Source organism: Micromonospora sp. NPDC049203, assembly GCF_043197215.1.
Lineage (GTDB): Bacteria > Actinomycetota > Actinomycetes > Mycobacteriales > Micromonosporaceae > Micromonospora.
In genome coordinates, this window is sequence record NZ_JBICSV010000008.1 from 113,774 (window position 1) to 170,864 (window position 57,091).

Consider the following 57,091-nt stretch of genomic DNA (forward strand, 5'->3'; position numbering starts at 1 on the left):
CAGCCGGTGGCCGCCACGGCGGCCATCACCACGCCCAGGATCACGATCTTGGTGGCGTAGGTGACGAGCCCGACCGACATGATCATCCGAGGGTGGACGGCGTCCGCCCAGGCCACCGAGACGCTGGAGATCAGGTAGCTGACGATCACCAGCGCCACGCCGGCCGCGAAACCGGCCGCGCCGGTCGGGCCGCGCAGCAGCGCCGCCGCCGGCACCCCCACCACCGCGAGGGCCGCGCACGCCAGCAGCGGCAGCCGCAGGTGGTTCAGCCGGGACCGGATGGCGCCGGGCTCGCCCGCCCGTGGCGCCGTCATCGGGGGTACGCCGGGAAGGCGGCGACCAGCTCGGCGACCTCGCGGGCCATCCCGGTCAGCGCGTCGGCGCCGCCGGAGGCGCCCGGATCGGTGCGTACCGCGCGCGCGATCAGCCCCGCGATCCGGCGCATCTCGCCCTCCCGCATGCCCTGGGTGGTGACGCTCGGCGTACCCACCCGGATGCCGGAGGCCACCGACGGCGGCCGCGGGTCGTACGGGATGGCGTTCTTGTTGAGCGTGATGCCGGCGGCGTCGCAGCGGGCCTCGGCCTGCGCGCCGGTCACGCCGGTCTCCCGCAGGTCGAGCAGGGCCAGGTGGGTGTCGGTGCCGCCGGAGACCGGCGGCAGTCCCTCCGCGGCCAGCCCGTCGGCGAGCGCGCGGGAGTTGGCGACGACCTGGGCGGCGTACGTGCGGAACTCGGGCTGCGCGGCCTCGCGCAGCGCGACCGCCTTGGCGGCGACGGCGTGCATCAGCGGGCCGCCCTGGGTGAACGGGAAGACCGCCTTGTCGATCCGGGCCGCGAGCGGCTCACGGCAGAGGATCATGCCGCCGCGCGGGCCGCGCAGCACCTTGTGGGTGGTCGCGGTGACCACGTCGGCGTACGGCACCGGGGACGGGATCGCCCCGCCGGCCACCAGGCCGATGAAGTGCGCGGCGTCCACCATCAGGTACGCGTCGACCTCGTCGGCGATCTCCCGGAAGCGGGCGAAGTCGATCAGGCGCGGGTACGCCGTCGCGCCACAAATGATCATCTTTGGCCGGTGCGCCCGGGCCAGGTCGCGTACCTCGTCGTAGTCGATCAGTCCGGTGTCCGGCCGGACGGTGTAGCCGACCGGGTGGAACCACTTGCCGGAGAAGTTCACCCGGCTGCCGTGCGTCAGGTGCCCGCCGTGCGGCAGGTCCATCGCCAGCACCGTGTCGCCCGGCTGGATCAGGGCGGCGTACGCGGCCAGGTTGGCGCTCGCCCCGGAGTGCGGCTGGACGTTCGCGTGTTCGGCGTCGAACAGGTCCTTCGCCCGGGACACGGCCAGCTCCTCGGCCCGGTCCACCTCGGCGCAGCCGCCGTAGTAGCGCCGGCCCGGGTAGCCCTCGGCGTACTTGTTGGTGAGCGTGGAACCCAGCGCGGCCAGCACCGCGGGCGAGGTGAGGTTCTCGCTGGCGATCAGTTGCAGACCGCCGCGCAGCCGGTCCAGCTCCCCCAGCACCACCTCGGCGATCTCCGGGTCGACGGTACTGAGCTGCTGGAAGTCCGGCCCCCAGAAGGTGTCCCTCGCGTTCTCCACAGCGAAGGAGTCTACGGAGCCGCACACTGGATGCCGTGAGATGCCTCGTCACCGGCGCGACCGGCTACATCGGCGGACGCCTCGCGCCCCGGCTGCTGGCCGAGCGGCACTCCGTACGCTGCCTGGCCCGCACGGCCGGGCGGCTGCGGGACGTGCCCTGGGCGGCCGAGGCGGAGGTCGTCGAGGGCGACCTGCGCCGCCCGGAGACGCTGCCGTCCGCGTTCGAGGGCGTGGAGGTGGCGTACTACCTGGTCCACTCGCTCGGCCAACGCGGCTTCGAGGCGGCCGACCGGGAGGCGGCGACCAACTTCGCCGAGGCGGCGCGCGCCGCGGGCGTACGCCGGATCGTGTATCTCGGCGGGCCGGAGCCGGCGGAGCGCGACGGCCTGCCCTCGGCGCACCTGCGCTCCCGGGCGGAGGTCGCGCGGATCCTGCTGGACAGCGGCGTGCCCACAGCGGTGCTGCGCGCCGCGGTGATCATCGGATCCGGCTCGGCCTCGTTCGAGATGCTGCGCTACCTGACCGAGCGGCTGCCGGCGATGGTCACCCCGCGCTGGGTGCGCAACCGGATCCAGCCGATCGCGGTCCGGGACGTGCTGCGCTACCTGGTCGGCTGCGCGCACCTGCCGGCGGAGGTGAACCGGGCCTTCGACATCGGCGGCCCGGACGTGCTGACCTTCACCGAGATGATGCAGCGCTACGCCCGGGTGGCCGGGCTGCGGCCCCGGGTCATCCTGCCGGTGCGCCCGCTCACCCCGTCGCTCTCCTCGCACTGGGTCGGCCTGATCACGCCGGTGCCGAACGCGATCGCCCGGCCGCTGGTGGAGAGCCTGGTGCACGAGGCGGTGGCGCACGAGCACGACATCGCCGCGTACGTGCCGGACCCGCCCGAAGGGCTGACCGGCTTCGACCAGGCGGTCGCGCTGGCGCTCACAAAGGTGCGCGACGCGCAGGTGGAGACGCGCTGGTCGAACGCGAGCGGGCCGGACGCGCCCGCCGAGCCGCTGCCGTCGGACCCGCGCTGGTCCGGCGGCACCGCGTACACAGACATGCGGGAGCGGGCGGTGGCCGCGCCACCGGACGCGCTGTGGCGGGTCATCGAGGGCGTCGGCGGCGAGCACGGCTGGTACTCGTTCCCGCTGGCCTGGTCGGTGCGCGGCTGGATGGACCGGCTGGTCGGCGGCGTCGGGCTGCGCCGGGGACGGCGTGACCCGCACCGCCTCCAGGTCGGCGAGGCGCTCGACTTCTGGCGGGTCGAGGAGATCGTCCCGGGCGAGCTGCTGCGGCTGCGCGCCGAGATGCGGCTGCCCGGCCGGGCCTGGCTGGAGATGCGCGCCGAGCCGGACGGCAACGGCGGCAGCCGCTACGTCCAGCGCGCCGTGTTCCTCCCGCGCGGGCTGCCCGGCCACCTCTACTGGGCCTCGGTGGCCCCGTTCCACGCCGTCGTCTTCGGCGGCATGGCCCGCAACATCGCCCGGGGCGCCGAACACCCGGCCGGTTAGGACGGAGAGCCGCTCGGCAGCGCGGGGCCGAGGAGCAGTCCCCCGTCGATGACGTACTCGGCGCCGGTGATGAAGGCGGCGTCCGGCGACGTGAGGAACAACAGCAGCGCGGTGACGTCGGCGGGCTGCCCGAGTCGCGGTACGGCGAATGGCTCGGGCGAGTAGAAGTCGGCGATCGGGGCGTCGCTGCCGGCCGCCGGCTCGGTGATGAACGGGGTGTCGATCACGCCGGGGTGGATCGCGTTGACGCGGATGTTGTCGCGGCCAAGCTCCAGCGCGGCGGTCCGGGTGAGCCCTCGTAGCGCCCACTTGCCGGCGACGTAGGGCGCGTAGAAGGCGGTGCCGCCGAAGCCCATGGTGGAGCCGATGTTGACGATCGCTCCTCCGCCCGCGCGCCGCAGCGCCGGGGCGGCCGCCCTGATGCCGAGGAAGGTGCCGGTGAGGTTGACGTCGAGGATGCGAGCCCAGGTGGCCCGGTCGGTGGACTCGATGAGGGCCGGTGGGTTCTGCACCCCGGCGTTGTTGACCAGGACCGTGAGCGCGCCGAACGCCTTCTCGGTCTCCGCGACGGCGGCGGCCCACGACTCCTCCCGGGAGACGTCCAGGGAGACGAACCGTGCCCGGTGGCCCAGCTCGGCGGCGAGGCCGGCGCCCCGCTCGGCGTCGATCGCACCGATGACGACGTTTGCGCCTTCGGCGTGCAGGGCGCGAACGTGGCTGGCCCCCTGCCCGCCGGTGCCGCCGGTCACGAGAACTGTCTGATTGGCGAAGCGGGACATCGGATCCTCCGGTACGTGCGGTACGACAACCCGGGAAACGGGTGGTGAGTCAATTGACTCACCACTCCGAAGCTACGCCGCCGCACGTGGTGAGTCAACCCACTCACCTCGCTACGATGGGCGCATGACCCCAGCGCCGTCGGCCTATCACCAGCGCGTGGCGGAGGAGAAGCGCGCGCTGATCGTGCAGGCCGCCACCGAGCTCTTCCTGGAGTTGGGCTACGACCGGGCCTCACTGGCACGCGTCGCCGCCGGCGCCGGCGTGTCGAAGGCGACGCTGTTCAAGCAGTTCCCGACGAAGGCGGCATTGTTCGACGCGATCGTCGTCGACTCGTGGGCCCGCAACGACGTCGCCGACGTGCCGCCCACCGGTGACCTGGTGGCCGGCTTGACGGTTCTCGGGCGGCACTACGCGACGCTGTTGAGCCGGCCGGAGATGACCGACCTGTTCCGCATCGTGATCGCCGAGATGCCACGCTTTCCCGAACTGGCCAGAGCGCACTTCGCGCAGGGCAAACTGCCGTACTTCGAGTCCGTCCGGCTCTACCTCGTGGCCGAGCACGAGGCCGGAGTCGCGGACGTCGCCGACCCGGAGTTGGCAGCCACGCACTTCCTCGGGATGATCTCCAATTACCTGCTCTGGCCGCGCCTGGTCCTCCCGGACTGGACGGTCACCCCCGAGCGCACGGCAGCTGTCGTCGACGAAGCCGTCCGGACCATGGTCGCTCGGTACGGCAGGTCGACGAGCTGACTCTCAGTTGCCGGTGCGCGGGCTGGTGTGCTGGAAGGCCACGGCCTGGCCCGGCGGGACGAAGTCGCGTACCGGCTCGTCGCGCAGCGACCACGCCAGGATGCGGCCCACGGCGGCGATCTGCCGCTTCTGCACGCCACCACCGACCGCGTCCCGGGGATCGTCCGGGTTCGCGGCGATCGTCGCCACCGACAGCTGCGGGGTGAACGCCACGACCGTCTCGGTGGCGTTCCGCTCCGAGCTGCCGGTCTTGCCCGCCACCGGCCGGCGCAGGCCCGGGGCCAACTCCTCGGCCGTGCCGCCGTCGCAGCGCCGGTACATCGACTGGTCGCCGACCGGGCAGCGGCTGGCGTCGGCCGCCGCGCGGGCCACCTCGGTGTCCAGCACCTGCCGGCAGTCGGCGTTCCCGGCCGCGACCCTGCGGCCGGACGGGTCGGTGATCGAGGTGACCGGCGTGGGCCGGCACCACGTGCCCTCGGCGGCCACCGCGGCGTATGCGCCGGCCAGGTCCAGCGGCGTGGTGGCGGAGACGCCGAGCGTGAACGGCCCCCAGCTCTTGGCACCCTCGCGGGCCATCCGGGCATCCGCCGGAGCGCGGAACACGATGCCCAGCCGCTGGGCCATCTCGACCACCCGGTCCGCGCCGACGCGCTCGGTCAGCCAGGCGAAGTACGTGTTCACCGAGCGCCCGAACGCGTCCCACATGTCCCGGTCGCCGTCCATCCAGGAGGCGTTGGCGTTCTCCGGGCACCACCGGCCGCCGCAGCTCGCCGGGCCGGCGCCGACCGGGTACTGCGTCACGTAGACGCGCGGGGCGTCGAACTCGGTGTCCAGCGGCAGCCCGGACTCCAGCGCGGCCAGCAGCGCGAACAGCTTGAACGTCGAGCCCGCCTGGTAGCCGGTGATGCCGCCACCGCCGGCCACGAGCTGGTTGACCGTGTTCGGGTAGTTCTGCTGCCCGTCCGGGTTGGCGGCCGCGCCGTAGGCGCGGTTCACCGCCATCGCCAGCACCCGGCCGGTACCCGGTTGCACCACGGCCGTCGGCGCCGCGCGGGCGATCGTCTCCGGGTAGATCTCCCGCACCTGCTCGCTCGCCTTGGCCTGCACGTCAGGGTCGAGCGAGGACACGATCTTCCAGCCGCCGCGGCGCAGTGTGCGCTGCCGTTCGTCGGCGGTCTCGCCGAACGCCGGCTGGGCGTTCCACCACTGCGTGAACCAGTCGCAGAAGAAGCCCCAGTCGTTGTGCTCGGCGGAGACCGCGGCGCAGTCGTTGGGGGTGGTGTTCGGCTTGAGGGCCAGTTCCGTCGCCTTCGCCGCCTCGGCGTCCGCCGCGCCGACCCGGCCGGTCTCCACCATCCGGTCCAGCACGTACGCCCGGCGCTGCCGGGCCGAGTCGGCGTCGCCGCTGATCGGGTCGTCGGCCGGGGAGCGGACCAGCCCGGCGAGCAGCGCGGCCTGAGCCAGCGTGAGCCGGTCCGGCGTGGTGGAGAAGTAGCGCTTGCTGGCGGCGGCGATCCCGTACGCCCCGGCGCCGAAGTACGCGATGTTCAGGTAGCGCCCGAGGATCTCGTCCTTGCCGACCTGCCGTTCCAGCGTCAGCGCGTACCGCATCTCGCGGATCTTGCGACCGACGGTGATCTCGGTGGCGGCGGCGCGCTGCTCCTCGGTCAGCCGGGGGTCACCGGCCAGCGCGTTGCGCACGTACTGCATGGTCAGCGTGGAGGCGCCCTGGCGGGTGCCCTCGCGGCGGTTGGCGGTGAACGCCCGCGCCACGCCGCGCACGTCCACGCCGTGGTGCTCGTAGAAGCGCACGTCCTCGGCGGCCACGATGGCGTCGCGCATCACCGGTGCCACCTCGCCGACCGGCACGTCCACCCGGTCCTCGACGTAGAACGAGGTGATCAGCGTCCGCCCGTCGCTCGCGTACAGGTTGGAGCGCTGCGCCGGCTGCGGCGTCCTGAGCGCCTCCGGCAGCGCCGTGTACGGCATCAGGTTCTTCACGCCCAGCCCGAAGACGAGCGCGGCCGGCAGTGCGGCGGCGGCCAGGGCCAGTCCGGCGAGCACGCCGGCCAGCACAACGGTGAACAGCTTGTCGAGATAGGCCCGGTTCATCAGCTCTCCCCGCAGGAGCCGGCCGTACGGACCCGTTCAGAATGGCCCGAATGTGCGCTTTGGCCGCCACCTTCCGAGAAAGGCGCAGAAAGTTCGCGAGGAAGGATGAATCTCAGGGCAACAGCGCGGCAGCCAGCGGCTGCACCGTCTCCTCGATCTCGTCCGCGACCCGGCTGAAGCACTGGTCGCCCCGGCCCCACGGGTCGTCCAGATCGTCTGTGGGCAGCGCGGAGGCGTTCTGCCGGGCCGCGTCGACGGCCGCGACGAGGGCGACACCGCGCGCGTGGACCGCGTCCGGCGTCGGCTCGGCCGGCGGCAGGGCGGCGCGGTCCAGCCCGCCGAGCAGGCGGCCGAACTCACCGAGGACGAACGTGCGCGCGGCGGCGTCCGGCCGCAACGCCACCACGTACTCCTGCTGGTCGGCCGTGGCGGTGAGCACCAGGTCGGCGGCGTCGATCAGATCGGAGCGCAGACGCCGGGCGGCGAACCCCTCGGTGTCGCCGCCGCGCGAGACCACCTGCCGGGCGGCGGGCGGGTTCATCTCCTCCCCCGCGTGCCAGCCGCCGGTGCCGGCGCTGTGGCTGTGCACCAGCGCGTCCGACCCGGCCGGGTCGACGTCGAGGCGGGCCAGCCGCTCGCGGACCGCGAGCAGCAGCAGCCGCTCGGCCATCGGCGACCGGCAGATGTTGCCCATGCAGACGTGCAGGACGGTGAAGGGCGGCACTCAGACCCCCCGCTCGTCGAGGATGTCCGGCACGACCTCCCGCAGCTTCGCCAGCGTCACCGCGCCCTCGCGCAGCACCCGCGGCACGTCGCCGGTCAGGTCGACGATGGTGCTCGGCACCGGGTCCACCGCCGGCCCGGCCTCCAGGTACGCCCGGACGCCGTAACCGAGCTGGTCGCGCGCCTCCTCGGCGGTGAGCGCGGCGGGCTGGCCGACCTTGTTCGCCGAGGCGACCGCCATCGGCCCGGTCTCGCGCAGCACCTCCAGCGCCACCGGGTGCAGCGGCATCCGCACCGCCACCGTGCCGCTGTTGTCGCCCAGGTCCCAGGCGAGGCTCGGCGAGTGCTCCACCACGATGGTCAGCGCGCCCGGCCAGAACGCCTCGACCAGGTCGCGGGCCGCGCCGGGCAGCGAGAAGACCAGGCCGTCGAGCGTGTGCCGGGAGCCGATGAGCACCGGGGGCGCCTGCCGGGCGCCACCCTTGGTGTCCGCCAGAGCCTTCACCGCGTACGGGGTGAAGGCGTCCGCCCCGACGCCGTAGACCGTGTCGGTCGGCAGGACGACGAGTTCCCCGTTCTTGACGGCCTCGATGGCAGCGGCGATGCCGCGGTCCCGGTCGGCGAGCGACCGACAGTCGTAGAGCATCACGAGGAGTCAGTCTGCCACGCCCGGCCGGGGTCGGGGTGGGTGCCGTCCGCCCGCCGGGACGCGCTCGCCCAGCGGGGCCGCCCGGCCAGGTCCCGGTGCTCCTCGACCCGGTCGTAGCGGCCGTCACCGCGCAGCAGCGCCGGCACCTCCTCCGCGTGCGTGTCGTCGTGCTCGACGCCGATCACGCCGCCCGGGCGCAGCAGCTCGGCGGCCCGGCGCACCACCGGGCGGATCACGTCCAGCCCGTCCGCGCCGCCGAACACCGCCTCGTCCGGATCGTGCCCGGCCACCTCCGGCGGCACGATCACCGACCTCGGCACGTACGGCGGGTTGCAGAGCAGCACGTCGACCCGCCCGGCCAGGCCGGCCAGCAGCTCCGGGTCGGTCACGTCGGCGGCCACCACCTCGACCGGCCGGTCCCCGGCGGCGGCCCGGTCCGCCGCGTTGCGACGCAGCCAGGCCAGCGCGGCCGGGGACCGCTCCACCGCCACCACCCGGGCCGCGGGCACCTCCTGCGCGACGGCGAGGGCGATCGCGCCGGAACCACTGCACAGGTCGACCACGAGCGGCGCGGCGTGCTCCCGGGCCCGCTCGACGCCCCAGCCGGCCAGCAGTTCGGTCTCCGGCCGGGGCACGAAGACACCCGGCCCGACCGCCAGCTCCAGGTGCCGGAAACCGGCCGAGCCGAGCAGGTGCTGCAACGGCTCCCGGGTCACCCGCCGCCCGACGAGGGCGTCCAGGCGGTCACGCTGCGCCGGGGTGAAGCCGTCGGCGAGCGCCAGCCGGCCACGCGGCACGTCGAGGACGTACGCGGCCAGCTGCTCGGCCTCGGCGCGGGGCGCCTCGACGCCGGCCGCCGCGAGCGCGCGCGCCACCCGGTTGATCACCAGCGAGGGGCGTTCGCGTTCTGTCCCTTCGGACGGGTGTTGCGGGAGTGCTGTCACGCAATAATCATGAGGCGTCGCGGCCCACCTCACGAACGGGTGCGTCCGGGCGCACACCGCAGGGAGGTCGCGAGTGGGCTGGCTCGACCAGGTCGAGGACCAGGTTGACGCTCTCCGACGCGCTCGGTCCCTCCAGGAAGCCAGCCGGTCCGCGGAGGCGTGCGCCCTGCTCGACCGCGTCATCCGCACCACGGCCGACCCGTACGCCCGCGCCGACGCGCTCGTGCAACGCCTGTCCGCGCTGATCAACCTCGGCCGGACCGCCGAGTTCACCAGGGCCGTCGAGGACGCCTCCGCCGCCGTACGCGACCTGGCCGAGCCCTACCTGCACGGGCACCTCAACGCGCTGGCCGCGCTCGCCGCCCACCACCAGGGCGCGCTCGACAGGTGCGTGACGCACCTGGTCCGGGCCGCCCGCGCGCTCGGCGCCGACGACACCCCCGACCGGGACACCGCCTGGGGCTGGCACGACCTGGCGATGGCGTACTCGTACCTCAGCTTCCACGGCCACGCGCTCGGCGCGATCGAGCGCGCCCGGGAGGTCGGGCTCAGCGTCGGCATCCCCGAGGAGACGTTCGCCGCGCCGGGCATCCGGCTGCGTAACGCGGTCGCGCTCGACCACAACGGCGACAGCGACGGCTGCCTGCGGGTGCTGCGCGACGTGGCCGGCGACCTGGCCCGGTTCCTGCGCGGCGGGCGGGCCGGCAACCTGCGCCCGAGCAGCCTGGCCGCGTACGGCTACGCCGCCGCCCGCCGGGCCGCGCTCGGCGACCGGGTGGAGTCCGCCGGGGACGCCGACCCGAACCGGCTGCTCGGCCACGGCGGGGACAGCGCCCGCGCCCGCGACCTGCGCCAGCTCGGTCAGGTCTGCCTGGCGGTGGCCGACGGCCGTCCGATCGAGGCGGTCACCCGGCTGGACTCGCTCCGGGTCTCCGCCGAGACGCTCGGCGCGGCCGAGGCGCCCCGGCTGCGCAGCGTGGCGCTGGCCCGGGCCGGTGACCACGCGGGCGCGCACCGGGCCGACCGGCACGCGTTCCGGCTGGCGGCACAGCGCAGCGACCGGCTGCGGGACGTCTACATCGACGGCATCGCCGCCCGGATCGACCACGAGGAGATGCGCCGCGAGGCGGCCCGGTACGAGGGCGAGGCGCTCACCGATCCGCTCACCGGCCTGCCCAACCGTCGCCGGCTGGAGCGCTACCTGGGCGCTGTGGTGTCCCGGGGCGAGCGGGTGGTGATCGGCGTCTGCGACCTCGACGGGTTCAAGGCGGTGAACACCCGCCACGGCCACCACTCCGGTGACCTCGTGCTGCAACGGGTGGCCGGGGTGATCAACCGGGTGATGCGGCGGGGCGACTTCGTGTCCCGCTACGGCGGCGACGAGTTCGTCGTGGTGCTGCCCGACACGGTCATGCCGGAGGCGGTCGAGGTGGCCCGCCGGATCGAGGCGGCCGTCCGCACCGAGGACTGGGAGTCCCTGGTGCCGGGCACGCCGGTCGGGGTGACCATCGGCTTCGCGGAGGTCGACGGCAGCACCACGGTGAGCGTCCGGGAGGCGCTCGGCGCCGCGTTCGAGCTGGCCGACCGGGAGATGCTGCGCGCCAAGGCCCGGTTGCGGGCGAGCTGAGCGGTAAGGAAGGGCCCCCTGTTAACGCCTCCGGTAGAGCAGGGGCCCCCGCTTAACACCCCGTGCGGTCAGCGGCGGGACAGCTCGGTCTCGCCGGCCAGCCGGGCCGCGCGGTCCGCCTCGGCCAGGGCGTCGAGCACCCCGTCCAGCTCGCCGGCCAGGGCCAGGTCCAGGTTGTACGCGGTGTAGCCGATGCGGTGGTCGGTGATCCGGTTCTGCGGGAAGTTGTAGGTGCGGATCCGCTCGGACCGGTCCACGGTGCGGACCTGCGCCTTGCGGGCGTCCGACGCCGCCGCGTCCGCCTGCTCCTGGGCGGCGGCGAGCAGCCGGGCGCGCAGGATGCGCATGGCCTGCTCCCGGTTCTGCAGCTGGGACTTCTCGTTCTGGCAGGAGACCACGATGCCGGTCGGCACGTGGGTGATGCGGACCGCCGAGTCGGTGGTGTTCACCGACTGCCCACCGGGGCCGGACGAGCGGAACACGTCGATGCGCAGCTCGTTCGGGTCGATGGTGACGTCCACGTCCTCCGCCTCGGGCAGCACCAGCACCCCGGCGGCGCTGGTGTGGATGCGGCCCTGCGACTCGGTGACCGGTACGCGCTGCACCCGGTGCACGCCGCCCTCCCACTTGAGCCGGGACCAGACGCCGTTGCCGCCCTCCGGCACGCCCTTGCTCTTGATCGCCAGCGAGACGTCCTTGACGCCGCCGAGGTCGGAGTCCTGCGCGTCGATCACCTCGGTGACCCAGCCGTGCCGCTCGGCATACCTGGTGTACATCCGCAGCAGGTCACCGGCGAACAGCGCGGACTCCTCGCCGCCCTCACCGGCCTTGATCTCGACGATCACGTCCTTGGCGTCGTGCGGGTCGCGCGGGATGAGCAGTTCCGCGAGCTGTTCCTCAAGGGCCGGCAGGGAAGCGGCGATGGTGTCCGCCTCGGCGGCGAACGACGCGTCCTCGGCGGCCAGTTCCCGGGCGGCGGTCAGGTCGGCGCGGGCCTGCTCCAGCTCGCCGGCCGCCTTGTGCAGCGGAACCAGTTCGGCGTATCGACGGCCGACCCGCCGGGCGGTGCCCTGGTCGGCGTGGATGGCCGGGTCGGCCAGCCGCCGCTCCAGCTCGGCGTACTCGTCGAGGAGGGCGGCCAGGCGCTCACTGCTCATGCTGCGGGTGCTCCTTGGTGATGAAACCGGCGCAAACGGACGAACGCCCGCGCCCGGCAAAAGCCGGACACGGGCGTCGTCGACGGAGCTACTTGGCCTTCTTGGCCTGAACCTTGGCGTACTTCTGCTGGAACTTCGCGACCCGGCCGGCGGTGTCCAGCACGCGCTGCTTACCGGTGTAGAACGGGTGGCAGGCGCTGCAGGTCTCGACGCTGATGGCGCCGCCCTTGGCGGTGCTGCGGGTCGTGAAGGAGTTGCCGCAGGAGCAGCGGACCTCGGTGGTCGCGTACTCCGGGTGGATGTTGGGCTTCATGTCGCCTCGGTCCTTTCGTCGGTGGTCGCCGGGTCGCCGTCGGTGCTCCCCGCCGTCACGACGGGCTCGGGCGTGAACCGGAACCGGTGGCCGATTGACCAGTCTGCCACGGGCGTCTTTCACCCGGCACAGGAGGTCCGCCACCTCCAACGCCGGCCCACCCCTCAGCATTCCCACCCCCACCCCACCCACTCCCCCGGCCCACCCGCGCCCACCCACCACCCGCCCGCCCCGGGCCCCGCCCCGAGCCCGGCGATCATGAACTTAGCGGCACATCCCGCCCCCTTTGTCCAGGCCAACTTCATGATCGCCGGAGCGGGAGCCGGGGCCGGGCGAGGGGGCGCGGACTGGGCGAGGGGTGCGGCCGGGGCTCCTCCCCCAGGATGAGGAGCCCCGGTCCGGTCAGGCCGCGGGGGCGCGAACAGCTGCGGCGGTGGTCACAGTCGCCTCGGCCTTCACGCCGTTCACCGTCACCGCCAGCAGGATCTGCGCGCCGGGACGCAGCGCGGTCAGCCGGCCGGTGGCCGGGTCGAACCAGGCGGCGTGCCACGGACGTATGCCGGCGACGCCCCCGATGTGCAGGCTCGGCGAGCCGGACCAGTCGGCGCTGACCGGCGCGGCCACCGGCACCTGCCGCCCGCTCGGCTGGGTGAGCGTGGCCGTGACGTCCACCGGCGAGCCCTGGCGCGCCTGCGCGGGCGCGGTCAGCGCGAGCCGGTCGACGTGCACGTGCGTCTCCGCACTCACCCACGTCGGCCCCTCGGCCAGCGGGTCACGGCGGGCCCGCTCGGCCTCGCCGGGCGTCACCGGGTCCACCCCGAACTCGGTCCAGCCGGTGAACCCGCCAAGCGCGGCCGGGGTGGACGGGTCCTTGCCCGAGTTGCCGTTGATCACGTACGGCACGCCGTCCACCCGGTCGGCGTGGAACGTGCCGACGTGGCCGTTGACCATCAGCGCCCCCTTGCCGGTGCGGTGCTGGAAGTCGGCCAGCCACTGCTCCACGAGCGCCGCCTCCTTGCGGTCGCCGAGCTGGCTGGCCTTGGCCGGGCTGGGGTCGCGCGGCGGGTGGTGGAAGAACACCGCCACCGAACCCACCGAGCGGTCGGCGGCGGCCTGGTCGAGCGTCCGGCGCAGCAGTTCCACCTGGTCGAACCCGCCGCCGCGCAGCGACCCGGTGGCGGTGCTCAGCGTGAGGAACCGGGTGCCCCGGTGGTCGAAGACGCGCGAGGTGTCCCCGAAGACGCTGCGGAAGTTGTCGATCGGCGCGCCCATGATCTCGTGGTTGCCGGGCACGTAGTGGTACGGCACCTCGCCGCCCAGTTCCTCGTCCAGGATGCGCTTGGCCAGCGCGAAGTCCGCCGGGTAGGCGGTGTCCACGAAGTCGCCGTTGATGATCAGGAAGTCCGGCCGGGCGGCGCGGACCTCGCGCAGCGTACGGCGGGCCTGGGCGACCAGGTCGCTGTCCGGGTTCGCGGCGACGAACTGCGCGTCGGAGAGCACCGCGAAGCGCCAGGGCGCCCCGTCCACAGTGCCGTCACGCAGCACCACCCGATCGGTGCGGTTCGGCTCCGGCGGCGCCTGCACGTCCGGCGGCACCCGGGCCACCAGGTCGTCGATCACCACCTCGCTGCGGTACTGCTTGGCCGGGTCGGTCTCGGCCACGTAGAACCGGCGCACCCGCACCGGGTACTGCACGCCCGGCGGTACGGCGAACTCGACGTACTTCCAGCCGGTCCAGTCCAGGTACGGGCCGCGCAACACGAACTGGGTGTCCTGCGCGTCGTGCAGGTGCAGGCTCGGCCACTCGCCGGCGCCGTTCGCCTTGATCCACATCCCGAACGCCTGCGGCTGGCCGGGTACGTCGATCCAGGCGGGCGGGTCGGCGTACGCGGCCCGGGTGCCGGTGGACTGGCTGAAGTCGTACGACATCCGCAGCCCGCCACCGGTGTGCCCCTCGGCCGGGGCGACCGACCCGGAGGCGCGGGCCTGGCTGAACTTCCACGAGGCGGCGTCGTCGAAACCGGCCACCGGCACGTCGGTCAGCCCGACGGTCACCGGCAGGACCGTGCTGCGGTTGCCGACCCGGGCGGTGACCAGCGCCGAGCCGCTCGCGGCAAGCGCCTTGACGGACAGGTTGCCGTCGGCGGTGGGGGTGACGGAGAGCAGGTCGCTGTCGTACTCCAGCTTCAGGTCGGCGGGCTCGATCGGCGCGGTGTTGCCCTCGGCGTCGAAGCCGACCACGCCGAACAGGCCGGTGTCGCCGGCCCGGTCCAGGCCGACCCGGTCGACGGTGCCGTCGATGCGCGCAAGCGGGCCGAGCACCGTCAGCTCGATGGTGCCCCGGGCGCGTCCCCGGGTGGCCGTGACGGTGCTGCGCCCGGGAACCGCGGCCCGGAACACGCCGTCGCCGTCCACCCGGCCGTGGGTGGCGTGCCAGCGCGGCTCGCCGGCGGCCGGGCCGTACGTCTCGTCGTATCCGGCGGCGGTGAGCCGGCGGGTGAGGCCGGGGAAGACCCGGTCCGGCCGGCCGCCGCGCACCGGCGCGACACCGGGTGCGGCGGTCGGGTCGCTGGCGGTCTCCAGCCAGTAGCCGGTGAGCCGGCCGCTGCCCTTCGGCGCGTAGACGGCGAGCCCGTTCGGCACCGGCCGCTCGCTGCCGTCGGACGGGCTGTTCTCCACCTGGACCGTGGCCGCGCCCGGCTCCCGGGCGAGCAGCGTGGACGAGCCGCCGCCGTCGAGGTTGAGCGCGTTCGCGGCGCCCAGCTCGGCCATCATGCGGCCCATCTCGGTCTGGGTGACGCCCCGGCTGTCCACCTGGCGCCCGTCCACCGTCAGCATGATCATCTTGCGCCCGTCGGCGGAGAAGCCGACTGCGGTGCGCGGGGCCAGCGACTCGTCGGCGATGCTCTGCACCACGCCGTCACGGACCAGCACGTTGCCGCCGCCGACGGCGGCGCGCAGGTCACCGCCGTCGGCGGCGCGCGGTCGCCAGGTCAGGTCCACCGCGTCGCCGGGACGCAGCGCGGCGAGCGCGTCGGCGCCGGCCTCGCGGCCGAGCAGCACGGTGCTGCCGGCCGGGATCGGCCCCTCGCCCGCCGTGGTGGCCACGTTCGCCACCCGGCCGCCGGTCACCGTCACCTCGACCGTGCGGGCCGCGCCCTCCACGGCCCGCCTGCGGGTGTACGACCCCCAGAGCGGCGTGAACACGCCCACGCCGTCGCGCTGCACCATGTTGTTGAACTGGGTCAGCGGCACCGGCCCGGCGGGCAGCGTCGCGGTGCCCTCGAAGCCGACCTGGACGACCCGGCCGATGCCCTGAGCGCTGATCCCGACCGCGTTCGGGTGCCCGGCGACCGGCGACTGCACCAGCTCGCCGGAGCGGACGCCGACGCCCTGGGCGGCACCGGAGTTGTTGATGTCGAAGAAGTCGCCGTTCACCGCCGCGACGGCACGGGAGCGGTCCACCGCGGCGCGCAGCGGCTCGTCCTTGGTGACCTCGCCGGAGTTGACGTAGTCGACGGTGAGCCCGCCGGCCAGGTCGGCGGTGAGGGCGTCGGCGCGCAGCCAGCCGGCCGCGTCGTACCTGTCGAAGGAGGTCAGGTCGAGGCCGGGCGCGACCGGCCGGGTGGTCTTGGCGGTCTCCAGGCCGCCGGCCGGTTCCACACCGGCGAGCGCGACGGCGGAGTCAGGGCGGGACGAGGCGCGCGGCGCGTCCTCGGCGGCGGTGGCGGCCGGCGGTGCGGCAGCCGGCGGCCCGGCGGCCGTGGCGGCGGACGGCGCCGGCGTGGTGATCGTCAGCAACGGCGTCAGCAGCAGGACGCCGGCGAGGCGGGCGGGTCGACTGCGGGTTCGCATGGACGACAGTCAACCCGACGGTGAACAGAAGTTTCAATACCTAACGGCTTAACCGTAGAAAAACTTCACGGGCGGGCCGCCCGGTACGCGACGAGGGGCACGGCCGCGTTCGGCCGTGCCCCTCGTGCGTCGGATCGTCAGCTCACTCGCCCGGAGTGGACTTCGCGATCTGCATCAGGAACTCGATGTTGGTGCGGGACTGCTTGAGCCGGTCCAGCAGGAGGTCGAGCGCCGCCTGCGAGTCCAGCGAGTGCAGCACCTTGCGGAGCTTGTGGATGATCGCCAGCTCCTCCGGCGCGAGCAGGACCTCCTCCTTACGCGTGCCGGAGGGGTTGATGTCGATCGCCGGGAAGACCCGCTTGTCGGCGATCTTCCGGTCCAGCTTCAGCTCGGCGTTACCCGTGCCCTTGAACTCCTCGAAGATGACCGTGTCCGCCATGGACCCGGTCTCCACCAGCGCGGTGGCGAGAATGGTCAGCGAACCGCCGTTCTCGATGTTGCGCGCCGCGCCGAGGAAGCGCTTCGGCGGGTAGAGCGCGGTGGAGTCGATACCACCCGACATGATCCGGCCGCTGGCCGGCGCCGCCAGGTTGTACGACCGCCCGAGCCGGGTCACCGAGTCGAGCAGCACGACCACGTCGTGTCCCAGCTCGACCAGGCGCTTCGCCCGCTCGATCGCCAGCTCCGCGACGGTGGTGTGGTCCTGCGGCGGACGGTCGAACGTGGCCGCGATGACCTCGCCCTTCACCGACCGCTGCATGTCGGTGACCTCTTCCGGCCGCTCGTCGACGAGCACCACCATCAGGTGGCACTCCGGGTTGTTGCGGGTGATCGCGTTCGCGATCGCCTGCAGCACCATCGTCTTACCGGCCTTCGGCGGCGACACGATGAGCGCCCGCTGGCCCTTGCCGATCGGCATGACCAGGTCGATCACCCGGGTGGTGAGGATGTGCGGCTCGGTCTCCAGCCGCAGGCGCTCCTGCGGGTAGAGCGGCGTGAGCTTGTAGAACTCCGGCCGGCGCTTCGCCTCGTCCGGCTCCATCCCGTTGATGGTGTCCAGCCGGACCAGCGGGTTGTACTTGTCGCGCCGCTGCTCGCCGTCCCGCGCGGCCCGCACGGCGCCGGTGATCGCGTCACCGCGGCGCAGGCCGTACTTCTTGATCTGGGACATCGAGACGTACACGTCGTTCGGGCCGGCGAGGTAGCCGGTGGTCCGGACGAAGGCGTAGTTGTCGAGCACGTCGATGATGCCGGCCACCGGGACGAGCACGTCGTCCTCGCCGACCTGCGGCTCGCGGCCGCCACTGCCACCGCCGTCGCCCTCGCCCCGCTCGCCACGGCCGCGACGACGGTCCCGGAACCGGCTGCGCCGGCCCCGCCGGCCGCCGCCCTCGTCGTCGTCGCCGTCGTTGTCCCGCTCGGCGCGCTGACCCCGGTCGTTGCGGTCACCCCGGTCGTTGCGGTCGCCACGGTCGTTGCGGTCGCCACGGTCGTTGCGGTCGCCCCGGTCGTTACGGTCACCGCCGCGCTCGTTACGGTCGCCGCCGCGCTCGGCCCGCTCGGCCCGCTCGCCACGGTCGCCCCGCTCGTTGCGGTCGCCACGCTCGGCCCGCTCGCCACGGTCACCACGGTCGTTGCGCTCGCCGCGCTCGGCCCGGTCACCGCCGCGCTCGCCACGGTCGGCCCGCTCGCCGCCACGCTCGGCACGCTCACGGCCCCGGCCCTCGTTACGCTCACCGCGCTCGGCCCGGTCACCGCCACGCTCGGCCCGCTCGCCGGTCTCGGCGGGCGCCTCGTCGGCGCGCGTCGTCTCGGCCGGCCGCGCCTCGGCCACCGGCGCCTCGGCCGGTCGCGCCTCGGTGGTCGCGGCGGCAGCCCGGCTGCGGCGACCACGGGTACGACCCTCGGTCACCTCGGCGGCCGGCGCCTGCTCGGCGGGGCGTGCCTCGGCCCGCTCCTCACGGACCTCCGCGTGCACCTCCTCACGGGCGGGAGCGGCAGCCGCCGCCACCTCGGCTCGCGGTCGAGGGGTTCCGGCCGCGGCGCCGCCCTGCTGCCGCTCGGTGATCGCACTGATCAGCTCGCCCTTGCGCATGCGAGCGGTACCAGAGATGCCGAGCGACGCGGCCAGGCTCTGCAGCTCCGGCAGCAGCATCGCCGACAGACCGGTGCCGCTACGCCGGCGGCGCGTGGGGGCGGCGGTGGTGGCATCGCCAGCGACGTTGGAAACATCCGACGTCACGTCGGTGGTGTCGCTCAATGGATTCCTTCCCTCGATAGGCCGGGCTGCCCGGAGTCGTGGAACCAGGTGGCCGGGCGGCCTCGGTGCACCCGCCTCGCATGACGCGTCGCGGGAGTCTGTGACACAGCAGCCGGTGGTTTCCCGACTCACCACCGTCGGTGAGCAGGTCTCGCCGTCTGCGGCGACCTTGGAAACTGCGGCGCGGCGTGGGCCTTGAGCAGGGGTGACGGGCTACCGCCGAGAGCTTCGGGGGTGCGCCGAACCGCAGGAAGATCGCATGCTTCGCGGCTGTGCTAGGTCTAGAGCGTAATCGCCTCGTCCGACCTGCGGCAACAGGGCCCCGCTCGGCGTGTCAAAGTCTACCCCGGATGACCCGGGCACCGCTGACATCTATCGGCAACTCCCAGCGCCGCCAGTCTGTTCCCGCCTGGAAGTCCGCTGAGACCCGGGAGAGCGCCAGCACGGTCGGACCCGCCCCGCTGACCACAGCCGCCACACCCGCCGCACGCAGCGCGGCGACGAGTGCCGCCGTGGCGGGCATGCCCGGGGCCCGCTGGTCCTGGTGCAGCCGGTCGACGGTGGCGGGAAGCAGCAGCGCGGGGTCGGCGGTGAGCGCGTGCACCAGCAGGGCCGCCCGGCCGGCGTTCGAGGCCGCGTCGGCGTGCGGCACGGTGGCCGGGAGCGCCGCCCGGGCCACCGAGGTCAGGCCCCGCTCGGCGGGCACGAACACCGTCGGGCGCACGGCCGCCGCCACCGGCAGCGACACCGCCCGCGCCCCGCCCGGTTCCGTCCAGGCGATCGTGAAGCCGCCGAGCAGGCAGGGCGCGACGTTGTCCGGATGCCCCTCCAGCTCGGCCGCCAGCCGCAGCGCGGCGTCGTCGTCCATCCGCCGCTCGCCGCCTGCAACCAGCGCGCGGGCCGCCAGCACCCCGGCCACGATCGCCGCCGACGACGAGCCGAGCCCGCGGGCCTGCGGGATGCGGTTGACGCACTCCAGCGCCAGGCCGGCCGGCTGCGCGCCGAGCGCGTCGAAGGTGGCCCGCATGGCGGTGACGATCAGGTGCCGCTCGTCCGACGGCAGCTCGCCGGCGCCCTCGCCGGTGACCGACACCCGCACGCCGCCGTCCGTCACCTCGGCCGTGACGTCGTCGTGGCGGCCGAGGGCCAGCCCGAGCGCGTCGAAGCCGGGGCCCAGGTTGGCGCTGGTCGCGGGCACCCGGACCCGTACCGGGCCGGGGATGAATGTGGTCGGCACCGGCTCATGCTAGGACGTACGGCGGACAAGCCGTCCGTACCGCCCGGAGCGTGAGACCGACGTGTCATCCCGCCCGGTCCGGCACCGGCACGTCGACCGGGTCGGTGAGCGAGAGCCGCCGGGTGGCGAACCGCCAGCCGATCGCGTACAGGACTGTGACCAGGCCACAGCCGGCGAGCACGGTGCGCTCGTCCACCCGGTCCACGACGAGCGCCACCACCAGCTGGCTCACCGCGATGGCGAGCGTCGCCAGCATCATGTCGGTGGCGAAGACCCGGCCGCGCAGCCGGTCCGGCACCTCGCCCTGCAACGCGTAGTTGGACAGCACCCAGTTGCTGCCGCCGCCCAGGTGGGCCAGGAAGACCAGGACCAGCACCAGCGGGAACCAGGTCACCACTGAGGCGCCCAGGTAGGCCAGGCCGTACATCGACATGGACAGTGCCAGGCCGGTGAGCAGCCAGGCCCGGTTGCTCAGCACCCGGCGCATCATGATCGGGCCGACCAGGGCCCCGGCGCCACGGGCGGCGAAGAGCAGGCCGGCGCCGACCGCGCCGACCCCGTACACCCCGGCGAGCAGCGGGAAGACGGTGAGCACGCCGTTGCCCAGGCCGACCGCCGACTTGACGGTCACCAGCGCCAGCACGCGCGGACGGTGGGCGATGTAGCGCAGCGCCTCCCGGATCGCCGCCCAGGTGCGCGGCACCGCCGCCGCCGGGTCGCGCGGCGCCTGCAACGGCCGGCGGATCAGCGCGGCCAGGCCCGCGGCGGCGACCAGGCCGACCGCCGCCACCCAGAAGCTGGCGTACGGCCCGGCGGCGGCGCTCAGGATGCCGCCGAGCGAGGCGCCGACCACCGTCATCGTGCCCCACGCCGAACCGGCGACCGCGTTGCCCGCCGCCAGGTCCTCCGGGTCGACCACGTTCGGCAGCGCCGCCTGGGCCGCGGGCGAGTAGAACGCCTTCGCCACCGCCACCAGCGCGATCGCCGCCAGCGCCAGCCAGGCCGTGCCGGCGCCGCGCACGCCGAGCAGCAGCAGCACACCGGCGAGCGCGCCCACGTTCGCCACCATCATCACCGTGCGGCGGTCGAACCGGTCGGCGACGGTCCCGGCGTACGGGAGCAGCAACGCCGTCGTGCCGGTGTCCACCGCCAGCACCAGCGCGCCCCAGACGCCGCTGCCGGTCAGGTCGGGCAGCAGCACCAGCAGCGGCACCATGACGAACCAGTCCGCGCCGAAGACCACCAGCTGGGCGAGGAACAGGTGGCGGAAGTCGCGATTGCGGACGACTACCGAGAGGGTCGGCGACACGCGGGCACCCTACCGGGCCGCCCCGGTCGCGGCAGCTCGGCGAAGAAGCTCGGAGACCGTGACGAACGTGTATCCCCTGGCCCGCAGCCCGCCGATCATGTCGGGCAGGCCGCGCAGCGCCACCAGCCGCGAGTCGACGCCCACGTCGTGGGCGAGCAGGATCGTGCCGGGGCGCATGTCGGCGACGATCCGCCGGGCGTGCCCGGCCGGGTCGTGCGGGAAGTCGCCCTCGACCATCTGGAGCGTCCAGAGCACCACGCGGTAGCCCAGCCGGGCCGACGCGTACAGCACCGAACCGCCCAGGTGCCCCCAGGGCGGGCGGAGCAGCCGGGGCGCCGAACCGGTGGCCGCGGTGATCGCGTCGTGGCTGCGGCGCAGGTCGTCGTAGACGGTGGCGGCGTCCATCCGGGCCAGGTCGCGGTGCGCCCAACTGTGGTTGCCGACCTCGTGCGCGTCCATCCGGCCCCGCAGCAGCGCGGCGTGCTCGCGGGCCCGCTCACCGACCAGGAAGAAGGTGGCCGGCACCCGGTGCTCGGCCAGCGTGTCGAGCACCATCGGGGTCCACTGTGGGCGCGGGCCGTCGTCGAAGGTGAGCGCCACCAGGAGCTCCTCGGTGCGTACGCCCCACACGACCTGCACCGCGCCGGCGCCGACGTCCTGGTGGCGGCTGCCGAGCGTGGCACTCGCGGGCCCGCCCCCGATCGGAAGCCGGCGGTCGGCCACCCAGGTGCTCTCGACGGTCGCGGCGGAGCCGACCGCGGCACCCCCGATCAGCAGCGCGAAGCCGCGCAGCACGCTGCGCCGATCCCGCCGGCCCGCGCCCCCCGCCATCACGCCCCCGAACCGAAAGTGTGCAACAGCTCACTGAGCGTACCGCTGGATGTCGCTCTGGTGTGTCCCGCGCACCGAGGCGCCGGGAGGGGCCCACGGGCCCCTCCCGGCGCCGTTACTCGGTGGGCGGAAGCGGCGAGCGGCGGCTCTTGGGCAGGCGCAGCACCTCGAACTGATCAGTGCCGTCGACAAGCGCGCCCGACGGGCGGGCCGGCGGCGGCGCGACCTCGGCCCGTTCCCCGGACCGTTCCGCGGCCCCGCCGGCCGGCACCGGCACCGGGTCCGGCTGCGGCTGCGGCTGCGGCTCGACCGGCTCGGCAACGCCCCGCCGGCGGTTCCGGAACGAGCCCTTCGTGTGCTCGACCATGGTGTAGAGCGTCGGCACCAGCACCAGCGTCAGCAGCGTCGAGCTGAGCAGGCCGCCGATCACCACGATCGCGAGCGGCTTGGAGATGAAGCCGCCCTCACCGGTCAGGCCGAGCGCCATCGGCAGCAACGCGAAGATGGTGGCCACCGCGGTCATCAGGATCGGCCGCAACCGGCGCCGGCCGCCCTCGACCACCGCCTCGGTCACGCCCATGCCCTGTGCCCGGTACTGGTTGATCAGGTCCAGCAGCACGATCGCGTTCGTCACCACGATGCCGACGAGCATGAGCACGCCGATCAGCGCCGGCACGCCCAGCGGTGTGCCGGTGACCAGCAGCAGCCCGATCGCGCCGGTAGCGGCGAACGGCACCGAGATCAGCAGGATCAGCGCCTGGGTCAGGCTGCGGAACGTGGCCACCATGATCAGGAAGACGATCGCGATGGCGGCCAGCACCGCGAGACCGAGGTCCGCGAACGCGTCGGCCTGGTCGGCGCTGACACCGCCGATCACGTACGTGGCACCCGGCACGTCCAGCGCGTCCAGCCGCTTCTGCAGCTCCTGCGTGGTGGCGCCGAGGTTCGAGCCGGTCGCCGTGCCGGTGACCGAGACGCTGCGCTCCCCGTCGATCCGGGTCACCTGCTGCGGGCCGTCGACCTGGTTGACGTCGGCGATCGCGTCCAGCGGCACCGCGCCGACCCGCAGCGCCCGCAGTTCCTCGACGGTGAGCGGCGGCCGGGCGCCGCTGCTCAGCACCACGGTCTGCGTCGAGCCGTCCAGCGTCACCTGCCCGAGCGGCGCCCCCCGGTACGTCTGCGCGACGAGCTGCCCCACCGCCGCCTCGGTGAGACCCGCGCGGGCCGCGGCGACCCGGTCCACAGTCACCTCGACGCGCGGCACCTGGGTGGCCAGGCTGGTGGTCACGTCCTCCACGCCCGGCGTGCCGGCCAGCGCGCCCCGCGCCGCCTCGGCCGCCCGGGCCAGCGTCTCCTGGTCGGCGGCCTGCACCACCACCTCGACCTGGTTGGCGGAGGCGTTCTGCCCGCCGCCGAACGTCAACTCGCCCACCTCCGGGCCGAGCGCGTCGAACTCCTTGCGCAGGGCCTGCCGTACCGTCGCGGCGTCGGTGTCGTCGGACAGCGACAGCGACCAGGTGGCCCGGTCGCTGCCGCCGCCGGCGAACGGGTTGTCCCCACCACCGGCGCTGACCTGGTAGGTCTCCACCCCCGAGGTACGCCGCAGCACCTCCTCGACCCGCGCGGCGGCCCGGTCGGTGCCGGCGAGCGAGGTGCCGGCCGGCATCTCCTGCCGGATGGCGAGCGTGTCCTGGCCGGAGTCGTCCAGGAAGTTCGTCTCCAGCTTCTGCGCCAGGCCGAACGTGCCCAGCAGCACGAGCAGGCCGAGACCGACGGTGGCCCAGCGGGTCTTCCGCGAGCGGGTCGCGAAGTCGATCACCGGCAGGTACGCCCGCTGCAACGGGTTGCGCAGCTCCTTCTCCTCGGCGGCCCGCCGGGCGGCGGCGTCGTCGGCACCGCCGCGCGGGCGCAGGAACCAGTACGCCAGCACCGGGATGACGGTCAGCGACACCAGCAGCGAGGCGAGCAGCGCCACCGTCACGGTGATCGCGAACGGGGCGAACAACTGCCCGACGAAGCCGCCCACCAGGGCGATCGGCGCGAACACGGCGACGGTGGTGAGCGTGGACGCGGTCACCGCGCCGGCCACCTCGCGGACCGCGGTCAGGATGGCGTCCCGCTTCGGTTCGCCGTACTCCAGATGGCGTTTGATGTTCTCCAGCACCACGATGGAGTCGTCCACCACCCGCCCGACCGCGATGGTCAGCGCGCCGAGGGTGAGCAGGTTCAGCGAGTAGTCGCCGGACCAGAGCACGATCAGCGCGACCAGCACGGACAGCGGGATGGACACCGCGGTGACCACCGTGGAGCGCACCGACAGCAGGAACACCAGGATCACCACGACGGCCATGACCAGGCCCAGCAGGCCCTCGGTGGTCAGGCTCTCGATGGACCGCTCGACGAACGGGGCCTGGTCGAAGACCACTGTCAGCTCCGCGCCCGCGGCGTCACCCAGCTCGTCCAGCCGGTCCCGCACGTCGTGCGAGATCTCCACCGCGTTGCCGTCCGGAGCGGCGGTCACCGCGATACCCAGGCTGGGCTTGCCGTTGGTACGGGTCAGCGAGGTGGCCGGGGCGAGCTGCTGCTCCACCGCCGCCACGTCGCCGAGGCGTACCGGGGCGGCGGGAGCGGTGGTCAGCACGATGCCGCGCAGGTCGTCGAGCGTACGGATGGGGGTGCCGACCTGGACCGGCAGCGACCGGTCGCCGTCGGCGAGCGCGCCCGCCGGCACCGCCACGCCGTTGCTCTTGAGCGCCGAGGCGATGGCGGTCGGCGCCACCTTGGCGGCGGCCAGCTTCGCCGGGTCCGGCGTGATCGTCACGACCTGGTCCCGGGCGCCGGTGACGTCCACCGAGCGGACCCCGTCCAGCGCCTCCAGCTCCGGCACGACCGCGTTGCGCAGCTTCTCCGCCAGCGCCCGCTCGTCGCCGTCGCCGGTCGCGGCGACCACCAGGGCGGGCAGGTCGTCGGTGCTACCGGCGATCACCTGCGGGTCGACGCCCTCGGGGAGCTGGGAGTCGACCCGGTTGAGCGCGGTCTCCATCTTGTTCACGACGTCGTCCAGGTCGGTACCGAACTCGTACTGCACCTGGACCGTGACCGCGCCCTCGCGCGAGGTGGAGGTGACCTTGTCCAGGCCGGGGATGCCCTGGAGGCTGTTCTCGATCGGCTCGGCGACCTGGGATTCCACGATCTCCGGCGCGGCGCCCGGGTACGTCGCCACGATGAACGCGGCGGGAAACTCCAGCGACGGCAGGAGCTGCTGCTTCAGCGACGGCACGGCGAACAGGCCGAAGGCCGTGGTCACCAACGCGACGAGGGCGATCAGGCCCCGGTTGGCGAGGCTGAATCTGGCGAGCAGCGACATCGGCGTTACTCACTCCTGAGAGGTGTCCGGCGGGGGGTGTCTGAGTCTGCCGCACGCCCCGGCACTCCCGGCATCCGCCCCGGCCGATGACACTCCCGCCGGCGCCGCCCGCCGACGCCTCGCCCTCAGACCAGGTCGAGGGAACGCGCGGCGGCCAGCGCGTCGTTGGCGATGGTCACCGGCGCCGGCGCGGTGGAGATCGCCCACTCCGGGTCCTTCAGGCCGTGCCCGGTGACCGTGCAGACCACCCGCGACCCGGCCGGCACCCGCCCGGCAGCGGCCTGCTGGAGCAGACCGGCGACGCTGGCCGCGCTGCCCAGCTCGACGAAGACGCCCACCTCGCGGGCCAGCAGCCGGTACGCCGACAGGATCTCCCGGTCGGTGACCGCCGAGATCAGGCCGTCCGAGGCGTCCCGCGCGTCGAGGGCCTTCGTCCAGCTCGCCGGGTTGCCGATCCGGATGGCGGTGGCGATGGTCGACGGCTCCGGCACCACCTGCCCGGTGACGATCGGCGCGGCGCCGGCCGCCTGGAAGCCGTACATCCGGGGGGCCTTCGTGGCGTTGCCGTCACGCAGGTCCTCGGAGTAGCCCATCCAGTACGCGGTGATGTTGCCGGCGTTGCCGACCGGCAGGCAGTGGATGTCGGGCGCGTCGCCGAGCGCCTCGACGATCTCGAAGGCGGCGGTCTTCTGGCCGTGCAGCCGGTCGATGTTGACGGAGTTGACCAGCGCGACCGGGTAGTCCTGGGCGAGCTTGCCGGCGAGCCCGAGACAGTCGTCGAAGTTGCCCTGCACCTGGAGCAGCTTCGCGCCGTGCACGAGCGCCTGGGCCAGCTTGCCCAGCGCGATCTTGCCCTGCGGCACCAGCACCGCGCAGGTGATCCCGGCCCGGGCCGCGTACGCGGCGGCGGAGGCGCTGGTGTTGCCGGTGGAGGCGCAGATGATCGCCTTGTCACCGGCCTCGACGGCCTTGGAGACCGCGACAGTCATGCCCCGGTCCTTGAACGAGCCGGTCGGGTTGGCGCCCTCGACCTTGAGCCACACGTCCGCGCCGACCCGGGCGGAGAGCACCGGCGCCGGCAGCAGCGGCGTGTCGCCCTCGTGCAGGGTGACGACGGGAGTCGCCTCGGTGACCGGCAGCCGATCCCGGTACGCCTCGATCAGTCCCCGCCACATGTCGTGCTCCTCGCCTCTGTCGCCCCGCTCCGGGGCCTGCCACCAGCGTGACCCAGCCGGCTCGGCCGGTCACCGGCACACCCTGACCTAACCATCAGGCGGGACGCGTGGGTTACGCGCCGCCCTCCACCCGCAACACACTCGTCACCGACCTGACGATGTCGAGTCCGCGCAGCTCACGCACGGTGGCCGCGAGCGCGGCGTCGGGCGCGACATGGGTGACGATAACCAGCTCCGCGTCGCCGCCGGCCGGCCCCTGACGAACGGTGGCGATGGACACCTCGTGCCGGGCGAAGACGCCGGCCACCCCGGCCAGCACGCCCGGACGGTCGGCCACGTCGAGGCTGATGTGGTAGCGGGTGAGCGCCTCCCCCATCGGCCGCACCGGCAGGTCCGCGTACGCCGACTCGCTCGCCGCGCGCACCCCGGCGAGGCGGTTGCGGGCCACCGCCACCACGTCGCCGAGCACCGCGCTGGCGGTGGGCGCGCCACCGGCGCCCCGGCCGTAGAACATGAGCTGCCCGGCGGCGTCGGCCTCGACGAAGACCGCGTTGAACGCGTCCCCGACGCTGGCGAGCGGATGGGTCAGCGGGATCATCGCCGGGTGCACCCGGACGTTCACGGTCTCCCGGCCCCCGGGGTCGACGCCCCGGGCCGCGATGCAGAGCAGCTTGATCGTGCAGCCCATGGCCTTGGCGCTGGCCACGTCGGCGGCGGTCACCTCGGTGATGCCCTCGCGGTGCACGTCGGCGGCGGTCACCCGGGTGTGGAACGCCAGCGAGGCGAGGATGGCCGCCTTGGCGGCGGCGTCGAAGCCCTCCACGTCGGCCGTCGGGTCGGCCTCGGCGTACCCCAGCTCGGTGGCCTCCTCCAGCGCCTCGGCGAACCCGGCGCCGGTGGCGTCCATGGCGGAGAGGATGAAGTTCGTGGTGCCGTTCACGATGCCGGTGACCCGCGTGATCCGGTCGCCGTGCAGCGACTCGCGCAGCGGGCGCAGCAGCGGGATGGCCCCGGCGACGCTCGCCTCGTAGTAGAGGTCGGCGCCACCCTCGGCGGCGGCGTCGTGCAGTGACGCGCCGTCCTCGGCGAGCAGCGCCTTGTTGGCGGTGACCACGCTCTTGCCCGCGCGCAGCGCCTCGACCAGCCAGCGCCGGGCCGGCTCGATGCCGCCGACCACCTCGACCACGACGTCCACGTCGTCGCGCTTGATCAGCCCGAGCGCGTCGGTGGTGAACAGCGCCGGGTCGACCGGCAGGTCGCCGCGGTCACGGCCGATCCGGCGTACGGCGATCCCGACGATCTCCAGCGGGGCGCCGATCCGGGCGGCGAGGTCTTCCGACTGCTCGTGCAGCAGCCGGACCACGTCGCTGCCGACAGTGCCGCAGCCGAGCAGCGCCAAGCGAACCGGTGAGGTCATCCCACATCCAATGCCAGCAGGTCGTCTTCGGTCTCCCGGCGGACGATCAGCCGCGCCCGACCTTCGCGGACGGCGACGACCGGCGGCCGCGGGACATGGTTGTAGTTGCTCGCCATGCTCCGGCAGTAGGCCCCGGTGCCGGGCACCGCGACAAGATCTCCGGGCTGCACGTCAGCGGGCAGGAATTCATCCTTCACCACGATGTCCCCGGACTCACAATGCTTTCCCACCACGCGGGCGAGTATCGGCTGCGCGGCCGACGTGCGGTTCGCCACGGTGGCCGAGTACGAGGCGTCGTACAGGGCGGTACGGATGTTGTCGCTCATCCCCCCGTCCACGCTGACATAAGCACGACCAGCCACCGCGTCACCGCCAGTGCCCAGCGGCACGGACTTGACGGTCCCGACCTCATAGAGCGTGAACACGGCCGGACCGACGATCGCGCGGCCCGGCTCGATGGACAGGTGCGGCACGGCCAGGTTCTCCGCCGCGCACTCCCCGTCGACGATCTTGCGGAGCCGCTTCGCCAGCTCGTGCGGCGAGGCCGGGTCGTCCTGGGTGGTGTACGCGATGCCGAAGCCGCCGCCCAGGTCCAGCTCGGGCAGCTCCACGCCGCGCGCGTCGCGGATCTGCGCCTGGAGGGCGAGCACCCGGCGGGCGGACACCTCGAAGCCGCTGGCGTCGAAGATCTGCGAGCCGATGTGCGAGTGCAGCCCGCGCAGCTCCAGCACGTCCTCGTCGAGGATCTTGAAGGCGGCCGCCGCGGCGGCGCCGCCCGCCAGCGAGAACCCGAACTTCTGGTCCTCGTGCGCGGTGGCGATGAACTCGTGGGTGTGCGCCTCCACGCCGACGGTGACCCGGATCAGCACCATCGGGCGTACCCCGCGCTCGCGGGCCAGCTCGGAGAGCCGGTCGATCTCGGTGAACGAGTCGACGATGATCCGGCCCACGCCGGCGTCCACCGCCCGGGTCAGCTCCGCCACCGACTTGTTGTTGCCGTGGAAGCCGATCCGCGCAGGCTCCATCCCGGCCGACAGCGCGGTGGCCAGCTCACCGCCGGTGCAGACGTCGAGGAACAGGCCCTCCTCGGCGATCATCCGGACCACGGCGCGGCACAGGAACGCCTTGCCGGCGTAGTAGACGTCCGCGTCCGGGAAGGCCGCCCGGAACTCCCGGCAGCGCTCGCGCAGGTCGTCCTCGTCGAGCACGTACGCCGGGGTGCCGTACTCGGCGGCCAGGTCGCCGGCGTCCACGCCCGCGACCGTCAGCGCGCCGCCGGGGCCCCGCGCCACGTTGCGCGGCCACAGGTGCGGCACCAGGGCGTTGACGTCGACCGGGGTACGCAGCCAGGCCGGCCCCCGGGTGCCGATCTCGCCGTGCAGCGCGCCCGCCTCGTGAGCCCTCATGCCGTCACATCCGCTCCGGCGCGGACACCCCGAGCAGGTGCAGGCCGTTGGCGACGACCACCCGGGTGGCGTCGTTGAGCCAGAGCCGGGCCCGGTGGGTGTCGGTGATCTCCTCGTCGCCCTGCGGGGCGATCCGGCAGTTGTCGTAGAACCGGTGGTACGCCTGCGCGACGCTCTCCTCCAGGTAGCGCGCCACCCGGTGCGGTTCGCGCAGCTCGGCGGCGGTGGCCACCACGGCCGGGAACTCGGCGAGAGCCTTGAGCAGCTCGTTCTCCTTGTCGTGGCCGAGCAGCTCCGGCTGGAACGCGGCGGCGTCGCCACGGGTCAGCCCGATCTCGGCCGCGTTGCGGGCCGCCCCGGCGGTACGCGCCGCGACGTACTGCACGTAGTAGACCGGGTTGTCGTTCTTGGCCCGGGTCCACAGCTCCACGTCGATGTCGATGGGCGAGTCGGCCGAGTAGCGGGCCAGCGCGTACCGGGCGGCGTCCACGCCGATCGCGTCGACCAGGTCCTCCAGCGTGACCACGGTGCCGGCCCGCTTGCTCATCCGCACCGGGGCGCCGTCGCGGACCAGGTTGACCAGCTGGCCGATGAGGATCTCCAGGTTGCGCGCCGGGTCGTCGCCGAAGCACGCGGACATCGCCTTCATCCGGCCGATGTAGCCGTGGTGGTCGGCACCCAGCATGATCACGACCCGGTCGAAGCCGCGCTCCCGCTTGTTCAGGTAGTAGGCGCAGTCGGCGGCGAAGTAGGTCCACTCGCCGTTGGACTTGCGCAGCACCCGGTCCTTGTCGTCGCCGAACTCGGTGGTGCGCAGCCAGGTCGCGCCCTCGGACTCGAAGACGTGCCCCTGCTCGCGCAGCCGGGCCAGCGCCGCGTCCAGCGCGCCCCGGTCGTGCAGGTCCTTCTCGTTGAAGTACGTGTCGAACTCCACCCCGAAGTCGCGCAGCGAGGACTTGATCTCGGCGAACATGAGCTGGACGCCCTCGGTCCGGAACACATCCTGGGCGGCGTCCTCGGGAAGCTCGAGCACATCCGGCCGCAGCCGGACCACCTCGGCGGCGATCTCCGCGATGTACGCGCCGCCGTAGCCGTCCTCCGGCGCGGGCTCGCCCTTCGCGGCGGCCAGCAGCGAGCGGGCGAACCGGTCGATCTGGGAGCCGGCGTCGTTGAAGTAGTACTCGGTGCCCACGTCGGCGCCGGTGGCGCGGAGCAGGCGGCTGAGCGCGTCGCCGACGGCCGCCCAGCGGACCCCGCCGATGTGCACCGGGCCGGTCGGGTTCGCCGAGACGAACTCCAGGTTGATCCGCTGACCGGCGAGCGTGTCGCTGCGCCCGTACGCCGGACCGGCCTCGACGATGACCTTGGCGAGCTGACCGGCGGCGGCCGCGTCCAGGCGGACGTTGAGGAAGCCGGGCCCGGCGATCTCCACCGACTTGATCCCCGGCGCCTTGGCCAGCTCGTCGGCCAGCGCGGTGGCCAGCTCCCGCGGGGGCACACCCACCTTCTTGCTGAGCTGGAGCGCCAGCGTCGAGGCGTAGTCACCGTGATCCGGATTACGGGGTCGCTCGACGGTGGTCTGCGCGGGCAGCGCGGCGCGGTCCAGTCCCCGCTCGTCGAAGACGGCGTGGGCTGCGGCGAGGACGACCTCGGCGAGTTCTGCGGGAGTCACTGATCCATGTTATCGGGGGTAGACTCGGGCACCGCGGCGGCGACCCAGCATGTGAACCGGTCCCGCGCTCCCCCTGACCGACCGACCTGACGAGGCACGATGAGCATCAGCACCCCGGGCGGCCCGGAACGCCGTCCCACCGTGGTCAGCACCGGCAAGAAGCCGGCCGCCGGCCGGCCCGCGGCTGCCGACAAGCCCGCCGCGAAGGCCGGCTCGGGCAAGGCCGGGGGCGGCAAGGGCACGCCACGGCAGGGCGCCGGGGGCAAGGGCCGCAAGCCGGTCACCCCGGTGAAGGTCAGCCAGGGCCGCTCCTGGGGTCCGATCGCCCTCTTCGTCGCGGTCGGCGTCCTGGCCGTGGGCATCATCGGCGCCGGCGCCTGGGCGGTCTACCAGGGCGCCCAGCCCTGGCAGAAGCGGGCCGAGGCGATCGACGGCATCGTCGACTACCGCGCCAAGGACAAGGACCTGGTCAAGGGCGGTAACCACCAGCCCGGCACGATCAAGTACGACATCGCCCCGCCGGTCGGCGGCCCGCACAACCAGGCCTGGCAGAACTGCATGGGTGACGTCTACGACGCCCCGATCGCCAACGAGCACGCGGTGCACAGCCTGGAGCACGGCACGGTCTGGATCACCTACCGCCCGGACCTGCCCGCCGACCAGGTGGAGAAGCTGCGCGGCAAGGTGCAGGGCAAGGAGAAGCTGATGCTCAGCCCGTTCGAGGGTCTGGACAAGCCGATCTCCCTCCAGGCCTGGGGCTACCAGCTCAAGGTCGACAACGCCGACGACGGCCGGATCGACGAGTTCATCAAGACGCTGCGGGTGAACGCCTCCATCGAGGGCCCGAACGCGCTCTGCGACCAGGGCGTCACCGCCACCGGCACCGCCCCGCGGGACAACCTGCAGAACAACATGCCCCAGCAGCCCACCCAGTGAGGAAGCCGCGATGACCGCTCCGGTGACCACCGACGACGAGCTGGACGAGGCTCCGGCCGCCGACCAGGGCGGCCGGGGCGCGGTGCGCCGCTACGGCCTGCTGGCGGTGGCCGCCGCCCTCGTGGTCGGGCTGGTCCTCGGGTACGCGGGCGGCCTGCTCACCCCGACGCTCACCCGGCCCGGTGAGAACTCGCCGGAGGCCGGGTTCGCCCGGGACATGACCGCGCACCACAACCAGGCAGTGGCCATGGGCCTGCTGGCGTTCAGCCAGGGCCAGGACCCCGAGGTACGCCAGGTCGGCGTGGACATCGCCACCGGCCAGCAGGGCGAGATCGGCACCATGCAGACCTGGCTGCGCTCCTGGAAGCTGGACCCGACCGGTGACCAGGCCCCGATGGCGTGGATGCCGGACGGCGGCGGGCTGATCAAGGACGGCCTCATGCCGGGCATGGCGACGCCGGAGGAGATGGCGAAGCTGCGCGCGGCGAGCGGTCGCGAGTTCGACGTGCTCTTCCTCCAGATGATGATCCGCCACCACATCGGCGGGGTGCACATGATCGACGGCATCCTCGACGAGGGGCACGACGACGACGTGCTGGCGGTCGCCCAGGTCATGAAGAACACCCAGCAGAACGACCTGACCAACCTGAGCGCCGCCCTGAAGCGCCTGGGCGGCACCCCGTAAACACCGCACCACTCACCACCGAGGCCCGGTCCCCCTCCCAGGGGCACCGGGCCTCACCCATCCCGCCCTCCCCGCCCCCGCCCCCGCCCCCGCCCCCGCCCCCGCCCCCGCCCCCGCGATCTTGCAGTTGCTGCCCCCTGGATGCCGGATTCGCCCCGTTATCGGAGGGCCGAAAGTGCAAGATCGCGAGGGCCAGGGCAGACGCCTGGAGATCTTGGTACGGGGGCACCCCTGGGAGGGCGGTTTCGTACCAAGATCTCGGGGGTGGGAGCTACGCACTGTCCGGAATGTTCGGTATGGGCGTTTGTAACGGTTTGGGGTTAACGGGTCATTGTGGGGGTTGGAGAGTTTTCTACCCACATATCGTGACCAGTTGCGATTCGGGCTCGTTGCCCAAGACGTGGGGGTTGCACTCAGAGACGCAGGGCGGTCGGTGACCAGCTGGTGCCGACGCCACACCATCGGCGGTGACGGAGCGGTGGCAGCCGTCCGTCGCGGACTGCGGCAGGGCGAGCCGGGAACGCTCAGCCGCGAACAGGAACTCGAACTCATCGACGTGCTCCGGGGGGTCCACCCCGACGAGTTCGGCCTCGACGAGGAGCTCTGGACACGGCAGAGCCTGACCGCCCTCATCGAGCGCCGGTTCGGGCTGGCGATGGACGCCGGCACCGTCGGGGCGTACCTGCGGGCCTGGGGGCTCGGGCCGCGCGAGCCGCGCGAGCGGGCCTGCGGCCTGTGCGTCGGCGCGGTCGAGCGCTGGGTACGCAGCGAGTACCCGGCGATCACGCGGGCGGCCCAGGAGCACGCCGCCGAGGTCTACTGGATCGGCCGGGTACGCCTGCGCGGCACCATGCCCGCCGCCGACGTGGTGTCGGCGGTCTCCTCGCGGGGGCGGGTGCGGTTCATGGTGACCACACCGTCGGTGGATCCGCCGCTGCCCCGGGACTTCGTCCTGCGGCTCAGCGGCGCCGAGGAACGCACGGTCCACCTGATCGTGGACGGCTCGTGGCCGCGCAACGAGTGGCCCCGCCGGCTGCCTCGGCGGGTCGTGCTGCACCCGCTGCCGAGCTGCGGTCGCGCCGTCGCCGCCGCCTGATCCGACGAAGATCGACTCGCGGGGGTACCGATTCGGTGATCCGGGAGGGGGTTTGCTACTCTTCTCGGGTCGCTGAGCCCCCGTAGCTCAGGGGATAGAGCACCGCCCTCCGGAGGCGGGGGCGCAGGTTCGAATCCTGCCGGGGGCACACTTGCTAGCAAACCTCGATCACCACAAGGCCCTTGACCAGACCGGTCGAGGGCCTTCGTCGTGTCCAGGCCATCTGAGCAACCCTCACCTTTGTCCCCCCGATTCGGGGATGAGCAGGTCACGAGCTGGCTAACCTCGCGGTGAACGGGTCGAACCTCAGCGAAGGTGAGCCAGTTGCCCGAGACGCCGCTGACCAGCCGCCCCAAGATGCACACAGGCGTTTCCTCGTCGTTGACCACCGCGCAGCGGTGGGTGCTGCGCGGTGTCGCCGTCGCCGACGCCCCGTGCGGCCTGTGGTTCCTCGAAGCGGTGGCCACCGGCACCGGCACCACGCCGGACGAGCCGATCGACGCGACGGTGGAGGAGCTGATCGCGCGCGGGTTCCTCGCCGACACCGCCGCCGGGCTGCGGCTGGCCTCGATCGCGTTGCGCGACGGCATCCTGCGGGACACCCCACCCTCGGTGCGTCAGGCGCTGCGCGAGGTGGCCGCCGGGGTGCTCGCCGACGCCGGGCGTCCGGCCCAGGCCGCCCGGCAGCTCCTGCGGGCCACGCCGGCGGTGAGCCGGTCCGCGCGGGCGCTCGCCACGCGGCTGGCGGCCGACCCGGCGGTCGGCCCGAGCCTCGCCGCGGATCTGCTGCTGGCCGCCCCCGCGCCCGGATCGGCCGACGCGCGCCTGGCCTGGCTGGTCGACGTCGCCGACAACCTCTACCTGGCGGGCCGGGTGGACGAGACGCTGAGCATGCTGCACCGGGAGGTCGCCGCCGACCGGTACGGGCCGCGCCAGCGGGCGATGCTGCTCGGGCGGCTCGGCGCCCACTACGCGACCCAGCGTCCCTCGCTGTCCCTGACGTACCTCGGCCGGGCACTGAACCAGGAGCTCGACGCCGCCGGGCGGAGCTGGACGCTCACCATGCTGGCGTCGCTGGCGGCCCGGTTCGGGCATCCCGACGCCGCCGAGCTGGTGGCGGCGGCGCAGCGGGCCCACGAGCGCAGCCCCTCCCCCGGCGGCGGTATCCGGCTGGCCCTGGCGAACGCGGCCCGGGCGACCGCTGTCGGCGACCTGCCCGGCGCCGCGCGGATCCTCCAGGAGGTGGACGCGGGCGAGCCCGCCGCCCGCACCCAGGCGATCTTCCTGCGCGTCGACCGGGTGGCGAACCAGATCGCGCTCGGCCGGTACGTCGACGCGGTGACCGCGCTCGACGGCGTCGCCGCTGAGATCGACACGCTCGGTGCGGTGGCGCAGCCGCTGGTCACCGCGCTGGACTGCGTGCTGCGGCTCGCCACCGGAGAGCTGGCCGAGGCCGAGGCCCGGGCCCGCCTCGCGTTGACCGAACGCGGCGGCGCCCTGCCGGCACCGGCCCGGGTGGACCTGCTCGCCACAGTGGTGGAGGTGCTGTTGCGCCGGGGTGAGGTGGCAGCGGCCCGGGAACTTCTGGCCGGGGAACGCCCCGCTGTGGGCTGGCCCGACGACGTGCAGTGGTTCCGGCTCGGCTGCGCCGCCGCCGGTGACCCGGAACCGGGCCGGCACACCGCGCTCCTGGGCGTCGCCTTCGCCCTGCCGGACCGTTCGATGGCGCCCCTGCTGCTGGTGCCGCACCACGGCCCGCGACTGGTCCGCGCGGCGCTGGCGCTCGGTGACCGGCAGCGCGCCGAGAACCTCGCCGACCAGCTGAAGCGGGCCGCCGGGATGGCGAACAACGCGCTCTGGCGCGGCGTGGCGCACCAGGTCGACGGGCTGCTCACAGGCGATCCGGCGGCACTGCGCGCGGCGGTACGGCTGCTGCGTACCACCTCCGCGCGGCCGGCCCTGGCCGACGCGCTGCACGACCTGGCGCGCTCGCCCGGGCTGCCGCCCGCGGAGACGTTCGACCTGCTCGCCGAGGCCGCCGCGATGTACACGCGGATGGGCGCGGCGAGCGACGGGGCCCGGACGCCGGAGGCCGGCAGCCCGGTGGGTGACGACGCCGGCCGCCCGGCCGTGGCCGCGCTGACCCCCGCCGAGGTACGGGTGGCCGAACTGCTCGCGGTCGGCATGACGAAGCAGGAGGCGGCCCGGGACCTGTTCGTCTCGTTCCACACCGTCGACACCCACCTGCGCTCGATCTACGCCAAGCTCGGTGTCCGCAACCGGGTGGAGCTGGCGCTGGTCTGGGAGGCCCGGGACGTCGGCTGACCGGACACGGCGCGGACGCCACGCGAGGGGCGTGGCGTCCGCGTACCGGTCCGGCCTCAGTGCCGCTGCACCGGGCTCTTCGTCTTCGGCAGTGCCTCGACCAGTTCGCGCGGCACGTTGATCGTGTCCGCCACCACCTCGGGCGGGACGTTCGCCAGCCACTGCGCGAGCGACACGTCCTCGAACTTCGCGGTCCGGAACAGCTCCAGGTAGACGAACGGCTTGTCGCCGATGTTCTCGATGTAGTGGCCCATCGAGATCGGCACGTATCCGACGTCGCCGGTCTCCATGTTGAAGGTGCGCGCGGTGCCGTGGTTGGCGAAGACACCCATCCGCCCCTTGCCCGAGATCACGTACTGCATCTCGGCGCCGTTCGGGTGCCAGTGCAGTTCCCGCAGCGCGCCCGGTTCGATCTCCACCATGGCGACGGTCGTGGTGATCGCCGCGGCGAAGTTGCTCGAGTCGGCGATCCGTACGCTCCCGCCCTCGAACTTCTCCGGTGTCTGGGCGAGCAGGCTGTGCTTGAACGTGCGGGGCACGTCGCCGGTGGGGCTGAACACCCGGTCCTCGGCCAGCGGCGGCGGCGCCTGCCCGGGGAAGATGTACCGCTCGGACTCGTCCGGGAAATTGGCCATCTGCTGCATGGTCCAGCCGAAGTTCTTGGCGATGACCTCCCTCGGCACGTGCGAGAAGAAGTCGGTCACCTGGAACGTCGCGTCCTCGGAGTAGCAGCCGTCGTCGAAGACGAGCAGGAACTCCACACCCTCCTCGTGCGCCTGGATGTGGTGCGGGATGCCGGCCGGGAAGTACCAGAGGTCGCCGGCCTTGACGTCTTCGAGGAAGTTGCGGCCCTCCTGGTCCACGGCGGCGATCCGGCAGCTGCCGGTGAGGACGAAGGCCCATTCCGACTGGATGTGCCAGTGCAGTTCCCGGTACGCGCCGGGGTTGAGCTTCATGTTCACGATCGCCAGGTCGTGGGCGATCGGCAGGAGACGGTTGGTGATCTCCCGGGTCCAGCCGCCGCTCTCCTGGCGGGTGTGCGCCAGCGAGAACGGGAACACCATGTTGGGCAGGAGTCCGTGGTCCGTCGACGGCGGGTGCACCAGGTCGGGGTGGGACTGGTCGATCGCCGGATTCCGCGGGACCGTGCCGACCATCTGGTGGTCCTTGGGCGATCCCATACCGGCACGGTCAGTGGATCTGGGCATGACGAGTTTCCTTCCGGGTGTGGGCCGCCGCGTCGGCGGCCCGGGACGGGACGAACAACGCCCGCAGGTGCTCCGGGCTCTGCAGGGCCACCGCGAGCGGAAGCGCGACACAGAGGAACAGAGACGCCACGACGCTCCAGACCGGAGCGTCGACGGCGACTCCGGCGACGGCCAGAGCCGCGATCGAGTAGAGCGTGACGCGCAGTCTGGTGATCGGGAGCACGAACATGTGCCCGGCCTCCTTCGGTGATTCGCGTCGCCGGAACGCAATGGCGATGTTGCCGAACCCGGGCCAATCGGGTAACCACGCGATCGCGCTATTCCACGGAATCGGACGAACGGCCGCACAAAACGCGCGCCGCGTATTTTCTGCCATCGGATCCCGGACCGGTTTCACAAGCCGGATACGAGGGTAGGAAGCCGGATGTCCAATTCTGCGAACAGTTCTGCGAGGGCTGCCCGGAGCGCGGAGGACCGCTGGCGGGTGGGGGAATACGACTTCCACGTACCATTTCTCGCACTTGCGCTCGCCACCGGCCTCGCCGGTGTGGTCGACGCGTTCTCGTTCCTCAAGTACAAGGTGTTCGTAGGTATTCAGACGGGCAACGTGGCATTCGTCGGAATGGGTGCCGCCGGTCACCTCAAGGCGTGGCCGTCCGCGCTGGCGTCACTTGTCGCGTTCGGCCTCGGCGGGCTGCTCGGCGCGGGGATCCGCCGTGTGCGCCCGGCCGGCCCGCTCACCCCGCCGGGCATGGAACTGCTCGCCATGCTGGCGCTGCTCGTGCTCTGGGGGCTGGTGGACCGGTCCCTCGACTCGGGCCGCGACTCGCTTACCGAGCGCACGATCCTGACCGCGCTGCTGGCGTTCCCGGTCGGCATCCTCGGCGGGCTCGTGGTCCGCACGTTCGGCGTGCAGACCGCCACCTCGTACCAGACCGGCACCGTGCTGCGCACCACGAAGGGCATCGCCGACTGGGTGTTCGAGCCGGAGGGCCGCAGCGCTACCGGGCGGCTCGCCGCGACCGGCCTGCTCTGCCTGGTCAGCTACGCGATCGGCGGCTTCGTCGGCGCGGCCACCGAGACCCGCCCGATCTGGACGATGATCGTCACCTGGGCGCTGGCCGTGGTGCTCATCGCGTTCACCTGGGGCAAGCGGCCCCCCGCGACGGCGACCGGACGTCGCTGACGCGGGCGGGCCTCACCCGGCCTCGCGGCGGGCCTTCGCGCGGCGCTTGCCCTCGTGCATGGCCTGCACCCGGGCCACCGGAATGGTCCGACCGTGCTCGACGAGTTCCGCCGGCAGCCGCTGCGGCGCGGGCAGCGCCTCCGCCCAGGGATCCCGGTCACCGAGCAGCGCGGGCACGGTCCGCACGGTGAAGTCGGCCGGGCTCGCGCTCTCCAGGTCGGTCCAGCCCACCGGGTACGAGACGGGGGCGCCGGGCCGGATCCGAGGGCTGTAGGCGGCCACCACCGTCGCCCCGTACGCCCGGGTCGAGTCGACGAAGACGCGGCCGCCGCGGTCGGCGACGATGAACGCGGTGGTCGCGGCCGCCGGGTCGAGCCGTTCGGTACGGGCGGCGAGCGCCCGGGTCGCGGCGGCGGCCTCCTCCGCGGTGGTCGCCGGGTTCACCGGCACGATCACGTGCAGCCCCTTGGCGCCGCTCGTCTTCACCGCGCCCGCCAGCCCGGCGTCGGCGAGCGCCTGGCGCACCAGCAGCGCGACCCGCACCACGGCGCCGAACGCGTTCCCCTCCGGCGGGTCCAGGTCGAGCACCAGGTGGGTCGGGTGTTCGGGCGCCCCGGTGCGGGCCAGCGTCGGGTGGTACTCCACCGCCCGCTGGTTGGCGAACCAGAGCAGCGTCCGCCGGTCGTCGCAGAGGGCGTACGAGATCTTCCGGTGTGACGCCTCCGCCCACACCTCGGTGCGGCGTACCCAGTCGGGCGTGTACTTCGGCAGGTTCTTCTGCATGAACGGCTCCTGGCCGGGCCGCACCCGCAGCACCGACAGCGGCCGGTCCCGCAGTTCCGGCAGGATCCGGTCGCCCACCACGTCGAGGTAGTCGACCAGGTCGCGTTTGGTCGCCCCGGCGCCGTCGAACAGCGGCTGGTCGAGGTTGGTCAGCGACACTCCGGCCCGGGTCTCGTCGGCTGCGCCCATCGGACCACCTTCCCGGGCCGCGCCCGGCTCGGCAACCCCGACACGGTGCCCAGCGCGTCTCGGCGGCCCGCACCTGCGACGATCGAGGGGTGGGTGACGTGGAGGCGGACCGGTGCGTGTCTGCGGAGCAGGCGAGCGCCTGCACCGTGCGGGAGGCGCTGGACCGGGTGGGCGGGAAGTGGGCCATCGGCATCCTCATCGCCGCCTCGGCCGGCCCGGTCCGCTTCACCGAGCTGGAGCGCCGGGTGGAGGGGATCAGCCGCCGGATGCTCACGCTGACGCTGCGCAACCTTGAGCGGGACGGGCTGCTGCACCGGCACGTGCATCCCACGGTGCCGCCGAAGGTGGAGTACACCGCCACCCCGATGGCCCAGGAGCTGTACGAGTCGCTGGTGGCGCTGACGAGCTGGGCGGAGCGGCACCGCGAGGCGATCAGCGCGGCCCGGGCCGAGTACGACCGCACGCACGGCGGCCCACCGGCCTGACTCAGCCCGGCACCCGCTCGGCCCAGTCGATGTGGTGGTCGAACAGCCAGGCCTGGGCGGCGCCGCCGTCGCGCGCCAGGTAGCGGGCGGCCAGCGGCATGCCCAGGTCCCGGACCAACCGGCCGACCGGGCCGGCGACCTTCGTGGTGCTGGTCCGCCGCCCCTGCGCGACCACCCGCTGCACCCGGTCGCGGCGCAGCCGCTCGTAGGCGCGGAACGCCGAGGGCACGTCCGGCAGGTCACGCAGGCAGCGGGCGAGCTGGACGGCGTCCTCGAAGGCCATCGCCGCGCCCTGCCCGGAGGAGGGGGCGGCGGTGTGCGCCGCGTCGCCGATCACGATCATGCCGTCGCGGTGCCAGACCGGCACCGAGGGCAGGTCGTACGTCGGCCAGCCGTACTCGATGCGCTCGGTGTGGTCGAGGATCCGCGTCGCCGGGCCCGGGTCGGCGGCGAGCAACGCGCGCAGCCGGGACCGGGCCTCGTCCGGGCTTGTCGCGGCGGGTCGCTCCCGGCTCGGCTCGACCGGCTGTGGCGGGTTGGCGAACCACCAGACCTCGTCCTCCCCGACCACGATCCAGCAGAAGAAGCAGCGCCGGCCGAACATCATCTGCATCACGCCGCGCTCGTCGGGCAGGCGCAGCCCGCGGGCGAATCCGCCGGCGTTCAGCAGCGGCACGTAGCGCGGCGCGGGGGCGGCCGGGTCGATCAGCGCGCGGACCCGGGAGCGCAGCCCGTCGGCGCCGATGAGCAGGTCACCGCGAGCGGTGCGGCCGTCGGCGAACCGGGCAGTCACCCCACCGCCGGTCGTGTCGGCGCCGGTCAGCCGCGCGCCGTGGACGAACTCCACGCCCCGGCGCAGCGCCTCGTCGCGCAGCGCCCGGTAGAGGTCGGAACGGCCGACCGTACGGCTGCCGGGTGCCCCGAACTCGGCGAGCCGGCGCCCCCTGTGGTTGTGCATGAGCATCCGGGGCGTCGGGTGCCCGAGCCCGCCCACCAGGCCGTCGAGGTCGATCGCGCGCAGCGCGTCGAGCCCGTTGGCCGACAGCGTCAGGAACGCGCCCACTCCGACCGCGTCCCGCGAGTACGCCTCGTACACCGAGGCGTCGATGCCGGCGCGCCGCAGCGCCATGGCGGCGACCGGGCCCGCGAGTCCGGCACCGATGACGACAGCATTAGTCATGCCATGACTATACATAAAATGACTATGGTGCGACAGGGGGCACCTAGGGTGGGGCCATGACGGTTCGTCGCTCGCCGCTGGCGATGATGGTGCTGGCCCTCCTGGTCGAGGAGCCGATGCACGCGTACCGGATGCAGCAGCTCATCCGGGAGCGCGACAAGCAGGACGTGGTGAACGTCGCGCAGCGCAACAGCATCTACCAGACCATCGAGCGGCTGCGCCGTGACGAGCTGATCCGGGTGGCCGAGACCAGGCGCGAGGAGGGGCGGCCGGAGCGCACCGTGTACGCGCTCACGCCGGTCGGCCGGCGCACCCTCGACGGGTGGCTCGCCGACGCGCTCGCCACCCCCGCCCGGGAGTTCCCGGAGTTCCCCGCCGCCCTGTCGTTCCTGCCGATCCTGCCGCCCGAGGAGGCGGCCCGGCGGCTCGACCAGCGGGCCGGCGCCATCGAGGCGCGGTTGCGCGAGCGCGAGGCGACGCTGGCCGGGGTACGGCTGCCCCGGCTCTTCCTGATCGAGGACGAGTACCAGCTGACAGTGCTCCGCGCCGAGCTGGACTGGGTACGCCGGCTCGTGGCCGACCTGCGCTCCGGCGCCCTCACCTGGTCCGGGGAATGGCTCGCCGACTGGACCGGCACACCGTCCTGACCTGCGCGGACAGGCAGTTGTGGTGAACGCCACGGACCGGATCTGACCGATCGGTCAGCACCTGACCGATCGGTCAGGCATGCTGGAGGACATGGCGCGACCCACTACCGCCACCCACGACGAGCTGCTGGCCGCGGCCGCTCGCCGGTTCGGCGTAACCGGCTACAAGGGCACCTCGCTCCAGGACATCGCCCGTGAGGTGGGCTGCTCCAAGGCGACGGTGCTCTACCACTTCGCCAGCAAGGACGCCCTGCTCTGCGAGCTGATGGCCCCGGCCATCACGATGCTGGAGGAGCTGGACGCCCGGATCGCCGCGCACACCGGCGCCGGGGCCCAACGCGTCGCCGCGGACGGCTTCGTCGACCTGGCGGTCCGCTTCCGCCGGGAGATCGCGCTGCTCCGGGGCGAGTTCCCCGACCTGCTCCAGCAGCCCGCGTTCACGCACATCCAGCAGATCTCCGAACGGCTGGTCGCGGCCTTCGCCGGCTTCTCCGACCGGCCGGAGGCCCGCGTCGCCGCGCTCGTCGTGCTCGCCGGCATCGCCGAGACCTGCGGCGAGTTCCTGGACATCCCCGACGAGCAGTTGCGCCCCGCGCTGCTCGCCGTGGCGTACCGCGCGCTCGAAGTCACCACCTGATCCGAAACTGCGAGGACAAGGAAGGTCCATGGCGACCCTGCTGTACCGGCTCGGCCGGGCATCCCTGCGCCGGCGGCGACTCGTCGCCGTCGTCTGGCTCGTCGTACTCGTCGGACTCGGCCTGGCCGCGGCCACGCTGCGCGGCCCGACGGCGAGCAACTTCACCATGCCGGGCACCGAGTCGCAGAAGGCGATCGACCTGCTCGCCGACCGCTTCCCGGCGGCCAGTGGCGCCACCGGCACCATCGCGATCAAGGCACCACAGGACGGCGCGCTCACCTCACCCGCCGGACAGGCGGTGGTCCAGCAGGTCACGCAGGAGGCGGCCACGCTCCCCGGCGTGGTCGGCGCGGTCGACCCGTACCAGGCGCAGGCGCTCACCCCGGACGGCCGGTACGCGCTGATCCAGGTGCAGTTCGCCGGTGGGGCGGACGAGGTCACCGACGAGCAGCGCGACGCGTACGAGAAGGTCGGCGCGCAGGCCGAGGCGCAGGGCTGGCAGATCGCGCCCGGCGGCGAGGTGCTGAACGGTGAGCCGGAGGTCGGCTCGACCGAGGCGATCGGCGTGCTGGTCGCGGCGATCGTCCTGGTCATCACGTTCGGCTCGCTCGTGGCGGCCGGGATGACCATGCTGAACGCGCTGATCGGCGTGGGCGTCGGCATGGCCGGCCTGTTCGCGCTCAGCGGCGCGGTCGAGCTGACAAGCACCGCGCCGATCCTGGCGCTGATGCTCGGCCTCGCGGTCGGTATCGACTACTCGCTGTTCATCACCTCCCGGCACCGGCAGAACCTGCTCGACGGGCTCTCCCCGGAGGAGGCGGTCGGCCGCGCGGTCGGCACCGCCGGCTCGGCTGTGGTCTTCGCCGGCGCGACGGTGGTGGTGGCGCTCGCCGGCCTGGCCGTGGTGGGCATCCCGTTCCTCACCGTGATGGGCCTGGCCGCCGCCGGCACCGTCACCGTGGCCGTGCTCGTGGCGATCACGCTGGCCCCGGCGCTGCTCGGCTTCGCCGGCCACAAGGTGCTGCCGCGCAAGCTGCGCGACCGCAAGGCGGTCGAGGACCCGACCACCGGCTCGGAGGACCGCTCCGGCTTCGGCTTCCGCTGGGCCCGCTGGGTGACCAGGTTCCGCATCCCGGTGATCCTCGTCGGCCTGCTCGGCCTCGGCCTGCTGGCGATCCCGGCGCAGGACATGCGCCTGGCGCTGCCGGACGCCTCCGCCGCCGCCGAGGGCACCCCGGCCCGGGTCAGCAGCGACCTGATCCGCGAGGGCTTCGGTCCCGGCTTCACCGGCCGGCTCGCCGTCGTGGTCACGGCTGACTCGCCGCAGGCCACCCAGGGCGCCATCCCGCAGGTGACCGCGCTGATCCAGAAGACCGACGGGGTGCTGGCGGTGGCCCCGCCGCAGGTCGACCCGTCGGGGCGTACCGCGCTGATCGGGGTGATCCCGAAGTCCGGGCCGACCGACGAGGCCACCGAGACGGTGGTGCACGACATCCGCAAGCAGGTCTCCGGCATCCAGAACGTCGACGTGCTGCTCACCGGCGTCACGGCGGTCGGCATCGACGTGTCGGAGAAGCTCTCCGACGCGCTGCCGGTCTACCTGCTGCTGGTGGTGGGCCTGTCGATCCTGCTGCTGATGCTGGTGTTCCGGTCGATCCTGGTGCCGGTCAAGGCGGCGCTGGGCTTCCTGCTCACCGTGGCGGCCACGTTCGGCATCACCGTCGCGGTGTTCCAGCAGGGCCACCTGGCCGACCTGGTCGGCCTGGACACCCCGGCGCCGCTGGTCAGCTTCCTGCCGATCCTGCTCATCGGCATCCTGTTCGGCCTGGCCATGGACTACGAGGTCTTCCTGGTCTCCCGGATGCGCGAGGACTTCGTGCACGGCGACACCGCCCAGCAGGCCACCATCAACGGCATGGGGCACGGCGCCCGGGTGGTCACCGCCGCCGCGCTCATCATGATCTCGGTGTTCGGCGGCTTCGTCTTCCTGGAGGACCCGATCATCAAGTCGATGGGCTTCGCGCTCGCGATCGGTGTCGCCATCGACGCGTTCGTGGTCCGGATGACGATCGTGCCGGCGGTGATGTCGCTGCTGAACAACTCCGCGTGGTGGCTGCCGCGCTGGCTGAACAAGATCCTGCCCAACGTGGACGTCGAGGGTGAGGGCCTGCGCGCCCACCTTGCCGAGAAGCAGCACGCGCAGGTGTGAGCCGTACCGGGTGGGGTCCGACGGGCCCCACCCGGTCACACCCCCGCCGGGTACGTCTCCATCTCGCCCGGTGCGACCCGCGTCGGCAGCGGGTGCAGCGCCGTCGTCTCGTCGCACCAGACGAACGCGTCGTAGCGCTCACCGAGCCGGGTCGGCACGTAGTTGCCCCACGACTCGAAGCTCGGGTCGTACACCACCCCGATCGCCCGGTGGTCGGCCTCGCCGGTCACCCATTCCGGCTGGCCGTCGCCGCCGAAGACCAGCACCGCGCGGTCCGGCATCAGCTCGTGCAGCCGGTGCTCCACCGAACCGTCCCGGGCCGGCGGCACCACCATGGTCTCGGCCGGTGAGCCCCAGCGCGGCGCGGCCACCACGCTGCCGCGCCAGCTGCCGAAGCCGATCAGCGCCACCGCGTCCCGGCCGTGCCGTTCCCGGCCGAGCTGCCCGATGTTGACCATGCCGTCCGCCGCCATGTCGGTGGCCCGCGCGTCGCCGACGTGCGTGTTGTGCGCCCACACGATGCCCCGCGAGCCCGGCCCGTACCGGTCCAGCAGCCGGTCGAGCGTGTCGGCCATGTGCACGTCGCGGACGTTCCACGACTCGGGGCCGCCGCCGACCATGGCCCGGTAGTACCGCTCCGCGCCGGCCACCACCTCCGCGTTCTGCCAGGCCGAGAAGCGGTCCGGGCCGTCCGCGGCGGCCTGTTCCCGGGTACGCGCCAGCAGCCGCACCACCTCCTCCTCGCACCGGGCGGAGACGAACCGGCTCGCCATCGCGTACTCCTCGGCCCGCGTGCCGTACGGCTCGAAGCAGCGGTACGCCTCCTGGGCCGCCTCCAGCGACGCCGGGTCCTCCTCACCGAGGTAGTCGAAGATGGCCTGCATCGACTCCCAGAGGGAATACACGTCCAAGCCGTGGAAGCCGGCCCGCTCCCCCTCCGGGCGTTCCAGGTTCCACGCGCGCAGCCAGCGGCAGAAGCGGGCCACCTCGGCGTTCGCCCACATCCAGGTGGGCCAGCGCTCGAACCGTTCCAGCGCCACGAGCGGATCGGCCAGGCCGCCCGGCGCACCGACCACCGACCGGTGCACCCGGTCGCAGTCCGGCCAGTCCCCCTCCACCGCCACGAAGTCGAAGCCCTGCTCGGCGATGAGCCGCCGGGTCACCTGCTCCCGCAGCCGGTAGTAGTCGTAGCTGCCGTGCGTCGCCTCGCCGATCATCACCACCCGAGCGTCCCGTACGCGGTCCAGCAAGGGGTCGAAGTCGCTCGGCGCGCCGAGCCGCTGTACCAGCATGTCCGCGGCTACCCGGGCCCCGCCGCGACAAACCGCGGCCCGGACCCGGCGGCGGGCATGCCGCCGGGCCCAGCGGGTAGCCGGGCGGCATGACCGTCACCGGTGCGCAGTTGCGGGAGTTCCTGGCCGGCCTGGACTATCCGGTCTCCCGGGAGGACCTGGTCCGCTGGGGTCAGGAGAACGGCGCCGACACCGAGGCGCTCCAGGCGCTGCGGTCCCTGCCGGCCGAGGAGTTCCACTCCCCCGCCGAACTGGGCGAGGCGCTGGTCGTGCTGGCCGACGCCTGAGCTTCTATGCCGGAGGCGTGGGGTGAGGGCCCGTCCGCGCGTGCAGCAGCCGGAACAGCACCAGCCACTGTTCCGGCCAGACCAGGCCCACCGGGGTGTCCGGCGCGATCCGCGCGGCCCGCAACGCGCCGTCGACATGCCGCCGGGGACGGGCCGCGCGCAGCGAGGCCGCGAGCGAGCCGCCGACTCCGCCGAAGCCCAGCTCCACCATCCGCCGGTACGCGGGCAGCGCCGCCGGCGCCACGAGTGGCGTGCTCCGGCGCTCCAGCCGCAGGATGCCCCCGTCGGCGCCCGGCACCGGCCGGAACGCGGCCCGGGGCACCCGCCCGGTCAGCCGCCAGTGGTACTCGGGCCAGGTCAGCACCGTGAGCCGGCTCCACCGGCCGTGGTCGCCGCTGCGTTTGCGGGCGTAGTCGAGCTGGGTGAGCAACGTCGCGGTACGCAGTCCGGGCGCGGCCAGGCACCATCTCACCACTGCCGCGGTGAGCGACCAGGGGATGTTGCCGGCCACCGAGAACGGCCCGGCGGGCGGGGTCACGGCCAGGAAGTCGGCCGGGCGCACCTCGACGTTCGGCAGCGGGGCACAGGCGGCCGTCAGCTCCGGCAGCACTGCCGGGTCGACCTCGTACGCGATCAGCCGCCCGCACCGCGCGGCGAGCGGCCGGGTCAGCCGGCCGCGCCCGGCGCCGACCTCCAGCAGCAGGTCGTCCGGGCCGGGCCGGACCGAGCGGACCATCAGCGCGACGGCGGCCGGGTCGGCGAGGAAGTTCTGGGACAGTACGCGACGGGACCGGTCGCGTGCGGTGGTTCGGCGGGGCGCCACGGGTTCGTCCTGTCTGTCGCCGGACGGCGACGGGTACGGACCGCTGCGCGGGTGTCACCCCCGCCGTCGAGGCGGCGCGGGGCGGATCGGGCGGGCGGTCCGAGCGGATCGGGACTCGGACGACCCTGGAGAGTGGCCGGGACGCGGCGCATGCCTGAGACGGCCACCTCGACGAGGTGGCATGGTGGACGGACCAGCCGCCACCTCGGCGAGGTGGCGCGACCGGCGCCCTCGGCGGGCGGGTCGGAACCGGCGGTCGGGGTCAGACGTGGGCGGCGTACCGGCCGGCCAGGGCCGGGCGCCGGAACCGCGGACGGGCGACCAGGAGGAGCCCACACGCGGCCGGCGCGGCGGCCACGCGGATCAGGGCATGCGTGAACATGCCGCCACGCTAGCGACCGGGTCCGTCCCCGGCGACCGGTTTTCTACAGGTCGACTGTGCGGCCCTGCGACCGGGCGGTCTGCGCGGCGTCCAGCACCGCCACCACCTCACGGCCGAACCGCACGTCGCAGCGGTGGTCGCGGGTGCCGGCGTCGACCTCCTCCAGCAGCTGGTCGAGCGCGGCCCCGAACGCCTGGAGCGCGCTGCCGTCGCCGGGCGGGACGGTTTCGGTGCCGTTCTCGCCGAAGAAGACGAAGTCCCGGGTGACCGCCTCCGGCGGCGCGTCCAGGGTCAGCGAGAGCGAGCTGGTCGCGCCGCCGTCGTGGGTGAGCAGCAGGTGCACCAGGCCGCTCGGGCCGTCCATCGCGGCGACCCGGGTGACCCGGCCGAGCACCGGCAGGATCAGCGACAACGCGTGCGGGCCGATGTCCCAGAGCGCGCCGCGCTCCCGCCGCCAGGTCGAGTCGCCGTACGGGTTCCCGGGCTGGAAGATCGACGCGAACATGGTCGCGCGGGCGTGCTGCCAGCCGCCCGCGGCAGCGGTCGAGGCGAGGAACCCGGTGACGTTCGGGTGGAAGCGCTGGGTGAAGAAGACCACCGAGGCCACCCCGGACGCCTGTGCCGCGTCGACCACCCGGTCGGCGTCGGCGAGGTCGAGCGCCAGCGGCTTGTCCAGCAGCAGGTGCCGCCCGGCGGTGGCGGCCCGCACGGCGATGTCGGCCTGCACGTCCGGCGGGAGCGCCACGGCGATCGCGTCGCAGGCGTCGATGAGCGCGTCGACGTCGGTGAAGGCGGGTACGCCGTGCCGGGTGGCCAGCTCCTCCGCCTTCGCCGGGTTCCGCCCCCAGACACCGGCGAGCCGGGCCCGCGGGTGCGCCTCGATGGCCGCGGCATGCGTCTCCGCCGCCCAGTAACCCGTGCCGAACAACCCGAACCGCACCCCGACCCCCTGCCGCCGACGTCCGCCACCGGCGTACGCCGGGACCGTGATCCACGCTAGTCCCCGGACCCGCCCGGCGCGCCCCGACCCGGCGGGCCAGCCGCTACTACACGCATTAGTAGGCTGTGCCGGTGAACGACACCGTGTCGACGACCAGCGCGGCGGCCTCCTCCCCGGTGGACGGGCCACTCGCCACTGTCGCGATCGTGATCTCGCTGGCGCTCGCCGTCTGGGCCCTGGTGGCGGCTGTCCGCCACCGCCCGCCGGACCGGATCCAGTTCGTCGGCCTGGCCGTGCTGGAGGTGGCGCTGCTCGCGCTCACCGTGACGGCTCTCGTCGCGCTCGGCGGCGGCGAGCGGCCGGGCGAGCCGGGCGCGTTCTTCGGCTACCTGGCGACGCTCGTCTGCCTGCCGCCGCTGGCCTGGGTGCTGGCCCGGATGGAGCCGACCCGCTGGGGCTCGGGCATCGTCTGCGCGATCTGCCTGGTCACGCCGGTGGTGGCGGTACGGCTCCAGCAGACCTGGGAGGTCCTCGGTGGCTGAGACCACGACCGAGCAACCCGTCACCAACCGCGGCCCGGGGCGGCTGCTGATCGCCGTCTACATCGTCTTCGCCATCGCCGCCACCTCGCGGGCCGGGTTGCAGATCGCCACGAAGTTCGACGAGGCGCCGGTGGCGTACCTGCTCTCCGCGCTCGCCGCGCTGATCTACATCGTGGCGGCGGTCGGGCTGGCCCGGGCCGGGCACACCGGCCGCCGGGTCGCGCTCGCCTGCTGCACCGTCGAGCTGGTCGGGGTGCTCGGGGTGGGCGTGCTGAGCATCGCCGACAAGGAGTTGTTCCCGGACGAGACGGTCTGGTCCGACTTCGGCAGCGGCTACGGGTACGTGCCGCTGGTGCTGCCGGTGCTCGGCCTGTTCTGGCTGTGGCGCACCCGGCGCGACCCCGCCTGAGCGGGCCCGCGCCGGGTCGGGCCGGTCAGTCCTTCGGGCCGCCGGCGACGTAGATGACCTGACCGGAGACGAACGACGCGCCCTCGCTGGCCAGGAACGAGATGGTGTGCGCGACGTCCTCCGGGCGGCCGGGACGGCGTACCGGGATCTCGGCGGCGGCGTGCTTCTGGAGGTCGTCGAAGTCGACCTTCATCCGCGCCGCGGTGGCGGCGGTCATGTCGGTGACGATGAAGCCGGGCGCGACCGCGTTGACAGTCACCCCGAACGGGCCCAGCTCGATCGCCAGCGTCTTGGTGAAGCCCTGGAGACCGGCCTTGGCGGCCGAGTAGTTCGCCTGCCCCCGGTTGCCGAGCGCGGACGTGCTGGACAGGTTGACGATCCGGCCCCACTTCGCCTCGACCATGTGCTTCTGCGCGGCCTGGCTGAACAGGAACGCCCCGCGCAGGTGCACACCCATGACCGTGTCCCAGTCGGCGTCGGCCATCTTGAACAGCAGGTTGTCGCGCAGCACGCCGGCGTTGTTGACGAGCACCGTCGGCGCGCCGAGTTCGGCGGCGATCCGTTCCACGGCGGCCTCGACCTGGGCCCGGTCGGACACGTCGGCGCCGACGCCGAGCGCCCGGCCGCCGGCCGAGCCGATGGCGTCCACCGTCTCCTTGGTGGCGGACTCGTCGATGTCGACAACGGCGACGGCCATGCCGTCGGCCGCCAGCCGGCGGGCGGTCGCCGCGCCGATGCCGCGCGCGGCTCCGGTGACGATGGCGACGCGGGGCTCCTCCGACATGCTTACCTCCCGGTAACTTGTGGCTCGATCGAAGGAGCTTAACCCGCCGGTACGCCGCGCCTACCGCTCGTGGTCCCGGCAGAGCCGGATCCACCGGTAGCCGTAGCCGGCGAGCTTGAGCCGGTCGAGCTTGCCCACGTCCTCGTAGTTGCGGTCGCTGAGCACGTCGATCGGCAGGTCCGCCTCCGGCGCCAGCGTGCTCAGGTCCACCTCGACGTCCTCGGTGCCGAGGTTGTGCAGGAAGACCATGGTCCCGGTACGCCCGTCGGCGCGGTGCGCGAGCACGCCCGGCGGCATCGGCACGTCGATGTGGGTGGTGCTGCCGGACCCGGTCTCCGGCGCCTCCCGCAGCGTCCGGATCATCCGCTCGAACCAGCCGAGCAGGGACCGCGGGTCCTTGCGCTGGGCGGTGACGTTGACGTTCTGGTAGCCGTACTCGCCCTTGTCGATGACCGGGCGGACCAGCTTCTCCGGCTCGGCGGTGGAGAAGCCCGCGTTGTCGGCGTAGGACCACTGCATCGGCGTACGGATCGCGTCGCGCCCGTCCAGCGACAGGTCCTCCCCCATGCCGATCTCCTCGCCGTAGCGCAGCACCGGCGTGCCGCGCAGCGAGAACTGCAGCGAGTACGCCAGCTCCATGTGCCGGCGGTCGTTGCCGAGCATGGGCGCCAGCCGCCGCCGGATGCCCCGGCCGTAGAGCTGCATGTTCTCGTCCGGCCCGAACTTCGCCAGCACGTCGTTGCGCTGGTCGGCGGTGAGCCGGGACAGGTCGATCTCGTCGTGGTTGCGCAGGAACGTGGCCCACTGGCCGCCGGTGGGCAGCTTCGGGGTGTCGCGCAACGCCTCGATGATCACCTCCGGGTCCTCCCGGGCCAGCGCGAGCATCAGCCGTCCGTTGAGCATGAAGTCGAAGAGCATGTGGATCCGGTTGCCCGAGCCGCTGCCGTCGCCGAAGTAGACGGGCAGCTCGTCCGGCTCGACGTTCGCCTCGGCCAGCAGGACCGCGTCGCCGCGCCGCCACTGCACGTGCTGGCGCAGGTCGGTGAGGAAGTCGAAGTCCTTCGGTGAGTTCGGGTTGCCCGGCTCGGTGCGCTCGATGATGAACGGCACCGCGTCCATCCGGAAGCCGGAGACGCCGAGCTGGAGCCAGAACGAGGTGATCTTCTTGATCTCCGCCCGGACCTTCGGGTTCTCGATGTTCAGGTCCGGCTGGAACTTGTAGAAGCGGTGGTAGTACCACGCCTTGGCGGTCCGGTCGTAGGTCCACGTCTCGTGCTGCTCGCCCGGGAACACCATGCCCTGGTGGCGGTCGGCCGGCTCGTGGTCGGCCCAGACGTACCAGTCCCGGTACGGCGAGTCCGGCGAGGAGCGGGCGGACTGGAACCACGGGTGCTGGTCCGAGGTGTGGTTGACCACCAGGTCGATGATCACCCGGATGCCCCTGTTGCTCGCCTGGTGCAGCAGTTCGGCGAAGTCGCCGAGCGTGCCGAGGCGCGGGTCGACGTTGTAGAAGTCGGTCGCGTCGTACCCGTCGTCCTCGTTGGGCGAGGGATGGATCGGGTTCAGCCAGAGGCAGGTCACCCCGAGCCGGGCCAGGTAGTCCAGGCGCCCGATCAGCCCCTGGAAGTCACCCACCCCGTCGCCGTCGGAGTCCGCGTACGTGTCGACGTCGAGGCAGTAGACGACCGCCTCCTGATACCACCTGTCACCCATGCGGGGACTACTTCTCCGAACGCGCGCGACGGCAAACCCGGTACGGTGCCGGGATGAGCGAGGAGGCGTACGACTGGTCCGCCGGCACCTGGCTGAACCCGCCCGAGCGGGCCGAGCCGGTCGACGGCGGCCTGCTGGTCGAGCCGCGTGGCGGTAGCGACTTCTGGCGGCGCACCAGCTACGGCTTCGTGCACGACGACGGTTCGGCGCTGCTCGCGCCGTTCGGCGTGGACACCGCCGTGGAGGTGTCGTTCCTGCTCGACTACGCGGCCCAGTTCGACCAGGCCGGCGTGCTGGTGCGGGTGGACGAGCGGCGGTGGACCAAGGCCGGCGTCGAGGTGAGCGACGGCGCTCCGCAGGTGGGCGCCGTGGTCACCGACGAGTTCTCCGACTGGTCGGTGGCGCCGGTGCCGCAGTGGTCGGGCCGGGAGGTGACGGTCCGGGTGAGCCGGGCCGGCGACGCGCTGACAGTCCGGGCCCGCTGCGCGGACGAGCCGTGGCGGCTGGTCCGCGTCGCCCCGCTCGATCCGGCGGCGGAGGCGTCGGCCGGGCCGTACTGCTGCTCGCCCAGCCGGGGTGGTCTGCTGGTCCGCTTCACCGGCTGGCGGCGGGGTCCGGCGGACGCCGCGCTGCACCCGGAGGGCTGAGTCACAGGTGTGACACCGGCCGGTCCGGGTAACACTTCCGGATCTCCGGCTCTCACGTGGAAGGACCGCCATGGCCCTGGCCCAGGACGTCGACCCGAACCAGTTCACCGGGCTGACCGGCTGGGTGGCGAGCGTGATCGACTCGTTCGGCGCGGTCGGCGTGGCGCTTCTGGTGGCGCTGGAGAGCATCATCCCGCCGATCCCGAGCGAGATCGTGCTGGCGATGGCCGGCTACCTGTCCGCCGAGGGCCGGTTCAACGTGGTGTTCATCGTGGTCGCCGCGACAGTCGGCTCACTGATCGGCGCGCTGGTGCTCTACTGGCTCGGCGCGGCGCTCGGCGAGGACCGGCTCAAGCGCTGGCTGGACCACATCCCGCTGGTCGACCTGGAGGACCTGGAAAAGGCGGACCGCTGGTTCGAGCGGCACGGCCGGTGGGCGGTGCTGATCGGCCGGGTGGTGCCTGTGGTGCGCAGCCTGGTCTCCATCCCGGCGGGCGCCAACCGGATGCCGCTGGGCGAGTTCATCCTGCTCACCACGCTCGGCAGCGGGGTGTGGAACGCCCTGATCGTCGGCGCCGGGTTCACCCTCGGAACGCGGTGGGAGGACGTCGACAAGTACAGCCAGTGGTTCAACTACGCGATCTTCGCGGTCTTCGGTTTCATGATCGTGAGCTGGGCGGTGAAGAAGGTGCGCCGGCGGCGCGCCCGGCAGTCGGTGACCGCCGGGCGCTGACCGTCGCGCGGGCTCAGAACCCCGCGGTGATGCCGGTGAACTCCCAGGTGTTCTGCGCGATGCCGGAGCAGTTGGCGACCACGCCGCCGCCCGGGCAGGGCCGGTCCCGGTTGACCGACCAGAACGTGAACCGGGCCAGGCCGCGCGCCTTGGCCCAGTCGCGGATCTGCGTCCAGGTGGCCGGCGAGGTCAGCTCCTGCTGGTCGGAGAGGCCGTTCATGCCGGACAGGCCCATGTGGGCGTACGCGGTGGCGTCGGACCAGCCGAACGCGTTCTTCAGTGCGGTCTTCAGGCCCTCGGCCGCGTTCACGGTGTTCTGGTACATGTTCGCGCCGCCGCCGAAGTCGAACGGCATGATCGTGAACACGTCGATCCCGGCGCCCTTCGCGGCGGCCTGGTTGATCAGCCGGGTGCCGTAGTACGACGGCCCGGTGGTCGAGGTGCCGAACGTGATGATGGTCTTGATCCCCGGGTTGTTCTGCTTGACGATCTTGAGGGCGTCCAGGATGCGGTCCTGCACCACCTCGTTCTCGAACTCGTCGCTGTTCTCGATGTCGATGTCGATGGCCTTCAGCCCGTACGCGTTGATGACCTGCTGGTACGCGCCCGCGAGGGCGGCGGCGGACGAGCAGTTCGGGCCGAGCTTGTTGCCGCTCCAGCCGCCGAAGGACGGGATGACGTCGCCGCCGGCCGCCTTGATCGCGGCGATGGTGGCGGCGTGCGTGCCGCCGGTCAGCGGGCCGTTGCCGTCCCAGGCCGGGGTGCAGCCGCCGCCGGAGAGCACGAACGCGATGGTGAACCACTTGATCCCGGTAGCGCCCATCACCGTGGCGGGCGCGGGCGGGTCGCCCCAGCCCGGGTAGAGGTAGGGCGCGGCGGCCATCGCGCCACCGCCGCCACCGGTGCAGCCGCTGGTGGTGGCCGCGACCGCCGTCGACTTAGCCGACTCGCCGCTGCCGTTGTACGCGGCCACCGTGTAGCTGTGCCCGCTGCACGCGGCCAGCCCGGAGACGGTGGCCGAGGTGCCGGTGACGGTGGCCTTGACAGTGCCGCCCTCGTACACCCGGTAGCCGGTGACGGTGCCGGAGACCGCGTTCCAGGCCAGCGAGACGGCGGACGCGGTGGTGCCGGTGACCCGCAGCCCGCCGGGGGTGGCGGGGGCGCCCGGGTTGCCGGGGTTGCCGCCGCCGGTGCAGGAGGCGCCGTTGACCGTGCAGTTCACCGGGTCGCCGGTCCCGCTGACGACGAAGCCGAAGCTGGTGCTGGCGCCCGGGGCGAGCGCGCCGTTCCAGGACTGGTTGACGGCGGTGACGTGCTGGCCGGAGGTGGTCAGCCGGGCGTCCCAGAACGAGCCGAGCGTGCTGCCGGACGGCAGGTCGAACTGGACGTTCCACGAGGAGATCGCGGCGGAGCTGTCGTTCGTGACGGTGAACCGGGCCTCGTACCCGCTGCTCCAGCTGGAGGTGCGGACGAAGGCCGCGGTGGCGGCGGAGGCGGGCGGCGCGGCGAGCAGGGCACCGGCGACCACGGCGGTGGTCAGCGCGGCGGCGAGTGTCGCCAGGCGGGGGCGGAGTCTCACGGCGTCCTCCAGGGGACGGGCGGGGGATGGAGAGGGATTCACAACCGTCGACGTGCGCCTATTATTAGGAGTGTTAACTGTTTCTGTCCAGCACCGGTTCGGGCGCGGCCCGGAGGATGTGCCCGGGCCGCGCCTCGCCGCGCTCAGCGACGGAAGGTGAACCAGTTGACGTTGACGAAGTCGGACGGCTGCCCGCTGCTGAACGTCAGGTAGACGGTGTGCCGCCCGGTCACCGCGCCGACGTTGCCCGGCACCGAGCGCCAGGTCTGCCAGCCGCCCGTGTTGCCGACTGCGAAGCTCCCGATCGGCGGCGCGGTCGGGCTGTCCACCCGGACCTCCACCAGCCCGCTCACCCCGGACGCCGCGCCGGAGGCGACCCGGGCCACGAAGTCGCGCGGCGGCGTCGAGCCGAAGTCGACGTTGTCGTAGCGGGCCCAGTCGCCGTTGGCGAGCCAGCCGATGTCCTGCCCGCCCTCGGCGCACGTCTCCACCTGCACGCCGTTCTGCGCGTTGAACGACTCGGCCTGGATCGTCGAGTAGGCGTCGCGCACCCCGCCCGGCGGCGGCGTGGTCGGCGTCGGCGACGGGTTGCTCCCGCCACCCCGGGTGTAGACGGCCACGTAGTCGACCAGCATCGACCGGCCCGGCACGGTGGACGCGGTGGGCGTCGCCGAGCCGGCCACGCCGTCCGGGAAGCCGCCGCCCATCGCCACGTTGAGCAGCAGGAAGTAGCCGGCGTGGCCGGTCATCTGACTCCAGTACGGCTCACCGATCTGGTTCTGCCCGACGGTGTGGAAGAGCTGGCCGTCGACGTACCAGCGCAGTTGCTGCGGACTGGTCGAGGCGTCCCACTCGAACCGGTAGGTGTGGAACGCCGACTGGCAGGTGCTGCCCGGGCAGGCCCGGGACGCACCGATGCCGTTGAACTCCCCGCACGGGCCGCCCGGCGCGACGCCGCAGTGCAGCACGCCCCAGACCGAGTTGATCCCGTTGACGTTCTCCATCACGTCGAACTCGCCGATGCCCGGCCAGTTCTGGTAGTTGCCCCGGTACGGCGAGCCGAGCGCCCAGAACGCCGGCCAGTACCCGGACGCCGCCGCACCGGTGACGTTCGGCATCTGGATCCGGCCCTCCAGGGCCAGCACGCCGCCCGACGGCGGCTTGAAGTTCGCCCGTACCGTCTCGATCCGGGCGGAGGTCCAGCGGCCGGCCGAGTCCCGCAGCGGCGTGATGCGCAGGTTGCCCGAGCCGTCCTGGGCCAGGTTGGCAGTGCTGGACGTGTAGGTCTGGATCTCGCCGGTGCCCCAGTTGGCCGGGCCGCCGGGGTAGCTGGTGCCGGTGTCGATGATCCAGTTGGCGGACGAGGGCAGCGTGCCGGACGGGCCGGTGAAGTCGTCGCTCCACACGAGGTTCCACCCGGACGGTGTCGGGGGCACCGCGGCCTGGGCGGTCATCGAGACGCCGGCGAGTGCTGTGGTGAGCGCGAGGACGCCGGCGCCCAGGGCGAGCCGGCGGCGTGGTCGGGGCACGGTGGCGGAGGCGGCCGGAGCCGCCGGGATCGGGTTCATTCGGGGTGCCTCTCTGCGGGGGACGGGTCCGGGAGAGCGCTCTCTGAGAGCGATTTCTACGCGCCCGTCCCCGCACTTGTCAACGCTTGTCGATGGACTCCGCCGGCTGCGGCCGGCGCAGCACCACCTGCTCCAGCGCGGTCCACGCCGTGGTGGTGACCAGATAGAGCACGGCCGCCAGCGGCACCACGAGCGCCACCAGCACCGTGCCGTACGGCAGCAGCGGGAGCAGCCGCCCGAGCACCGCCGCGCCCGGCCCCTCGGCCGGCGTACCGGCCACGGTGCCGGTGGCCGCCGCCGCCCGGCGCATCCGCCGCGAGGACCACCAGGCCAGCGCCAGCAGCGCGGCCAGCAGCACCCCGAACACCAGCGGCACCGGACCGGCCAGCCCGTCGCCGAGGTGCCACCCCAGCGGTACGCCGGCGAGCCGCTCCCCCAGCAGCTCCGGTGCGCCGTCACCGGTGGCGAACAGGCGGTACATGACAAGGAAGAACGGTGCCTGCAACAGCGCCGGCAGGCAGCCGGCGACCGGGCTGGCCCCGGCGTTGCGGTAGAGCGCGAACAGCTCGCTCTGGAAGCGGGCCGGATCGTCGGCGTACCGGCGCTGGAGTTCCCGTACCTCGGGGGCGAGCGCGGTGCGGCGCCGCTCCCCGCGGACCTGCGCCACTGTCAGCGGGGAGATCAGCAGCCGGACGGCGACGGTGAACAGGACGATGGCGGCGGCCGTCGCGGCGCCGCCGGCGAGCGGGGCGAGCACGTCGGCGAGCCAGGTGACGACTGTGGCCGCGGCCGAGGCCGCGGAGTGCAACGGTGCGAAGGCGAGCATGGGCGGACCCCTCGATGGCGATTCCGGGTGTCCCGGGCGGCGGCATGCCGCGCGGCGGGACTGATGACGACGGAATCGGCCGCGAAAGCCGGGGTGGAGGAATCGGCGGCCCGCCGACGCGGGCCGGAAGGTGGCTACGCGGCCGAGGGGCGCAGGCCGGGCGCGCGGGGACGCGGACGCCCCGGCGCGTCCGGGTCGACCTGCCGGGGCACGCCCCGACGGCGGGCGCGGGCACGCAGGGCGGCGGCGAACCGGGTGCCGGGCGGCGTGGGCAGCGCGCGAACCCGCAGCGCGAGCAGGGTCGCCAGCAGCAGCGC

49 protein-coding genes and 1 tRNA gene (2 of these 50 cut by a window edge) are annotated in these 57,091 nt (G+C 73.3%); 18 read left to right on the forward strand and 32 right to left on the reverse strand.

The features are described 5' to 3' along the window. Both ACGFIA_RS21825 and glyA read right to left on the reverse strand, forming a co-directional pair. On the reverse strand, positions 1-314 hold the 5' portion of the coding sequence (locus tag ACGFIA_RS21825; RefSeq protein ID WP_357474669.1) for a hypothetical protein. The gene continues 124 nt to the left of window position 1, outside the view; the window shows 314 of its 438 coding nt (coding positions 1-314); the start codon lies at positions 312-314; the stop codon falls past the left edge of the window. Then, a complete protein-coding gene (glyA, locus tag ACGFIA_RS21830; RefSeq protein WP_357474666.1) occupies positions 311-1,597 on the reverse strand; it encodes a serine hydroxymethyltransferase in 1,287 nt (428 codons plus the stop codon). The genes ACGFIA_RS21825 and glyA overlap by 4 nt, the downstream gene beginning before the upstream one ends. 35 nt (positions 1,598-1,632) lie before the next feature. On the opposite strand from glyA, the gene ACGFIA_RS21835 reads away from it, so the two are divergent. Continuing rightward, positions 1,633-3,099, forward strand: coding sequence for an SDR family oxidoreductase (locus tag ACGFIA_RS21835; RefSeq protein ID WP_357474663.1), 1,467 nt, complete (start codon positions 1,633-1,635; stop codon positions 3,097-3,099). Here ACGFIA_RS21835 and ACGFIA_RS21840 read toward each other — a convergent pair. Continuing rightward, entirely contained in the window at positions 3,096-3,878 is a 783-nt protein-coding gene (locus ACGFIA_RS21840; RefSeq protein ID WP_357474660.1) for an SDR family oxidoreductase, read from the reverse strand. The genes ACGFIA_RS21835 and ACGFIA_RS21840 overlap by 4 nt on opposite strands. Before the next feature lie 124 nt (positions 3,879-4,002). Here ACGFIA_RS21840 and ACGFIA_RS21845 point away from each other — a divergent pair, with 124 nt between their 5' ends. Continuing rightward, positions 4,003-4,629 (forward strand): TetR/AcrR family transcriptional regulator, encoded by a 627-nt coding sequence (locus tag ACGFIA_RS21845; protein WP_357474657.1) that lies wholly within the window; start codon positions 4,003-4,005, stop codon positions 4,627-4,629. 3 nt (positions 4,630-4,632) lie between these two features. Here the strand turns inward: ACGFIA_RS21845 and ACGFIA_RS21850 are convergent, their stop codons facing one another. The 4 genes from ACGFIA_RS21850 to prmC form a co-directional block, all read right to left on the reverse strand. Further along, a complete protein-coding gene (locus tag ACGFIA_RS21850) occupies positions 4,633-6,741 on the reverse strand; it encodes a transglycosylase domain-containing protein (protein WP_357383889.1) in 2,109 nt (702 codons plus the stop codon). Between the two features lie 112 nt (positions 6,742-6,853). Beyond that, a complete protein-coding gene (locus ACGFIA_RS21855) occupies positions 6,854-7,465 on the reverse strand; it encodes a phosphotyrosine protein phosphatase (protein ID WP_357383887.1) in 612 nt (203 codons plus the stop codon). Beyond that, complete coding sequence (locus tag ACGFIA_RS21860; RefSeq protein WP_393261709.1) at positions 7,466-8,110, reverse strand: L-threonylcarbamoyladenylate synthase; 645 nt, start codon at positions 8,108-8,110, stop codon at positions 7,466-7,468. Further along, positions 8,110-9,057, reverse strand: a complete 948-nt coding sequence (prmC, locus tag ACGFIA_RS21865; protein ID WP_357383885.1) for a peptide chain release factor N(5)-glutamine methyltransferase — start codon at positions 9,055-9,057, stop codon at positions 8,110-8,112. The genes ACGFIA_RS21860 and prmC overlap by 1 nt, the downstream gene beginning before the upstream one ends. A 73-nt stretch (positions 9,058-9,130) precedes the next feature. On the opposite strand from prmC, the gene ACGFIA_RS21870 reads away from it, so the two are divergent. Then, the gene (locus ACGFIA_RS21870) at positions 9,131-10,684 is read left to right on the forward strand and encodes a GGDEF domain-containing protein (RefSeq protein ID WP_357383882.1); all 1,554 of its coding nucleotides are present in this window, start codon (positions 9,131-9,133) and stop codon (positions 10,682-10,684) included. 68 nt (positions 10,685-10,752) lie between these two features. Here the strand turns inward: ACGFIA_RS21870 and prfA are convergent, their stop codons facing one another. The 12 genes from prfA to argS form a co-directional block, all read right to left on the reverse strand. Continuing rightward, positions 10,753-11,841, reverse strand: coding sequence for a peptide chain release factor 1 (gene prfA, locus ACGFIA_RS21875; RefSeq protein ID WP_393261712.1), 1,089 nt, complete (start codon positions 11,839-11,841; stop codon positions 10,753-10,755). A gap of 88 nt (positions 11,842-11,929) precedes the next feature. Beyond that, positions 11,930-12,154 carry a 50S ribosomal protein L31 gene (gene rpmE, locus ACGFIA_RS21880; RefSeq protein ID WP_184688060.1) on the reverse strand — a complete coding sequence of 75 codons (225 nt, stop codon included), beginning with the start codon at positions 12,152-12,154 and terminating at the stop codon, positions 11,930-11,932. Between the two features lie 402 nt (positions 12,155-12,556). Then, entirely contained in the window at positions 12,557-16,009 is a 3,453-nt protein-coding gene (locus ACGFIA_RS21885) for a phosphodiester glycosidase family protein (protein ID WP_393261717.1), read from the reverse strand. A 142-nt stretch (positions 16,010-16,151) separates the two neighbouring features. Next, entirely contained in the window at positions 16,152-18,269 is a 2,118-nt protein-coding gene (rho, locus tag ACGFIA_RS21890; protein ID WP_393261720.1) for a transcription termination factor Rho, read from the reverse strand. A 334-nt stretch (positions 18,270-18,603) separates the two neighbouring features. Continuing rightward, positions 18,604-19,506 (reverse strand): homoserine kinase, encoded by a 903-nt coding sequence (gene thrB, locus ACGFIA_RS21895; RefSeq protein WP_357383874.1) that lies wholly within the window; start codon positions 19,504-19,506, stop codon positions 18,604-18,606. Positions 19,507-19,570: 64 nt separating this feature from the next. Next, positions 19,571-20,815, reverse strand: a complete 1,245-nt coding sequence (locus ACGFIA_RS21900; protein ID WP_357383872.1) for an MFS transporter — start codon at positions 20,813-20,815, stop codon at positions 19,571-19,573. A gap of 9 nt (positions 20,816-20,824) precedes the next feature. Beyond that, positions 20,825-21,646, reverse strand: coding sequence for a polysaccharide deacetylase family protein (locus ACGFIA_RS21905; RefSeq protein WP_357383870.1), 822 nt, complete (start codon positions 21,644-21,646; stop codon positions 20,825-20,827). Positions 21,647-21,761: 115 nt separating this feature from the next. Beyond that, complete coding sequence (locus ACGFIA_RS21910) at positions 21,762-25,013, reverse strand: efflux RND transporter permease subunit (protein ID WP_357383868.1); 3,252 nt, start codon at positions 25,011-25,013, stop codon at positions 21,762-21,764. 125 nt (positions 25,014-25,138) lie between these two features. Continuing rightward, the gene (gene thrC / locus ACGFIA_RS21915) at positions 25,139-26,188 is read right to left on the reverse strand and encodes a threonine synthase (RefSeq protein ID WP_357383866.1); all 1,050 of its coding nucleotides are present in this window, start codon (positions 26,186-26,188) and stop codon (positions 25,139-25,141) included. A gap of 112 nt (positions 26,189-26,300) precedes the next feature. Beyond that, on the reverse strand, positions 26,301-27,605 hold the full coding sequence (locus tag ACGFIA_RS21920) for a homoserine dehydrogenase (RefSeq protein ID WP_357474635.1): 1,305 nt from the start codon (positions 27,603-27,605) through the stop codon (positions 26,301-26,303). Further along, positions 27,602-29,011, reverse strand: a complete 1,410-nt coding sequence (gene lysA / locus ACGFIA_RS21925; RefSeq protein WP_357383862.1) for a diaminopimelate decarboxylase — start codon at positions 29,009-29,011, stop codon at positions 27,602-27,604. Before lysA ends, ACGFIA_RS21920 begins: the two co-directional genes overlap by 4 nt. 4 nt (positions 29,012-29,015) lie before the next feature. Continuing rightward, positions 29,016-30,683 carry an arginine--tRNA ligase gene (argS, locus tag ACGFIA_RS21930; RefSeq protein ID WP_357383860.1) on the reverse strand — a complete coding sequence of 556 codons (1,668 nt, stop codon included), beginning with the start codon at positions 30,681-30,683 and terminating at the stop codon, positions 29,016-29,018. A gap of 99 nt (positions 30,684-30,782) precedes the next feature. Here argS and ACGFIA_RS21935 point away from each other — a divergent pair, with 99 nt between their 5' ends. The 5 genes from ACGFIA_RS21935 (at position 30,783) to ACGFIA_RS21955 (ending at position 35,725) form a co-directional block, all read left to right on the forward strand. Beyond that, positions 30,783-31,619: a DUF3105 domain-containing protein gene (locus ACGFIA_RS21935; protein WP_357383858.1), complete on the forward strand. Its 837-nt coding sequence runs from the start codon at positions 30,783-30,785 to the stop codon at positions 31,617-31,619. A 10-nt stretch (positions 31,620-31,629) separates the two neighbouring features. Next, positions 31,630-32,304: a DUF305 domain-containing protein gene (locus ACGFIA_RS21940; RefSeq protein ID WP_357383856.1), complete on the forward strand. Its 675-nt coding sequence runs from the start codon at positions 31,630-31,632 to the stop codon at positions 32,302-32,304. Between the two features lie 400 nt (positions 32,305-32,704). Then, positions 32,705-33,400 (forward strand): winged helix-turn-helix domain-containing protein, encoded by a 696-nt coding sequence (locus tag ACGFIA_RS21945; protein ID WP_026267749.1) that lies wholly within the window; start codon positions 32,705-32,707, stop codon positions 33,398-33,400. A 76-nt stretch (positions 33,401-33,476) separates the two neighbouring features. Further along, a tRNA-Arg gene (locus ACGFIA_RS21950) sits at positions 33,477-33,548 on the forward strand. Positions 33,549-33,715: 167 nt separating this feature from the next. Continuing rightward, positions 33,716-35,725 carry a helix-turn-helix transcriptional regulator gene (locus tag ACGFIA_RS21955; protein WP_357383854.1) on the forward strand — a complete coding sequence of 670 codons (2,010 nt, stop codon included), beginning with the start codon at positions 33,716-33,718 and terminating at the stop codon, positions 35,723-35,725. Positions 35,726-35,781: 56 nt separating this feature from the next. Here the strand turns inward: ACGFIA_RS21955 and ACGFIA_RS21960 are convergent, their stop codons facing one another. Beyond that, positions 35,782-36,906, reverse strand: a complete 1,125-nt coding sequence (locus ACGFIA_RS21960; protein WP_357474628.1) for a cupin domain-containing protein — start codon at positions 36,904-36,906, stop codon at positions 35,782-35,784. Positions 36,907-36,916: 10 nt separating this feature from the next. Next, positions 36,917-37,162: a hypothetical protein gene (locus ACGFIA_RS21965; protein ID WP_357474625.1), complete on the reverse strand. Its 246-nt coding sequence runs from the start codon at positions 37,160-37,162 to the stop codon at positions 36,917-36,919. Between the two features lie 255 nt (positions 37,163-37,417). Here ACGFIA_RS21965 and ACGFIA_RS21970 point away from each other — a divergent pair, with 255 nt between their 5' ends. Continuing rightward, positions 37,418-38,119, forward strand: coding sequence for a DUF1275 family protein (locus ACGFIA_RS21970; protein WP_357474622.1), 702 nt, complete (start codon positions 37,418-37,420; stop codon positions 38,117-38,119). Positions 38,120-38,131: 12 nt separating this feature from the next. On the opposite strand, the gene ligD is transcribed toward ACGFIA_RS21970, so the two are convergent. Continuing rightward, positions 38,132-39,091 carry a non-homologous end-joining DNA ligase gene (ligD, locus tag ACGFIA_RS21975; protein WP_357474619.1) on the reverse strand — a complete coding sequence of 320 codons (960 nt, stop codon included), beginning with the start codon at positions 39,089-39,091 and terminating at the stop codon, positions 38,132-38,134. An 89-nt stretch (positions 39,092-39,180) separates the two neighbouring features. Between ligD and ACGFIA_RS21980 the strand changes: the two genes are divergently transcribed. Continuing rightward, positions 39,181-39,576: a helix-turn-helix domain-containing protein gene (locus ACGFIA_RS21980; RefSeq protein ID WP_357480720.1), complete on the forward strand. Its 396-nt coding sequence runs from the start codon at positions 39,181-39,183 to the stop codon at positions 39,574-39,576. A 1-nt stretch (position 39,577) separates the two neighbouring features. On the opposite strand, the gene ACGFIA_RS21985 is transcribed toward ACGFIA_RS21980, so the two are convergent. Further along, complete coding sequence (locus ACGFIA_RS21985) at positions 39,578-40,756, reverse strand: FAD-dependent oxidoreductase (protein WP_393261729.1); 1,179 nt, start codon at positions 40,754-40,756, stop codon at positions 39,578-39,580. A 56-nt stretch (positions 40,757-40,812) separates the two neighbouring features. On the opposite strand from ACGFIA_RS21985, the gene ACGFIA_RS21990 reads away from it, so the two are divergent. The 3 genes from ACGFIA_RS21990 to ACGFIA_RS22000 all read left to right on the forward strand — a co-directional run bounded on the left by ACGFIA_RS21990 (position 40,813) and on the right by ACGFIA_RS22000 (position 44,249). After that, the gene (locus tag ACGFIA_RS21990) at positions 40,813-41,403 is read left to right on the forward strand and encodes a PadR family transcriptional regulator (protein ID WP_357480724.1); all 591 of its coding nucleotides are present in this window, start codon (positions 40,813-40,815) and stop codon (positions 41,401-41,403) included. Positions 41,404-41,494: 91 nt separating this feature from the next. Next, positions 41,495-42,040, forward strand: a complete 546-nt coding sequence (locus ACGFIA_RS21995) for a helix-turn-helix domain-containing protein (protein ID WP_357383844.1) — start codon at positions 41,495-41,497, stop codon at positions 42,038-42,040. A gap of 28 nt (positions 42,041-42,068) precedes the next feature. Then, positions 42,069-44,249: an MMPL family transporter gene (locus ACGFIA_RS22000; protein ID WP_393261733.1), complete on the forward strand. Its 2,181-nt coding sequence runs from the start codon at positions 42,069-42,071 to the stop codon at positions 44,247-44,249. 35 nt (positions 44,250-44,284) lie between these two features. Here ACGFIA_RS22000 and ACGFIA_RS22005 read toward each other — a convergent pair whose 3' ends face one another. Continuing rightward, positions 44,285-45,541 carry an erythromycin esterase family protein gene (locus tag ACGFIA_RS22005; protein WP_393261736.1) on the reverse strand — a complete coding sequence of 419 codons (1,257 nt, stop codon included), beginning with the start codon at positions 45,539-45,541 and terminating at the stop codon, positions 44,285-44,287. A gap of 89 nt (positions 45,542-45,630) precedes the next feature. On the opposite strand from ACGFIA_RS22005, the gene ACGFIA_RS22010 reads away from it, so the two are divergent. Further along, on the forward strand, positions 45,631-45,828 hold the full coding sequence (locus ACGFIA_RS22010) for a DUF2795 domain-containing protein (RefSeq protein WP_357383838.1): 198 nt from the start codon (positions 45,631-45,633) through the stop codon (positions 45,826-45,828). Positions 45,829-45,832: 4 nt separating this feature from the next. Here ACGFIA_RS22010 and erm read toward each other — a convergent pair whose 3' ends face one another. Then, the gene (erm, locus tag ACGFIA_RS22015; protein ID WP_393261739.1) at positions 45,833-46,651 is read right to left on the reverse strand and encodes an ErmE/ErmH/ErmO/ErmR family 23S rRNA (adenine(2058)-N(6))-methyltransferase; all 819 of its coding nucleotides are present in this window, start codon (positions 46,649-46,651) and stop codon (positions 45,833-45,835) included. Between the two features lie 425 nt (positions 46,652-47,076). Further along, positions 47,077-47,973 carry a Gfo/Idh/MocA family oxidoreductase gene (locus tag ACGFIA_RS22020; RefSeq protein WP_357383834.1) on the reverse strand — a complete coding sequence of 299 codons (897 nt, stop codon included), beginning with the start codon at positions 47,971-47,973 and terminating at the stop codon, positions 47,077-47,079. Positions 47,974-48,104: 131 nt separating this feature from the next. Between ACGFIA_RS22020 and ACGFIA_RS22025 the strand changes: the two genes are divergently transcribed. Together ACGFIA_RS22025 and ACGFIA_RS22030 are read left to right on the forward strand one after the other, a co-directional pair. After that, positions 48,105-48,515 carry a hypothetical protein gene (locus tag ACGFIA_RS22025; protein ID WP_393261743.1) on the forward strand — a complete coding sequence of 137 codons (411 nt, stop codon included), beginning with the start codon at positions 48,105-48,107 and terminating at the stop codon, positions 48,513-48,515. Continuing rightward, entirely contained in the window at positions 48,508-48,924 is a 417-nt protein-coding gene (locus ACGFIA_RS22030) for a hypothetical protein (RefSeq protein WP_357383830.1), read from the forward strand. The genes ACGFIA_RS22025 and ACGFIA_RS22030 overlap by 8 nt, the downstream gene beginning before the upstream one ends. Before the next feature lie 25 nt (positions 48,925-48,949). Here the strand turns inward: ACGFIA_RS22030 and fabG are convergent, their stop codons facing one another. Both fabG and ACGFIA_RS22040 read right to left on the reverse strand, forming a co-directional pair. Beyond that, a complete protein-coding gene (fabG, locus tag ACGFIA_RS22035) occupies positions 48,950-49,708 on the reverse strand; it encodes a 3-oxoacyl-ACP reductase FabG (RefSeq protein ID WP_357383828.1) in 759 nt (252 codons plus the stop codon). Between the two features lie 60 nt (positions 49,709-49,768). Next, complete coding sequence (locus ACGFIA_RS22040) at positions 49,769-51,421, reverse strand: alpha-amylase family protein (protein WP_357383826.1); 1,653 nt, start codon at positions 51,419-51,421, stop codon at positions 49,769-49,771. Positions 51,422-51,474: 53 nt separating this feature from the next. On the opposite strand from ACGFIA_RS22040, the gene ACGFIA_RS22045 reads away from it, so the two are divergent. Together ACGFIA_RS22045 and ACGFIA_RS22050 are read left to right on the forward strand one after the other, a co-directional pair. Beyond that, positions 51,475-52,068: a DUF1349 domain-containing protein gene (locus ACGFIA_RS22045; protein WP_357383824.1), complete on the forward strand. Its 594-nt coding sequence runs from the start codon at positions 51,475-51,477 to the stop codon at positions 52,066-52,068. Between the two features lie 70 nt (positions 52,069-52,138). After that, the gene (locus ACGFIA_RS22050; RefSeq protein ID WP_357383822.1) at positions 52,139-52,801 is read left to right on the forward strand and encodes a DedA family protein; all 663 of its coding nucleotides are present in this window, start codon (positions 52,139-52,141) and stop codon (positions 52,799-52,801) included. Between the two features lie 13 nt (positions 52,802-52,814). Here ACGFIA_RS22050 and ACGFIA_RS22055 read toward each other — a convergent pair whose 3' ends face one another. The 4 genes from ACGFIA_RS22055 to ACGFIA_RS22070 all read right to left on the reverse strand — a co-directional run. Further along, a complete protein-coding gene (locus tag ACGFIA_RS22055; protein ID WP_357474615.1) occupies positions 52,815-54,380 on the reverse strand; it encodes a cellulose binding domain-containing protein in 1,566 nt (521 codons plus the stop codon). Between the two features lie 143 nt (positions 54,381-54,523). After that, positions 54,524-55,948: a carbohydrate-binding protein gene (locus tag ACGFIA_RS22060; RefSeq protein ID WP_357383817.1), complete on the reverse strand. Its 1,425-nt coding sequence runs from the start codon at positions 55,946-55,948 to the stop codon at positions 54,524-54,526. Between the two features lie 79 nt (positions 55,949-56,027). Next, positions 56,028-56,774: a YidC/Oxa1 family membrane protein insertase gene (locus ACGFIA_RS22065; RefSeq protein ID WP_393261749.1), complete on the reverse strand. Its 747-nt coding sequence runs from the start codon at positions 56,772-56,774 to the stop codon at positions 56,028-56,030. Between the two features lie 134 nt (positions 56,775-56,908). Beyond that, positions 56,909-57,091: the 3' portion of a DUF6412 domain-containing protein gene (locus ACGFIA_RS22070; RefSeq protein WP_357383813.1), read on the reverse strand. 102 nt of this gene lie beyond the right edge of the window; the window shows 183 of its 285 coding nt (coding positions 103-285); its start codon lies beyond the right edge, outside the window; it ends in the stop codon at positions 56,909-56,911.

Coding starts and splice junctions, on each gene's coding strand:
- ACGFIA_RS21885 (WP_393261717.1), bottom strand. CDS start 16,009: ATGCGAACCCGCAGTCGACCCGCCCGCCTCGCCGGCGTCCTGCTGCTG.
- ACGFIA_RS21920 (WP_357474635.1), bottom strand. CDS start 27,605: ATGACCTCACCGGTTCGCTTGGCGCTGCTCGGCTGCGGCACTGTCGGC.
- ACGFIA_RS22040 (WP_357383826.1), bottom strand. CDS start 51,421: ATGGGTGACAGGTGGTATCAGGAGGCGGTCGTCTACTGCCTCGACGTC.
- ligD (WP_357474619.1), bottom strand. CDS start 39,091: ATGGGCGCAGCCGACGAGACCCGGGCCGGAGTGTCGCTGACCAACCTC.
- ACGFIA_RS22000 (WP_393261733.1), top strand. CDS start 42,069: ATGGCGACCCTGCTGTACCGGCTCGGCCGGGCATCCCTGCGCCGGCGG.
- thrC (WP_357383866.1), bottom strand. CDS start 26,188: ATGTGGCGGGGACTGATCGAGGCGTACCGGGATCGGCTGCCGGTCACC.
- fabG (WP_357383828.1), bottom strand. CDS start 49,708: ATGTCGGAGGAGCCCCGCGTCGCCATCGTCACCGGAGCCGCGCGCGGC.
- ACGFIA_RS21990 (WP_357480724.1), top strand. CDS start 40,813: ATGACGGTTCGTCGCTCGCCGCTGGCGATGATGGTGCTGGCCCTCCTG.
- ACGFIA_RS22005 (WP_393261736.1), bottom strand. CDS start 45,541: ATGCTGGTACAGCGGCTCGGCGCGCCGAGCGACTTCGACCCCTTGCTG.
- ACGFIA_RS21960 (WP_357474628.1), bottom strand. CDS start 36,906: ATGGGATCGCCCAAGGACCACCAGATGGTCGGCACGGTCCCGCGGAAT.
- rpmE (WP_184688060.1), bottom strand. CDS start 12,154: ATGAAGCCCAACATCCACCCGGAGTACGCGACCACCGAGGTCCGCTGC.
- ACGFIA_RS22060 (WP_357383817.1), bottom strand. CDS start 55,948: ATGAACCCGATCCCGGCGGCTCCGGCCGCCTCCGCCACCGTGCCCCGA.
- ACGFIA_RS21985 (WP_393261729.1), bottom strand. CDS start 40,756: ATGACTAATGCTGTCGTCATCGGTGCCGGACTCGCGGGCCCGGTCGCC.
- ACGFIA_RS21940 (WP_357383856.1), top strand. CDS start 31,630: ATGACCGCTCCGGTGACCACCGACGACGAGCTGGACGAGGCTCCGGCC.
- ACGFIA_RS22050 (WP_357383822.1), top strand. CDS start 52,139: ATGGCCCTGGCCCAGGACGTCGACCCGAACCAGTTCACCGGGCTGACC.
- ACGFIA_RS21840 (WP_357474660.1), bottom strand. CDS start 3,878: ATGTCCCGCTTCGCCAATCAGACAGTTCTCGTGACCGGCGGCACCGGC.
- ACGFIA_RS21910 (WP_357383868.1), bottom strand. CDS start 25,013: ATGTCGCTGCTCGCCAGATTCAGCCTCGCCAACCGGGGCCTGATCGCC.
- ACGFIA_RS22065 (WP_393261749.1), bottom strand. CDS start 56,774: ATGCTCGCCTTCGCACCGTTGCACTCCGCGGCCTCGGCCGCGGCCACA.
- lysA (WP_357383862.1), bottom strand. CDS start 29,011: ATGAGGGCTCACGAGGCGGGCGCGCTGCACGGCGAGATCGGCACCCGG.
- ACGFIA_RS21845 (WP_357474657.1), top strand. CDS start 4,003: ATGACCCCAGCGCCGTCGGCCTATCACCAGCGCGTGGCGGAGGAGAAG.
- ACGFIA_RS21995 (WP_357383844.1), top strand. CDS start 41,495: ATGGCGCGACCCACTACCGCCACCCACGACGAGCTGCTGGCCGCGGCC.
- ACGFIA_RS22045 (WP_357383824.1), top strand. CDS start 51,475: ATGAGCGAGGAGGCGTACGACTGGTCCGCCGGCACCTGGCTGAACCCG.
- ACGFIA_RS22010 (WP_357383838.1), top strand. CDS start 45,631: ATGACCGTCACCGGTGCGCAGTTGCGGGAGTTCCTGGCCGGCCTGGAC.
- ACGFIA_RS21965 (WP_357474625.1), bottom strand. CDS start 37,162: ATGTTCGTGCTCCCGATCACCAGACTGCGCGTCACGCTCTACTCGATC.
- ACGFIA_RS21905 (WP_357383870.1), bottom strand. CDS start 21,646: ATGGCGGGGGGCGCGGGCCGGCGGGATCGGCGCAGCGTGCTGCGCGGC.
- ACGFIA_RS21850 (WP_357383889.1), bottom strand. CDS start 6,741: ATGAACCGGGCCTATCTCGACAAGCTGTTCACCGTTGTGCTGGCCGGC.
- prfA (WP_393261712.1), bottom strand. CDS start 11,841: ATGAGCAGTGAGCGCCTGGCCGCCCTCCTCGACGAGTACGCCGAGCTG.
- ACGFIA_RS21935 (WP_357383858.1), top strand. CDS start 30,783: ATGAGCATCAGCACCCCGGGCGGCCCGGAACGCCGTCCCACCGTGGTC.
- ACGFIA_RS21860 (WP_393261709.1), bottom strand. CDS start 8,110: ATGCTCTACGACTGTCGGTCGCTCGCCGACCGGGACCGCGGCATCGCC.